This is a genomic window from Vibrio sp. QJM3NY_15 (assembly GCF_057785995.1).
Genome location: NZ_CM173518.1, coordinates 1,038,086 through 1,095,756 on the forward strand (window position 1 = coordinate 1,038,086; position 57,671 = coordinate 1,095,756).

Annotated in this window: 44 protein-coding genes (2 of these 44 running past the window's edge); 22 read left to right on the forward strand and 22 right to left on the reverse strand. The window is 44.5% G+C overall.

What is annotated here, in order from left to right:
- Positions 1 to 1,612: the 3' portion of a 4-alpha-glucanotransferase gene (malQ, locus tag AC3CKG_RS21015; protein WP_102279798.1), read on the forward strand. Its footprint begins 569 nt before the window's first position; only the last 1,612 of its 2,181 coding nucleotides appear in the window; the start codon falls outside the window, past its left edge; the stop codon is at positions 1,610 to 1,612.
- 175 nt (positions 1,613 to 1,787) lie between these two features.
- Positions 1,788 to 3,968, forward strand: coding sequence for a 1,4-alpha-glucan branching protein GlgB (gene glgB, locus AC3CKG_RS21020; RefSeq protein ID WP_017108942.1), 2,181 nt, complete (start codon positions 1,788 to 1,790; stop codon positions 3,966 to 3,968).
- Between the two features lie 69 nt (positions 3,969 to 4,037).
- Here glgB and AC3CKG_RS21025 read toward each other — a convergent pair whose 3' ends face one another.
- The 6 genes from AC3CKG_RS21025 to AC3CKG_RS21050 form a co-directional block, all read right to left on the reverse strand.
- Positions 4,038 to 4,508: a TetR/AcrR family transcriptional regulator gene (locus AC3CKG_RS21025; RefSeq protein WP_488529277.1), complete on the reverse strand. Its 471-nt coding sequence runs from the start codon at positions 4,506 to 4,508 to the stop codon at positions 4,038 to 4,040.
- Between the two features lie 222 nt (positions 4,509 to 4,730).
- The gene (locus AC3CKG_RS21030; protein WP_488529278.1) at positions 4,731 to 5,570 is read right to left on the reverse strand and encodes an energy-coupling factor transporter transmembrane component T family protein; all 840 of its coding nucleotides are present in this window, start codon (positions 5,568 to 5,570) and stop codon (positions 4,731 to 4,733) included.
- Positions 5,567 to 7,261 (reverse strand): ABC transporter ATP-binding protein, encoded by a 1,695-nt coding sequence (locus tag AC3CKG_RS21035; RefSeq protein ID WP_017106513.1) that lies wholly within the window; start codon positions 7,259 to 7,261, stop codon positions 5,567 to 5,569. Before AC3CKG_RS21035 ends, AC3CKG_RS21030 begins: the two co-directional genes overlap by 4 nt.
- Positions 7,262 to 7,267: 6 nt before the next feature.
- Entirely contained in the window at positions 7,268 to 7,816 is a 549-nt protein-coding gene (locus tag AC3CKG_RS21040; RefSeq protein WP_099167006.1) for an ECF-type riboflavin transporter substrate-binding protein, read from the reverse strand.
- Between the two features lie 302 nt (positions 7,817 to 8,118).
- Entirely contained in the window at positions 8,119 to 9,249 is a 1,131-nt protein-coding gene (locus AC3CKG_RS21045) for an HlyD family secretion protein (RefSeq protein ID WP_065104452.1), read from the reverse strand.
- The gene (locus tag AC3CKG_RS21050) at positions 9,249 to 9,644 is read right to left on the reverse strand and encodes a DUF3302 domain-containing protein (protein ID WP_017104556.1); all 396 of its coding nucleotides are present in this window, start codon (positions 9,642 to 9,644) and stop codon (positions 9,249 to 9,251) included. Before AC3CKG_RS21050 ends, AC3CKG_RS21045 begins: the two co-directional genes overlap by 1 nt.
- 251 nt (positions 9,645 to 9,895) lie before the next feature.
- On the opposite strand from AC3CKG_RS21050, the gene AC3CKG_RS21055 reads away from it, so the two are divergent.
- Positions 9,896 to 10,798 carry a DMT family transporter gene (locus AC3CKG_RS21055; RefSeq protein ID WP_488529279.1) on the forward strand — a complete coding sequence of 301 codons (903 nt, stop codon included), beginning with the start codon at positions 9,896 to 9,898 and terminating at the stop codon, positions 10,796 to 10,798.
- A 102-nt stretch (positions 10,799 to 10,900) separates the two neighbouring features.
- On the opposite strand, the gene AC3CKG_RS21060 is transcribed toward AC3CKG_RS21055, so the two are convergent.
- The 4 genes from AC3CKG_RS21060 to deoD form a co-directional block, all read right to left on the reverse strand.
- Positions 10,901 to 12,481, reverse strand: a complete 1,581-nt coding sequence (locus AC3CKG_RS21060) for a GGDEF domain-containing protein (protein WP_102307607.1) — start codon at positions 12,479 to 12,481, stop codon at positions 10,901 to 10,903.
- Entirely contained in the window at positions 12,481 to 13,950 is a 1,470-nt protein-coding gene (locus AC3CKG_RS21065; protein WP_488529280.1) for a tetratricopeptide repeat protein, read from the reverse strand. The genes AC3CKG_RS21060 and AC3CKG_RS21065 overlap by 1 nt, the downstream gene beginning before the upstream one ends.
- A 186-nt stretch (positions 13,951 to 14,136) precedes the next feature.
- Entirely contained in the window at positions 14,137 to 15,606 is a 1,470-nt protein-coding gene (locus tag AC3CKG_RS21070; protein ID WP_029223275.1) for a lactate dehydrogenase, read from the reverse strand.
- A gap of 82 nt (positions 15,607 to 15,688) precedes the next feature.
- Entirely contained in the window at positions 15,689 to 16,399 is a 711-nt protein-coding gene (deoD, locus tag AC3CKG_RS21075; RefSeq protein ID WP_004732072.1) for a purine-nucleoside phosphorylase, read from the reverse strand.
- Positions 16,400 to 16,745: 346 nt separating this feature from the next.
- Between deoD and AC3CKG_RS21080 the strand changes: the two genes are divergently transcribed.
- The gene (locus AC3CKG_RS21080; RefSeq protein WP_488529281.1) at positions 16,746 to 17,741 is read left to right on the forward strand and encodes a L,D-transpeptidase family protein; all 996 of its coding nucleotides are present in this window, start codon (positions 16,746 to 16,748) and stop codon (positions 17,739 to 17,741) included.
- A 145-nt stretch (positions 17,742 to 17,886) separates the two neighbouring features.
- On the opposite strand, the gene AC3CKG_RS21085 is transcribed toward AC3CKG_RS21080, so the two are convergent.
- Positions 17,887 to 18,153: an Lpp/OprI family alanine-zipper lipoprotein gene (locus AC3CKG_RS21085; RefSeq protein ID WP_029223276.1), complete on the reverse strand. Its 267-nt coding sequence runs from the start codon at positions 18,151 to 18,153 to the stop codon at positions 17,887 to 17,889.
- Positions 18,154 to 18,514: 361 nt separating this feature from the next.
- Between AC3CKG_RS21085 and AC3CKG_RS21090 the strand changes: the two genes are divergently transcribed.
- Complete coding sequence (locus AC3CKG_RS21090) at positions 18,515 to 19,846, forward strand: DEAD/DEAH box helicase (protein ID WP_017104563.1); 1,332 nt, start codon at positions 18,515 to 18,517, stop codon at positions 19,844 to 19,846.
- A 153-nt stretch (positions 19,847 to 19,999) separates the two neighbouring features.
- Here AC3CKG_RS21090 and AC3CKG_RS21095 read toward each other — a convergent pair whose 3' ends face one another.
- Positions 20,000 to 21,247, reverse strand: coding sequence for an SGNH/GDSL hydrolase family protein (locus AC3CKG_RS21095; RefSeq protein ID WP_065104458.1), 1,248 nt, complete (start codon positions 21,245 to 21,247; stop codon positions 20,000 to 20,002).
- Positions 21,248 to 21,799: 552 nt separating this feature from the next.
- Between AC3CKG_RS21095 and AC3CKG_RS21100 the strand changes: the two genes are divergently transcribed.
- The 7 genes from AC3CKG_RS21100 (at position 21,800) to AC3CKG_RS21130 (ending at position 32,534) form a co-directional block, all read left to right on the forward strand.
- A complete protein-coding gene (locus AC3CKG_RS21100; protein ID WP_488529282.1) occupies positions 21,800 to 22,741 on the forward strand; it encodes a lipase family alpha/beta hydrolase in 942 nt (313 codons plus the stop codon).
- 38 nt (positions 22,742 to 22,779) lie between these two features.
- Positions 22,780 to 23,673 (forward strand): lipase secretion chaperone, encoded by an 894-nt coding sequence (locus tag AC3CKG_RS21105; RefSeq protein ID WP_488529283.1) that lies wholly within the window; start codon positions 22,780 to 22,782, stop codon positions 23,671 to 23,673.
- Between the two features lie 311 nt (positions 23,674 to 23,984).
- Positions 23,985 to 26,006, forward strand: a complete 2,022-nt coding sequence (locus AC3CKG_RS21110; protein WP_488529284.1) for a prolyl oligopeptidase family serine peptidase — start codon at positions 23,985 to 23,987, stop codon at positions 26,004 to 26,006.
- Positions 26,007 to 28,148: a TonB-dependent hemoglobin/transferrin/lactoferrin family receptor gene (locus AC3CKG_RS21115; RefSeq protein WP_488529285.1), complete on the forward strand. Its 2,142-nt coding sequence runs from the start codon at positions 26,007 to 26,009 to the stop codon at positions 28,146 to 28,148.
- A 9-nt stretch (positions 28,149 to 28,157) separates the two neighbouring features.
- Positions 28,158 to 30,485 (forward strand): proprotein convertase P-domain-containing protein, encoded by a 2,328-nt coding sequence (locus AC3CKG_RS21120; protein ID WP_488529286.1) that lies wholly within the window; start codon positions 28,158 to 28,160, stop codon positions 30,483 to 30,485.
- A gap of 4 nt (positions 30,486 to 30,489) precedes the next feature.
- Positions 30,490 to 31,974 (forward strand): Lcl domain-containing protein, encoded by a 1,485-nt coding sequence (locus AC3CKG_RS21125; RefSeq protein WP_488529287.1) that lies wholly within the window; start codon positions 30,490 to 30,492, stop codon positions 31,972 to 31,974.
- Positions 31,975 to 31,976: 2 nt separating this feature from the next.
- Complete coding sequence (locus tag AC3CKG_RS21130; RefSeq protein ID WP_099165822.1) at positions 31,977 to 32,534, forward strand: Lcl C-terminal domain-containing protein; 558 nt, start codon at positions 31,977 to 31,979, stop codon at positions 32,532 to 32,534.
- A 115-nt stretch (positions 32,535 to 32,649) separates the two neighbouring features.
- Here AC3CKG_RS21130 and AC3CKG_RS21135 read toward each other — a convergent pair whose 3' ends face one another.
- The gene (locus AC3CKG_RS21135) at positions 32,650 to 34,293 is read right to left on the reverse strand and encodes a methyl-accepting chemotaxis protein (protein ID WP_488529288.1); all 1,644 of its coding nucleotides are present in this window, start codon (positions 34,291 to 34,293) and stop codon (positions 32,650 to 32,652) included.
- Positions 34,294 to 34,759: 466 nt separating this feature from the next.
- On the opposite strand from AC3CKG_RS21135, the gene AC3CKG_RS21140 reads away from it, so the two are divergent.
- The 5 genes from AC3CKG_RS21140 to AC3CKG_RS21160 all read left to right on the forward strand — a co-directional run bounded on the left by AC3CKG_RS21140 (position 34,760) and on the right by AC3CKG_RS21160 (position 40,820).
- Positions 34,760 to 35,581, forward strand: coding sequence for a phosphate ABC transporter substrate-binding protein (locus AC3CKG_RS21140; RefSeq protein WP_017104886.1), 822 nt, complete (start codon positions 34,760 to 34,762; stop codon positions 35,579 to 35,581).
- Between the two features lie 111 nt (positions 35,582 to 35,692).
- Positions 35,693 to 36,622 carry a phosphate ABC transporter permease subunit PstC gene (pstC, locus tag AC3CKG_RS21145; RefSeq protein WP_004732040.1) on the forward strand — a complete coding sequence of 310 codons (930 nt, stop codon included), beginning with the start codon at positions 35,693 to 35,695 and terminating at the stop codon, positions 36,620 to 36,622.
- A gap of 15 nt (positions 36,623 to 36,637) precedes the next feature.
- Positions 36,638 to 37,501 (forward strand): phosphate ABC transporter permease PstA, encoded by an 864-nt coding sequence (gene pstA / locus AC3CKG_RS21150; RefSeq protein ID WP_004732038.1) that lies wholly within the window; start codon positions 36,638 to 36,640, stop codon positions 37,499 to 37,501.
- Positions 37,502 to 37,591: 90 nt separating this feature from the next.
- Positions 37,592 to 38,341 (forward strand): phosphate ABC transporter ATP-binding protein PstB, encoded by a 750-nt coding sequence (pstB, locus tag AC3CKG_RS21155; protein WP_065111481.1) that lies wholly within the window; start codon positions 37,592 to 37,594, stop codon positions 38,339 to 38,341.
- A gap of 334 nt (positions 38,342 to 38,675) precedes the next feature.
- Positions 38,676 to 40,820: a sensor domain-containing diguanylate cyclase gene (locus AC3CKG_RS21160; protein ID WP_488529289.1), complete on the forward strand. Its 2,145-nt coding sequence runs from the start codon at positions 38,676 to 38,678 to the stop codon at positions 40,818 to 40,820.
- A gap of 137 nt (positions 40,821 to 40,957) precedes the next feature.
- Here the strand turns inward: AC3CKG_RS21160 and AC3CKG_RS21165 are convergent, their stop codons facing one another.
- From AC3CKG_RS21165 to AC3CKG_RS21200, 8 genes are all read right to left on the reverse strand, one after another.
- Complete coding sequence (locus AC3CKG_RS21165; RefSeq protein WP_488529290.1) at positions 40,958 to 42,637, reverse strand: BatD family protein; 1,680 nt, start codon at positions 42,635 to 42,637, stop codon at positions 40,958 to 40,960.
- A gap of 2 nt (positions 42,638 to 42,639) precedes the next feature.
- Complete coding sequence (locus AC3CKG_RS21170; protein ID WP_488529291.1) at positions 42,640 to 44,544, reverse strand: VWA domain-containing protein; 1,905 nt, start codon at positions 44,542 to 44,544, stop codon at positions 42,640 to 42,642.
- Positions 44,537 to 45,529 (reverse strand): vWA domain-containing protein, encoded by a 993-nt coding sequence (locus AC3CKG_RS21175; protein WP_488529292.1) that lies wholly within the window; start codon positions 45,527 to 45,529, stop codon positions 44,537 to 44,539. Before AC3CKG_RS21175 ends, AC3CKG_RS21170 begins: the two co-directional genes overlap by 8 nt.
- On the reverse strand, positions 45,522 to 46,007 hold the full coding sequence (locus AC3CKG_RS21180) for a DUF4381 domain-containing protein (protein ID WP_488529293.1): 486 nt from the start codon (positions 46,005 to 46,007) through the stop codon (positions 45,522 to 45,524). Before AC3CKG_RS21180 ends, AC3CKG_RS21175 begins: the two co-directional genes overlap by 8 nt.
- On the reverse strand, positions 46,004 to 46,930 hold the full coding sequence (locus tag AC3CKG_RS21185) for a DUF58 domain-containing protein (protein ID WP_488529294.1): 927 nt from the start codon (positions 46,928 to 46,930) through the stop codon (positions 46,004 to 46,006). The genes AC3CKG_RS21180 and AC3CKG_RS21185 overlap by 4 nt, the downstream gene beginning before the upstream one ends.
- A 10-nt stretch (positions 46,931 to 46,940) precedes the next feature.
- Positions 46,941 to 47,897, reverse strand: coding sequence for an AAA family ATPase (locus AC3CKG_RS21190; RefSeq protein WP_017081852.1), 957 nt, complete (start codon positions 47,895 to 47,897; stop codon positions 46,941 to 46,943).
- A 165-nt stretch (positions 47,898 to 48,062) separates the two neighbouring features.
- On the reverse strand, positions 48,063 to 48,767 hold the full coding sequence (locus AC3CKG_RS21195; RefSeq protein WP_488529295.1) for a hypothetical protein: 705 nt from the start codon (positions 48,765 to 48,767) through the stop codon (positions 48,063 to 48,065).
- Positions 48,768 to 48,863: 96 nt separating this feature from the next.
- Positions 48,864 to 50,237 carry a hypothetical protein gene (locus AC3CKG_RS21200; protein ID WP_488529296.1) on the reverse strand — a complete coding sequence of 458 codons (1,374 nt, stop codon included), beginning with the start codon at positions 50,235 to 50,237 and terminating at the stop codon, positions 48,864 to 48,866.
- A 112-nt stretch (positions 50,238 to 50,349) separates the two neighbouring features.
- Between AC3CKG_RS21200 and AC3CKG_RS21205 the strand changes: the two genes are divergently transcribed.
- From AC3CKG_RS21205 to AC3CKG_RS21215, 3 genes are all read left to right on the forward strand, one after another.
- Positions 50,350 to 51,093 (forward strand): Crp/Fnr family transcriptional regulator, encoded by a 744-nt coding sequence (locus tag AC3CKG_RS21205; protein WP_102362983.1) that lies wholly within the window; start codon positions 50,350 to 50,352, stop codon positions 51,091 to 51,093.
- 240 nt (positions 51,094 to 51,333) lie between these two features.
- Complete coding sequence (locus AC3CKG_RS21210) at positions 51,334 to 53,250, forward strand: methyl-accepting chemotaxis protein (protein ID WP_065104470.1); 1,917 nt, start codon at positions 51,334 to 51,336, stop codon at positions 53,248 to 53,250.
- Positions 53,251 to 53,474: 224 nt separating this feature from the next.
- The gene (locus AC3CKG_RS21215) at positions 53,475 to 53,675 is read left to right on the forward strand and encodes a restriction endonuclease subunit S domain-containing protein (protein ID WP_017091765.1); all 201 of its coding nucleotides are present in this window, start codon (positions 53,475 to 53,477) and stop codon (positions 53,673 to 53,675) included.
- Between the two features lie 228 nt (positions 53,676 to 53,903).
- Here the strand turns inward: AC3CKG_RS21215 and malK are convergent, their stop codons facing one another.
- The gene (malK, locus tag AC3CKG_RS21220) at positions 53,904 to 55,016 is read right to left on the reverse strand and encodes a maltose/maltodextrin ABC transporter ATP-binding protein MalK (protein ID WP_017104895.1); all 1,113 of its coding nucleotides are present in this window, start codon (positions 55,014 to 55,016) and stop codon (positions 53,904 to 53,906) included.
- Between the two features lie 664 nt (positions 55,017 to 55,680).
- Here malK and malE point away from each other — a divergent pair.
- Together malE and malF are read left to right on the forward strand one after the other, a co-directional pair.
- Positions 55,681 to 56,865, forward strand: a complete 1,185-nt coding sequence (gene malE / locus AC3CKG_RS21225) for a maltose/maltodextrin ABC transporter substrate-binding protein MalE (RefSeq protein WP_017108967.1) — start codon at positions 55,681 to 55,683, stop codon at positions 56,863 to 56,865.
- Between the two features lie 81 nt (positions 56,866 to 56,946).
- Positions 56,947 to 57,671, forward strand: the 5' end (the start) of a protein-coding gene (gene malF / locus AC3CKG_RS21230) for a maltose ABC transporter permease MalF (protein ID WP_017108968.1). Its footprint extends 847 nt past the window's final position; the window shows 725 of its 1,572 coding nt (coding positions 1-725); it begins with the start codon at positions 56,947 to 56,949; the stop codon falls past the right edge of the window.

A 57,671-nucleotide genomic window follows, 5' to 3' on the forward strand; every position in this document is an offset into this window, starting at 1 on the left:
TGGTGATTTTGGCGATCTAAAACAGCTTGTTGCGGATATTTCGTCTCGCGGTGGTGATTTTGTTGGCCTAAACCCAATTCACTCATTGTTCCCAGCGAATCCTGAAGGCGCAAGCCCATACAGCCCGTCTTCACGTCGTTGGTTAAACATCCTTTACATTGATGTGAGCTCAGTACCTGAATTTGCATTAAGTGCAGAAGCACAACAAACCGTAGGCAGCGCAGAGTTCCAACAGCGCCTACAGAAAGCTCGTGAAGCGCACTGGGTGAATTACACTGAAGTGTCTGAGCTGAAGATGAGCATCTTACCTCTGCTATTTGCAGAATTTAAGACTCGTCATCTAGACAAAAACAGCGACCGCGCACAAGCGTTCTTAGCGTTCGTTGAAGAGGGCGGTGAAAGCCTAATGCATCAAGCGGCGTTTGATGCATTGCACGGTGAACTGCATGCTGAAGATTCAGGTATGTGGGGATGGCCAGTCTTTCCTGAGAAATACCGTACATTCGATAGCCCAGCAACACAGAAATACATCAAAGAGAACCTAGAGCAAGTACATCTTTACATGTACCTGCAATGGATAGCGGATTGCCAGATCAACGATGCACAGTCTCTTGCAGAAGAGAAAGGCATGGCGGTTGGCCTGTACCGTGACTTAGCGGTAGGCGTTGCGGATTCAGGCAGCGAGACATGGGCTGATGAAGGCAACCTAGTGATGGATGCGAGCATTGGTGCTCCACCGGATATTCTTGGTCCTCTGGGTCAGAATTGGGGTCTACCTCCACTAAACCCAGAAGTACTTCAGGAAACCAGCTACGACGCTTACATCAAGCTACTTCGCGCCAACATGAAGCACTGTGGTGCACTTCGTATTGACCATGTTTTAGGTCTGCTGCGTTTATGGTGGATTCCAAAAGGTGAGAACGCAACGAAAGGAGCGTACATCTACTACCCAGTGCAGGATATGCTGTCGATTCTGGCGCTTGAATCTCATCGTTACCAATGTAGCGTTATCGGTGAAGATTTAGGTACCGTACCAGATGAAATCGTCGATATCCTAGCGGATGCAGGTGTACATTCTTACAAAGTGTTCTTCTTCGAAACTTCTGAAGACGATGGTGGTTTCATCTCACCAAAACACTATGCATCACAATCGATGGCAGCACTGTGTACTCACGATATGCCCACGCTACGTGGCTTCTGGCACTGTGATGACTTGAAGATGGGTCAAGAGATTGGTTTATACCCAGATGTAGAACAGTTAGAAACCTTGTTCGATGACCGTCTGGAGTGCAAACAAGGTATCTTAGATTCAGTGGCATGGCATGGCTTCCTACCTGAAGGTGTTGGCCGCGATGCAAGCCAAGTACCGATGGACTCTTATCTTGCTGAAGCACTTCAGTTGCACGTGGCGGCTGGTGGTTCAACGCTACTTAGCGTTCAGCTGGAAGATTGGCTAGAGATGGACAAGCCAGTAAATATTCCCGGCACCGTGGATGAGTACCCTAACTGGCGTCGTAAACTATCAATGAACTTGGACGAAATCTTCGCGCACGAAGGGGTAAATCGTATCGCTTCTAAGCTGACAGACGTTCGAGAAAAAGCAGGTAAGTAATGATTATGAGTGGCCTGAATTTACGTGGTTTTTTGCTTACGCCGTACGAAACTACAACCTCGGTCACTCAATAATGAATGCTCATCTGGTAGAATAAACCGTCGTTATATTGCCCGCACTAATAGCGGGCATTTTTGTATTATATTTTTTGGATGTTTGGTTAGGGAGAAACGTTTTGGAACTAAGTTCGATTTCAAAGCAAAAACAAATATATACCCAACTATCTCAGGCTTGTTTTACTGACCCTTTTGCTTTTCTAGGGCCATACTTACCTTCTGATCAAGGTGCATTACGCGTATGGATTCCAGGGGCGGATAAAGTCGAGTTGATTGTTGGAAAGGAACCTCGTATTGAGTTAGCGCGAGAGGGTGAAAGTGGCTTCATTCTTAAGCAAGAAAGAGACTTACGTTTTACCCATTACAAGTTAGCAGTGGATTGGGCTGGGGAAGAGCAGATCATTGATGATCCGTACCAGTATCATGAACTCTATGCTAGCTATGAAGATCTTCATACACCGAAAGACATGTACCATCACATGGGGGCTCAATTTGTTACTTTAGAGCGTGATGGTCAGGTTATTTCGGGTACTCGATTTTTAGTCTATGCACCGCATGCAACAGCGGCAAGTTTGGTGGGTAACTTCAACGCTTGGGATGGTCGTCGCCACCCAATGCAACGCTTAGATTACGGTATGTGGGGCCTATTCATTCCTGAACTGGAAGAAGGCGCTCAATACAAGTTTGAACTAAAAGGACCCAATGGTGAAGGCTTACCACACAAAGCTGACCCATGGGGTTTTTACTCAGAGCAATACCCATCATTTTCATCGGTTACTTACGATCACGCTCGCTACGAGTGGCAAGATACTCAATGGCAGAATCGCCCAGTAACGCAAAAGCGTAAAGAGGCACTTTCGTTCTATGAACTGCACGCCGGTTCTTGGAAGCGTAACGCTGAAGGTGAATTTTTAAACTACCGTGAGCTAGCGGCAGAGCTAATCCCATACCTAACGGATCTCGGCTACACACACGTCGAGTTGATGCCGGTTTCAGAGCATCCGTTTTACGGTTCTTGGGGCTATCAGCCAATAGGCTTGTTCGCACCAACGAGTCGTTTTGGGTCTCCAGATGATTTCAAATTCTTCGTCGATCAATGTCACCAAGCTGGTTTGGGTGTTGTTCTTGATTGGGTTCCTGCTCACTTCCCAAGTGATGATCACGGTTTAGCAAACTTCGATGGTACGCCATTGTTCCACGATCCCGATCCACGTCGTGGTTGGCACCAAGATTGGAACTCGTACATTTACGATTTAGGCAAAGAGCATGTTCGTCGCTTCTTGGTAGCAAACGCTCTGTACTGGTTCGAACAATTCCATATCGATGGCATTCGTGTTGATGCGGTTGCTTCGATGTTGTACCTCGATTATTCGCGTAGCCATGACCAATGGATTCCGAATGCTGACGGCGGCAATGAAAACTACGACGCTATCGCAACCCTTAAGTGGATGAACGAAGAAGTGTACAAACACTTCCCGAACGCGATGACGATTGCTGAAGAATCAACGGCTTTCCCAGGTGTTTCAGCACCGACCTTTATGGGTGGTTTAGGCTTTGGCTTTAAGTGGAACATGGGTTGGATGCACGACAGCTTGTCTTACATTCAAGAAGATCCAATCAACCGTAAGTATCACCACGATACGATTACCTTCCCACTGGTTTATGCACACAGTGAGAATTATGTATTGTCTCTGTCTCACGATGAGGTGGTTTACGGTAAAGGTTCTATCCATGACAAGATGCCTGGTGATGAATGGCAACAAACAGCGAACTTGCGTGCTTACATGGGTTACATGTATGCGCAGCCGGGTAAGAAGCTGAACTTTATGGGCGCTGAGTTTGGTCAGACGGCAGAATGGAATCATGACGATCAACTGCAATGGTTCTTGCTAGATTATGAACGCCATCAAGGTGTGCAGCGTTTAACCAAAGACTTAAACAATCTGTACCGCTCTGAGGCTGCTATGCATGATCTTGATTTCGATCCAAAAGGCTTCGAATGGCGTCTTCAAGACTCTGCTGAAGCAAGTGTTCTAGCGCATGAGCGTATTAGTGAGTCTGGCGAGCGCGTGTTGGTAGTCTCTAACTTTACGCCTGTTCCTCATGAGCACTTCCGCTTAGGTGTTCCAGCACAAGGTAAGTACTCACTGTTGCTGAATACTGACTCGGCTGACTATGCAGGCAGTGGCTTTGAAGTGAAGCAGACGGCTGAGATTGAATCAGTAGCAAGCGAAGGCCTAGATACATCGATTGAGCTGCGTTTACCGCCACTATCGACGGTTTTCTATAAGCTAAATTAGGTCGATAAACAAACTGAGAATATGAAAAAGGGAGCCTGAAGGCTCCCTTTTTGTTTTTATCTGTTTTGCTTAATGCTTATTGAAATTCGTTAGATAGAACATTGAGCGACCTACGACAGTTTCAAGGATACGAACCGAGTCTGCACCAAAGCTCTCAAACATCTTCTCACGAAATTGACCATCTGAACTGACATTAAATTCTTCTGGACTCTTTACTTGTGATGCGTGGAAAAACATCAATTTAATCACGTATCGGAACCGTTCGTTATCTAGAGCGTCTTGCCAAGATTTAACAAACACCTCCTCTGACGAGAAGTCGAGGCTCTCGATAACAATCGATAACATGTGCTTGTGAAGCACTGAGCGGATAGCGCGGGTCGATGAATAATAGCCCTGAAGCGTCGTTAAACTCATGCCAATTTCTTGCGCAATCCTTGCATAAGTTAGTGCTTCATGTCCTTCAGCCAGAAAAAGGTTTAGTACGATTTCATCGTAGTTCTTTTGGTTTTCTAGTTTCTGTACTTGAGTAATTCGAGCCATTACAAATCTCTATTGAGTGTAACATTCTGTAAACATGGATAATAAGAGTTTACTCATTAGAACTCAAACCAAAAATGCAAAGAAATGGTCAATTTTCCGTCAGGAATAGCCAATATTGAATTTTTGGCTCAAGTTTTAATCAATTTTAATACATGTTAAAACACCGCCCTATTGAGCGGTGTGTTATTTAAAGTTGTTGTTTATATTTGTTAATTCAGACAGCTAGAATGGGTACCAAAACAATTGTGGTTCTAGAACGCGTTTAGCGATGGCCAACACAACGATAAAAACGATAACACTCAAACAAACAAAGTCGACACGTTTTAGAGGTGCATAGCTGTACCAAGTCCGTGCTTTGTGTCGTCCAAAACCTCGCAGTGTCATCGCATTTGAGATCTCGTCTGCTCGGTCCAAGCTCGAGAAAATCAATGGGCCTAAGACCTTTGCCACGTTTTTGATGCGAGTGATAAGTGGTGCTTTCTTTGATAGTTCGACACCACGAGCCTGTTGTGCGTGCATGATGTTGATGAAGTCTTTTTTAACTTCAGGCAAGTAACGCAGCGTTAAGCTTACTGCATAGGCGATCTTGTATGGAATGCCGATACGGTTGAGGCTGGCCGCAAACTCTGTAGGGTGCGTTGTGAAGACAAAGATTAGTGCTATTGGGAACATACTCATGTACTTCAGGGTAACAGTGACCAAGTAAAACAATGTCTCTTGGCTCAATGAGTAATTACTAGGAAGCGTTAGCAATATGGTTTCGCTACCGATGAGTTCAGTGCCTTGCTGTGGAGCAAGCAGGTACATGAACAATGCGTTTAAGCTCAGCACACTTGCGGTACCCAATAACAAAGGCTTATAGACGCGTAAAGGCACGTTGGTGAGCTTTAGTAGGTATAAGCCAGTCAGGATCAAAACAACGATGAGTCTGAGATCGAACGTCGTAAGGACAACGGTTACCCAAGCTAAAAACAGTGCAAACTTGGTGATGCCATTTAAAGCGTGTAGCGGCGATTTGGTATCAATGTAGTTGATGCCGAATTTTACTTTTGATGCGTTCATTTAGCACTTCTCTCGTAGTCGATGAAGTACTGCATAAAGGCATTGGTATCGTCGATTTTCATCATAGTTGCAAGTTCATAAATACTGGTGGTGCAAAGATTTGCGCGTTCTAACAACGACGGTTGACTGAATACTTCCGTCATGGCTGCATTGGCAATCAATTTACTGTCTGCAATGACGATTGAACGTGTGGTGTATTCTAGAACCAAGTGCATATCATGAGAGATAATCACGACAGTAATACCTAAATCACGGTTGAGCTTTTGGATGAACGCCAACATAGATGTGTAGTTACGGTAGTCTTGTCCTGCTGTTGGCTCATCTAAGATCAGAAGCTCAGGCTCTAACACCAAGATAGAGGCGATCGTCACACGCTTTTTCTGACCGTAGCTCAGTGCTTCAATAGGCCAATGGCGGAACTTGCTCAACCCACATAACTCAAGAACGTTTTCTACTTTCTGTTTGATTTCGTCTTCTGTAACGCCACGGTTACGAAGACCGAAAGCAATTTCATCAAAAATCATATGATGCGAGATCATATGATTCGGGTTTTGCATGACCACGCCGACTTTTTGGCTTCTTTCAAAGATCGAAAGCTCAGACAGGTCTTCACCATTGAGGTATGAAGAGCCTGAATCTGCGTCAATCACACCCATAATAATCTTGGTGATGGTGGACTTACCCGATCCGTTTTTACCCAGTATTGAAACAAATTCACCCTTGCCAATCTTGAAGCTGACATCCTCGAGTGCATTCTTTTCGCCGTCGTAAGAATAAGTTAGGCCATGTACTTCGAGTAAAGGCGTGTACTGCTTCTCTGCTACCGGGGCAGGGCGCTCGGCAAACCAAGCTTGCATGGCAGGGCGGAATCTTTTGTAATCCAAAGCTTTGAGGTTTGACAGCTTATCTTCGTTAGTCAGAGGTGCTTTTGCTGCTTTAAGCGCAGATAGATAAAGAGGTTCACGAATACCGTGCGTCTCAAGTAGTTTTGAAGCTAAGATTTCATCGGGTGTCGTGTCTGCAACGATTTCGCCGCGCTCCATTAAGATCACACGATCAATATCGCGATGCAGAACATCCTCAAGACGGTGCTCGATAATCACGATTGTCTTGTTGGTCTCTTTATGCAGCTGGTCGATGATCTCAATCGTTGCCTTGCCAGTTTTAGGGTCAAGGCTTGCTAGAGGCTCATCAAACAGCAGGATATCAACGTCATCAACTAAGATGCCAGCTAATGATACACGCTGTTTCTGGCCACCAGATAGATCATGAGGAGATCGATCAAGCATACCCGCTAGGTCGACCATTTTTGCAGTCGATTTAACTAATGGGTACATATCAATGTTCGATATCAACTGGTTTTCCAATGCGAACGCGATATCTTCGCCGATACTTAACCCCACAAATTGGCTGTCAGTATCTTGCAATACTGTGCCTACTTGCTCGGTATAGTCGTGCATTGAAAACTCAGAGATATTCTTACCGTTGATCTCTAAAGTGCCCGTTACCTCACCTTTAATGGCATGAGGTATCAGGCCATTGAGGCATTGACCTAGGGTAGATTTACCACTACCACTTGGTCCAATAATGACGATTTTCTCTCCTTTCTCTATCCTTAGATTGATATTTTTTAGCGTCGGTTTATCCAGCGACTCATATCTAAAAGAGAAGTTCGAAAATGCTATAGTCATTAGCGCTTATGCCTCAGTTAGGTTGCGGCTTTGTTTGTTACGCTTAGCGACTGATTTGAGGATCAGGAAGCCTACAACAGCGATCAGAACGGTGTTACCCGCTGCGATGATAGACAGTTGTGTGAAGACTTTAGTAAACGGTTCTGCATATAGGATGGTGTCTAGGAACGCAGAGCACCCGTACCCCACGACGTTACCCGCGAGGGCAAGTATCACGAACAGTGCAAAGTCTTTTATTGGTAGTTCGCCTTGTTGAAGGCGGTTCTTAGTCATCATTGGGAATAAGCCGATAACCATACCGACAATACCTGAGCCTAATACCCAAGTTAACCATACGCCCCAACCTGCGAACAAGTCTGTTACCCAGTGGCCAATGAAGCCAACTAGAAAGCCAACGATAGGGCCAAATAGAACAGAGAACAGTGCTAGAACTGCCATTGCTGGTTTTAATGTCGTGTTAGCAAACACTGGGACACCAAACATAGGTAAACCACCAATGCCGTACAGTGCCGCGCCAATAGCGATAACGACGACTGTTTTAGCTGAAAAGTTCATAGATAACCTCGAATACTGAAAGATAAAGCATAATAAATAACCAATACTCGCCACTATTAATATGTGTCTCAATGAGATCGTTTTTTGGGCAAATATAAAAAATAAGGCGCGCATTATATAGCAGAACCCTTCCATAAGGGAAGATAAGTGTCTAGATGTCTAAAATTCCATCTGAACACTTAAATCTCATGTAATAAGCGCACTTTTACGGTTAATCAAGCAACAAAAAAGCCAGAACAGGTCTGGCTTTTTTATTCTTCTTAACAATGTGTTAAGTGGGTTCGTCGTATATCTACAACCATTTAGTGATCTAGATATAGATAGTTTTGCCAGCTTTTCATACGAATAAGTACCTTACGCATGATAGATACGTGAGTGAAGCTGTCTGAATATACCGCTACTTCAACCGCGGTACCCATAGGTAAATGGTAGTCAGACAGGTCATCTGTGATGGTCAACTTAACGAACACACGGCCACTAGTACGCAGTGCATCGGTACCAAGTAACGCACCACGCGCTTGAAATTGACTCTCACCAATCGCTGGAATCACTTCATCAATTCGGCCTTTAAACACTTTCCCAGGTAACGCTCTAAATAAGAACTCTGCTTCAAACCCGGTTTGCAGGCGCTGCAATGAATTTTGTCTAAACGCAGCCGTATAATACTGAGCTTCAGTGTGAACAAAAGTCATCACCGGTGCGAGAGGAAGAGGAACAGCCATCACACCTGGACGCAGAGCTAGTTGAGTTACATAGCCGTCGGTTGGTGCTCTTACTACGGTTTGTTCTAAGTCGAACTGAGCTTTACGTAATTCAGCTAATAAACTTAAAACAGCGGTATTTTCGCCACCTATTTCTGAATCCAAAGAAATTTTTGCTTGATCGAGATTAGCGTCTGCAACTTTCACTGCGGCTTCTGATGCCTTGTAAGCTTGTCTGCGAGTGTCTAATTGTTGCTCGGTAAAGGCTCCGCTGTCATAACCGCGCTTGTAACGAGAAAACTCACGTTGGGCTTTATCTCTTTCTGCGATGGCTTTGATTTTTGCAGCTTCCGCTTCGGCGACTTCTGATTCCATTCCAAGCGCACCTTGGCTTGCTTCTTTTACCTTAGCTTCTAATCTTGCGACTTCAGCTTCGAATGGAACTGGGTCAATTTTGAAAAGAATATCCCCTTGTTTCAGAGGTTTGTTTGCTTCTACAGGTACTTCGATAACTTTACCCCTAACGCCTGAAACGACTGGCGTGGTTGAGTAAACTTGGTTACCAATTTGCGTGAAAGGGTGGTTATAGTTCATCAGCAGGATGAGTGTACCTACGATGATCACGCCACCAAGAACGGCAGTGGGTACTGTCCATTTGTTTAGCGGGATATTGAATACTTTGAAAATCGTAATGCAAAGCGCCGCGTAGGTCATTATCAGCAGTAAATCCATTACTTAACCTCCTGATCTTGAGCGTTATTCTGATCTTGTTGGGTGTTGGTCTGCGCAGGTGTAGTTTGTTTAAGCTGTGCGATTTCTTCCTGAAGCACACTGACTTGGTCGATTAGTGTGTCTACACGGTGATGAATGTCGTGTTGCTCTTCTTCAAGCTTAGCGAAGCCCCAACCACGATCTTTGCGCCATAATGTTGCCCAAATCCATAGGAATGGCCAAATAGTGTGTAAGGTGAATAGGCTAACCCAGCCTGAGACGTGAATAGCATCTTGATGAGGGTGATTGCGTTCTTTCGCAATTTCATAGGGAATATCGTGAATAACGATGATGCCGTAAAAGATTACTAATGCTACGAAAATAAGTAAGCCGAGCGCAAAGTAGTCTAAAAACATAACAGATCCTTGTAATGTTAGATATTAGTTATAAATATACTACGCTATCATCCAAGTAATTGTTATAAAAATGATTTACCGAATTGAAAATAATGTGTTGTCGCTTCTAATGCGAATAAATGCATGGATGGATCTTATAAAATTCTAATCACACTTAAAGGAACGGTTTCGGAAATCTTGTTGGAAATTCAGTTGAACTGATGACAATGATGATTCTAAATGACGTGCACAATCACAAAGGATAAATGCGGATGTATATAGGTGAACTGGCTGCAATTGGTGCCGCGATTGTGTGGGCTTGTGCGACATGGATTTACGGACAGTTTGGGCATCGTTTTTCAGCTATGCAGTTGAATATTGTTAAAGGCGTAGTTGCTTCTGGAATGATGTTGCTTGTGATGCCTCTTATTCCGATGCCGGAGTTTGAACTCAGTGCCAACCATTTTTGGATCTTGGCCATTTCAGGTGTCATTGGGATAGCGATTGGTGACAGTGCTTATTTCGCTGCATTGAAAAGAATTGGTGCCAATAAAACCTTGTTACTCGAATCTTTAGCGCCGCCTCTTTCTGGTGTGTTGGCTTTAATGTTTCTGGGCGCAGCGCTAACGTTGCAAAGCTGGTTAGGAGTGGTGATAACGACGTTAGCGGTAACCTTCGTCGTGTTTCAACCGTCTAAATCGGCGAGTGGTGATTCTAGTGACAAAGCACAATGGATCGGCATTGGATATGGGCTTGTGGCGAGTGTGTGTCAGGCTTCGGGCGTGGTCATTTCCCATTACGCTTTAGTGGCAGGTGATGTTCCGCCGTTGTTAGGTGCTTTGATTCGCCTGACGATTGGTGTGTTTGCTGTGATGCTTGTTATTCCGTTTGTTGAGAAAAAGCCCTATGCATCAATAAAAAGAGATTTGTGGGCGATGACGAAACTCGACAAGCTTTGGCTGTTAGGAGCGATATTTGTCGGAACGTTTCTCGCGTTGTGGCTTCAGCAGGTTGCGTTGAAAAATGCCAACCCTGCGATTGCTCAAACATTGATAGCGACCAGTCCAGTCTTTATCTTGGTGATTTATGCGCTCAAAGGAGAGAAGGTTTCAAAACAAAGCGTAATAGGGACGCTTGTCGCCTTGGGTGGGATTTCTCTGTTCTTCTATCAATAGTTCTGTTTTGTGAGTATCAGTTGCTCTATTCAGAGCGACTGATTATTGATAGGGGGGAGGCAGAATACGAATGACTCTGCACGCTCATTCCTGTCATTTCTACTATTCAGTACACACTTGGTTTCGGCCGTTCGCTTTAGCTCGGTAAAGCGCTTTATCTGCACGATAGAAAGTACGTTGAGTATTCTCTCCTTCACGATGCAAAGTTATACCAATACTAACGGTTAAACCGCGTTCACCCAGTATCTCATGCCAACCAAATTGGAAGATTCGCTCGCGGTAATTTTCTGAGTGCATCTCTGCTTTGGCAAGGTTGGTGTTCTCAAGTATAACCAAGAACTCTTCTCCACCAAATCGAACGCAAGATGCCCCTCTAAACTTGAAGTAAGCGCGCAGCTCTTGAGAGACGCTGACAATCGCTTTATCACCCACTAAATGACTAAGTTCATCATTGATCGACTTAAAGTGGTCAATATCGACCACCATTAATGCAAAAGGTGTTTCGTGTAGCAGCATGTCCTTAAGTTTTACATCCAACCAGCGGCGGTTGTGTAAGCCAGTCAAAGGGTCGGTAAATACATCTTGTTGGAGTTGCGCTACCGCGTTTTTATGCTGCTCTGTTGTTTCTTTCAGCTCTCTGTTTTCTTGCTCAGAGAGAATGAGTTTTAGCTGCAATTCGAAGCGAGATAGGCGGCGTAATTGGTTAGATCCAAGTTCACTGATTGGGATCTGCTTCATGAGATCCGTTTCAATTCGATAGCCTTTTTTCTCATAGCTTAGCGCTTCATGGAAACGCCCTTGATTCATACATACATCACTTAACGAGTCGTAGAATCGTTTTGCTAAAACAGGTGAAGAGTAGTCCTTCACACGCTTGTCTGTACTCAACAAGATCATGCTTGCGTACTCTTGCTTACCCGTTGCATTCAAGCAATGTGCTAACTCAAGTCGAGTCATGGTTGAAAGCCAGCTAGCTTGGGTATTATTGGCAGAGTAGTGAACCTTGGATAAACAGCGCAGTGCCTCATGGTATTTTTTCTTTGCTCGAAGCACCTTCGCTTGATAAAGCAGGATTTGGGCGGTCAGCAGTTTGTCACTGACCAGAATACTCAGCTCTTCGCATTCATTAAGCAGATCACTAGCGGCAGTAATTCGATTGAGCAGAAGAAGGCTCGCGACCATATGCAGCTTGAACTTAAGGCGAAGTGAACGACTGCTTATTGCATGATCAATGCTATTGATCTTTTGATAGTAGCGTAGTGCTCGGCTGTGATCGCCATAGGCATCGCACAGGTTACCCATGCCTAAAATAGCTAACACGTACTCATCGATGTGGCCGTGTTCAACAGCGATTGAAGATGAACTGACAAATTCATTCAGTGCTGAAGTGTAATCCCCAATTTCAACAAGACGATCACTTAGGCTGGTTTTGACGGTAAGAATGTCTTCTATGTCGTTAGGCAAATCGAGTAGGTTGAGTGCTAACCTGAGCTCATCAATGCTGGCTTGGTTTTGTTGCAGCTCAGCACGGTATTCCGAACTGATGATGTAACAGTGTGCCTGCTCTGTTTTGGTCGTAGATACATGTTGGCGAATGTGATCCCAGAATATGATCGCTTCTTCACCCGATACCGACGACGGATCTAATCCAGCATCTGTGATTTTACTTAATAGCGTTTCCATCAATCTCTTACCTCGGCATCATCTTCTTCTAGCTGTTCAAGAGTGAACGGGAACGTCAAAATGTCATTGAGGCTGACGGTAGGGTTTGAACCTTTTAATCCTTTTCGGTGCCAAGGGTAGATATCGAGCATGGTCGTCAGCGTTTTGAACGTTTGTTCTGCCGCACCGCCTTTTTCAGAAAGCATAAGAGCCACACGCTCTGAGCTTAGCCTTGAAATGAAATCGTTTTGATTACATAGGGTATGAGCGATTTCGGTACAGACATCTAAGTAGTCGGGGTCGACATGCTGAAACATGATGATGCTGTGATTCGAACGTTTGAGCTCTGTTTTGAAGAGAACCAGTTGTTCCCACCAAAACGTCTCAGAGACAACAAAAGAGAAGTGCTTTTCTGGATCGTATTCATGTTGACCACGAATGCGGTTTATAAGCTTTCGAGCTCTCTGTTCAAGTTGGCGTTTGGAGCTGCGCGCTTTATCGAGGCCAACTCGTGTCGTTTGTTCGCGAAGCATACCGATAGAATATTGACGGTATTTCTTGAATGCGATTAACGCGGCTTTAAAATCTTGGTTTTCTTCTGCAACCAAAGATTGTTGATAGCAGATCTGGCTCAGTAATTCACCGTTGTCGAACTCGTTTGCAGATTGTTCAGCCAATTTGAGTAATTCAGCGGCGTGTCCAGGTCTTTTTCGCAAAAGTTCTAATCGAGCTCGGCTGATATAAGAGTGCGCCTTCATCCAAATTAGGTTGTGTTCTACTGCAAGGCTGTGCGCTTTGGCGGTGGCTTTTTCTGCATCATCTAAACGCTCTAAGCCAAGTAGAGCAAGGCCTCGGAAGTCCCACACTTCTGCGTGCCACGTATTATCTTTGTGTTCTCTAAGTGCTTCTTCTGCCCCATCTAACACCGATAACATCTCAACATAATTGTTGAGCAGGTAGTAATCCCAAGCGAGTAGTATTCTCGCTTTGCCCTCTAGCCAGCCTATGCGGCTAATATTCGCCACTTTTACAGCGAGTTGGTGGGTAGAGCGTGCTAGCTTGTATTCGTGGGTCATCCGCCAAATGTTGCCGAGGCCAATCAAGCTCTCAATTTGTATCTCAACTTCATCAACCAGCGCAGATTGCTCTAAGGCATTGATCCAAAACTGTTGAGCTGAATAATATTTGGCTTGCCCCCAGAATTGGAGCGCGTGTAGGTGAAGGATTTCAGGAAGGAAAACGTCGGTGTCTAAGCGGTTCTGCCGCTTGTAGGCTTCTTTGATGTGCTTTAAACCAGTCTGATAATCCATCAGGTTCCAGCTGCACTTTGCCATTAACATCAGTGACTGGATCGCTCCCTCTTCAAACAGAACTTGCTCAGATCTGACGAGGCACTGTTGTGCAATCTCAAGGATCACCAACGGTTCAGAGTCGACACGAGTTTTGAGTTGTTCTAGTTCTGTTTCAAGAAGATACTGATTTTTGTCCAAGGCTTAGGTCCATAATTATCGAACATATTGATAACACAATCATTATAAGAGTGTGATTTAGGATAAGCACTAATTATCTTTCGTAGAGCATGTTAGGAACATGTATCTTTTCCATTTATGGGTGTTACCTCATGTTGTTGCTTTTAAATCAATGAGTTCCCAAGTAAATGTCTGGTTTATAGGTATCTATGAAAGTAGTTGCTTTAGGGTTAATGGCTGCTCAGTTACACCTAAACGCTGTGCTGCAGTTAGCCCTTGCTTATCTTGGTAGCACAGATTGTGCCAAGCCCTGAATATGTCGAGTAACGGAAGAATGCCGCCAGGACGAAGTTTACGTCTTGGTTCATTAATGAAGCTATCAAACAGAACTTGGAAGCGTTGTTGATAGAATTTAGTCTGTTGAATAGAGGCGGTGTTAAACCACTGTTTTGGTTCTGGATTGTTACCCGTTAGATAACAAATGCCTTTTTGTTGATCGCCTTGGTTTGCGATAGCCCAGCGATCGCGCCACCAACTCATGTGCACAATGTCGATCTTTTCAAAACTTTGATCGTCTTGCCAGCTAGGATCTTCCTCTACATACATAAGGTCAATATTTTGACTCTGTATGCGCGGCAAGCAAACGCTTAGGGCGGCAGATCTTAGTAATGGATCTTGTGGCATATAAATGGCGACATGCTTATTCTCGTCACACATATCCAAAACATGTAAGAAGTGTGCGTAAGAGGTGTAAGGCGGTCGAATAAGTGCCCCTTTAGACGGGTAGCTAAACGTTGTGAGGTTACCCATAGGGTCCTCAACGTTACCTCTCGCCAGAATCACTTGGTATTGCTGTTCAATACGCTCTTTCAGCTTATCAGAAGGCTGAGGAAGTTCGAGATTTGCCTCTGATGAGTGTTCTTTTGAGACAAAGCGCGCCACATCGTCGTAGGGGTTATGGTCAACATTTCCCGAAGGCTCTTCATTTTGTGAGTAATTCACGTGTTGGCAAAGGATATATCCAGAATGCGCTTCACCCGTCGCTATCCAAACCACACCGTTGTTACTTTGTGGTTGTAAGCGCTGATAATGGGAAGCGAATTGATAGTCTTTGGCATGATTAACCCATCGTGCATCGATCATCGCTAATTTGCGACGGCACCGGCTGGCGATATGGTCAACATGGTCATAGAAAGTCTTTGGATTGATCTCTAATTTTCTGCAGATTTCACGTACGGAATAACCCATGAACAATAAGCCCATGAGGTTCTCTTGAAACTGAAGTTTTTTATTGGAACCAGACCACTTATCAACGAAGGTCGATTGGCAATCTTTGCATCGATAACGCTGCCTGTCACCGCTGTAACCGAAGGCATGGTAAAGATGTTTGTGGGTATGAACCGATAGGCCAAAGTTATCGCAATCATCATTGCGGCAAGCAGGAAGGCCATCGCTGTGAAGTTGTCGCAGGCGATGAAGTTCGCTTAACACTTCACGATTGTTAAGTAAGGGGGGGAAAGCTCCACATTCACGACAAACCATCGCTGGACGCTTAGGGTTCGCGTGTTGCAAAACATACCGTTTTGCATCGCTCAAGCCAAAGTTGTCACACGCCAATGTTTTACAAAAGTTGAGTTGCAAACCATCCGCATCTTTTGGCAGCTTGTCGTTAGACACGATCTCCCCCTCGGGATTATTTGAGCAGCCAAGTGAACTCGGCTGCGAGGTAACGCTTTTCAATGTATCTTTTATCAAACTGTTAGATGTTGATTGCAGTCTCTAGAGCAACTTTCATCATGTCGTTGAAAGATTTTTGACGGTCTTCTGAGCTTAGTTTCTCGCCACGGATGATGTGGTCAGAAACGGTTAGGATAGTTAGGGCTTTAGCACCAAGATCCGCAGCAACACCGTAGATACCAGCTGCTTCCATATCAACACCAAGGATGCCTAGCTTTTCCATTTTTTCGAAAAGGTCAGCTTCTGGAGTGTAGAAAAGGTCTGCAGAGAATACGTTACCAACTTTAACTGGAACTTCTTGTGCACGTGCTTGGTTAACAGCTTCTTCTAGAAGACCGAAATCAGCGATAGCAGCGAAGTCATGGTTGTTGAAACGAATACGGTTCACTTTTGAGTCAGTAGAAGCACCCATACCGATAACAACGTCCATCAGTTTAACGTCGTCACGTACTGCACCACAGCTACCTACACGAATAACGTTTTTTACACCGTACTCAGCGATAAGTTCGTGTACGTAGATGCAGCATGATGGGATACCCATACCGTGGCCCATTACAGAAACTTTCTTACCTTTGTAAGTGCCTGTGTAACCAAACATGTTGCGAACGTCACAAACTTGCTTCACGTCATCAAGGAATGTTTCAGCAATGTATTTTGCGCGAAGCGGGTCGCCCGGCATAAGTACTGTTTCTGCGAAATCACCAGCTTGAGCATTAATATGAGGTGTAGCCATGGTCGTTCTCCAAAGTTTAAACGGTAATTATAGGAACAGGATTTAATCAATTACCGATTCTGTTGAATTGAATTCGTTTTGTTGAGGCAATATTAGCGAGTTAAAACGAGGCTCCATGAGACTTTAGTCACAAAATGGATCCAATATTATAGTTTTATTAATATTGATAACCAAATGTGTTGAAAGCTTAAAGGCAATCGATTTTGTATGGGTAATTTGCAAGCTAACTACAGATAAATCTCTAGATATAAACCTATTGCATATTAGTTTAGAGACAACAATACATTGTAGAGACGTTTGATCAGCGATAATCTAAACTTTGATAAAAGACAAACCAAGGAATTGTATGTCGTATTGCGCTAACTTGATGCCTTTGCTCGCTATGAAAACAAAACTGCGCAAGATCGCCTTGCTTACTGTGAGAACGACTTTGTTCCCTCTGGTAACAACTCTGCTTGCAGGCACGATGACCTCGTCGTGGGTGTCTGCTGCAACTTTTGAGTTGCCACCAAAAGAAAGTCGTATCGTGGGCAGAATCCAGCAACATGAAGTTGCGGCGGGTGAAACGTTGGCTATTATTGCAAAGCAATATGATATTGGCTTTCTCTCTTTGATGGCGGCAAACAAAGGGGTTGATCCTTTTCTTCCTGCTGAAGGCTATGTGTTAAGCATTCCTAGCCGTTTAATTCTGCCGGATACTCCGAGAAAAGGCATTGTGATTAACCTTGCTGAGTTGAGGTTGTACTACTTTGAGCCTGAGAAAAATCAGGTGCATGTCTTCCCTGTCGGGATTGGTCGAGTAGGGCGTGATACTCCCGAGATGATCACTAAGATAAGCCAAAAACGTCCAAACCCGACTTGGACTCCTCCAAATTCAATCCGTAAAGAGTACTTAGAGAAAGGGATTGAGTTGCCAAGAGTGGTACCTGCTGGGCCCGAAAACCCTTTGGGTGAGTATGCATTACGACTTGCTTACGGTGCAGGTGATTACCTGATACACGGCACCAATAAAGACTTTGGGATTGGCTTACGCGTCAGTTCCGGGTGTATTCGTATGGAACCTAAAGATATTGAGTGGCTTTTTGAACAGGTCAGTCGTGGCGAACAAGTCACGATAATCGATGAGCCGATTAAAGTGTCTTTAGAGCCTGATAGAAGCGTGTTTGTTGAAGCTCACGAACCATTGACGCGAAGTGACGGCTCTAAGAAACTACTGCAAATCCCGGTTGAATTAAAATGGTGGCTTGAAGATGCAGACCTTCCTAACTCAAAGGCAAAAGCAGTTATCTTTGCTCAAAATGGTGTGCCTGTTGAAATAGCACCGCCGGTGATTGAGTTCTAATTTGATAGGTTGTGAATAAAGCCTTAAAGCTTTCTTTCTCTTCTCCCTAAATAAAAAACACCACCTCGAAAGAGGTGGTGTTGTCAATTTACTGTATGTATATACGTCTTTTGAAATCTACAGCTTAATTGAGCTTATATCTCAATTACTTAGTGTAAGACTCAGCAATGTTATCGATACGGTCGTTAGCACGATCCGCTTCTTCTTTTGCTGCCATAGCCGCAGCAGATGCTTCTTGAGCTTTCATTTCAGCAGCAGCTTTGTCACTCTTAAGTGCTTCTACTTCGCTGGTTAGCTCAGCAACTTGGTTAGTTAGTTGGTCCATTTCTGATACCGCTGCTTCTTCAGGCTCTGAAGAACAACCAGCTAAAATAAATACTGAGGCTGCAGCTGCGATTAACGTCTTATTCATAAGAACTCCTTGCTTATTTATCATCAAAAGATGCGCTATACATTCTTTATCATATAGTCGCTTCATTAATGATTGTAGCGACTAATTTTTTAACTGCAAAAACAATAACTAAAGAAATTGCTAAATTTTTGAGGTAATTAGCTAGGTATCACAATCTGTCTCATTTTTGAGATGAAGTGTTTGGTGCGGCAATAAGGCAGTGAAAGGGGAGTCACCCCTTTGCTAGCGGTGCATACAATATTCTGGCTAACATTAGATAAAAGGATAAATTTACTGTGATCTCTATCCTTATAAAGTACTTTCGCGGTATCATGTCACGTTAAATTAATTTTATTCAATACCATCATGACTGGAGAGTCCTTTGCACTTTAAAGATTTAGGCTTAGATAACCGCTTACTGAAGAACTTAAAACATTACGACTTCAAGAAGGCGACAGAGATCCAATCAAAAGCGATCCCTGTTGCTATTGCTGGTAAGGATCTATTGGCTTCATCAAAAACGGGATCAGGTAAAACATTGGCGTTTGTGTTGCCGATGATACATAAAGCATTAAAAACAAAAGCGTTTTCTGCTAAAGATCCTCGTGGTGTAATTTTGGCTCCTACTCGTGAGCTAGCTAAACAAGTTTACGGCGAGCTGCGTAGCATGCTTGGCGGTCTGTCTTACGAAGCGACACTTATCTTGGGTGGCGAAAACTTTAACGACCAAGTTAAAGCTCTGCGTAAGTACCCTCGTTTTATTGTTGCGACTCCAGGCCGTCTTGCTGATCACCTTGAGCACCGCTCACTGTTTTTAGATGGTGTTGAAACGCTAATCCTTGATGAAGCTGACCGTATGCTGGATTTAGGTTTCGCACCTGAGTTACGTCGCATTGCGAATGCAGCTAAGCATCGTCGTCGTCAAACGTTGATGTTCTCTGCGACGCTTGATCACGCGGAAGTGAATGGCATTGCAAATGAAATGCTAGACGCACCTAAGCGTATCTCTGTTGGTGTTTCTAACGAACAGCACCTTGATATCACTCAGAAGTTCTACCTGTGTGACCATCTAGATCATAAAGAAGCGATTTTAGATCGCGTTATTGAAGAAGCTGAATACCGTCAGGTGATGATCTTCACTGCAACTCGTGCCGATACTGATCGTTTAACGGATAAGTTGAACGAGAAGAAGCTTAAAGCAGTGGCATTGAGCGGCAACCTAAACCAAACGCAACGTAATGCCATCATGAGCCAGTTCGAGCGTGCGGTTTACAAGATCTTGGTAACAACCGATGTTGCTTCACGTGGTATCGATATTCCAAACGTAAGCCACGTTATCAACTTTGATATGCCTAAGCATACAGAAGAGTACGTGCACCGCGTTGGTCGTACTGGCCGTGCAGGTAACAAAGGCGATGCGATTTCTTTGGTTGGTCCAAAAGACTGGGACAGCTTTAAGCGTGTTGAGCTTTACCTTCAACAAGATCTTACTTTCTCTGTGCTTGAAGGCTTGAAAGGTAAATTCAAAGGCATTAAGCCTCGTAAACCTGCTTTTGCTAAAGGCGGACCTGCGAAGAAGAAGACCAACACTCAAGTTAAGAAAACACCGAAGAAACCGGTTAAGCGTGATAAGAGCTTCCACCAAAATGTGGCTGTGGGTGATACCGTGTTTATCCCTAAGAAGAAAGTCGCACCAAAAGTGGACGACGAGTAATCAACTTGCGTGACCTAAAAGCTTAGCTTTGAAAGGTTGATGCAAATAAAAAACCGCCGATAATGGCGGTTTTTTTGTATCTGTACTTTGTGTAAGCCTTAGCTTGCGGTACTTACAGGCGGTAACTGATGATACTCGCTGGGCTCTTCCTAGCTAGAAATTAAACGTCGAGAACGAGTACGCCAAGATATGGTCTGCGATGTATTTGTGAGTAGCCGTAGTTGGGTGTGTCACGCCCCAAAATACATAGCTGTCTGAGCCATAGGTCGCGCAATCATTAGTCAAGCTGTGGCTTCGCAAATAGTCTGAAGCTGAGCTTCTATTGATATCAAGACAGGCGTCACTCGCGTTTCGAAAGCCATGTTGCTCTGGATTCTCGGTAATGCTGGCGAACAGTGCACTCGCATCAAACAACACCACGTTTTTCCCCAAGCTTTGGTAATACTCGGCCTGCGCCTTGATGAATTGGTTGAACTCTAAAATCTTGCCACGAACTTTAATGATCTCTTGTTCGGTAGAGTATTTGAACTGCGGCGCTTTGGTCGCATCGGGCAATGTGAACAGCAGTATATTACTCGCACCAGACTCCGTTAATCGGATCAGAGCGCTGCTGAAATCGGCCTTTACATCGGCGACTTCTCGGTCGTAATTCATAAAGTCATTGAGGCCAAATTCTAAAGTAAATAGTGAGTTTTCAGGGCGATAATTTTTGGCGACTTTCATGTAGGTGAGGTAGGACGTGACTTGATCATAGACGCCAGTCAGTGCGACGTATTGATTAGTACCTGCTGCACCACCTACGGCCCAGTTATATAGGGGAAGATCTTTCGCTTTTGCTAAGTACTCAGTCCAAACCAAACCATTCGAAAAGTGCCCTAAAAACCACGAATCAGCGTTCGGGAAAACCCATTGAGAGCCATTAAATAGGTTCCCAGTATCAGAGAGGCTATCACCAAAAGTGACAATGCGATTGATGGTATTGGCTTGCACTGCGTTATCGTTGGTCCAGATGGAGTGATTGTAGGAGAAGCGATTATTTGCGGCAAAATAAGTGATGTCGGCAGTATCATGTTGGATGCCGAGAGTTTGTTCACAACGCTGTTTGATTTCAGATTGTGGTGCATCACTGTAGAACATGTTTTTGAAAGAAACGGAAGACCACCAATATCCGTTGATCGTGTAATTGTCACCGTTTTCTTTTTTTGCCCACTTCCAATCTGTGGCTGGAGAGTCGTGTGACGCATCGGTTCGATACCAACACCGAACGTAAGAATAGGTTTCGGAACCTTGTGTGCTGAACACCTGTGCGGATGTCATCGATTCTGGTGTTGGTACTGAGTCTTCTGCAGCATAAGCCCCAAATGGTATGGTTAACGCGAGTATTAAAGCCGTATTTTTCATCACTGTATTCTCTTTTGTATTTAGTGAGCCAAACAAAACGTTGTTACTTGTTGTCTATTGCTTGTTGCCTATTGATAACTGGATAAGTAAATAACTGGTACGACCTATATCTAAAATCAATAATTCTCGTCAATATATTCAGGTTGTTGGCGTTTAATAACTGGCATAAGTATCAAATTTCCAACGGCTTTCTGATTGAGAAATAATCGATTCGAAGCGAGTGATTTATCATTTAATATTCAATTTTGATGAACTATGACTCGCCAATTCGTTGTCGTAGATTTAAACGAGATTCATTGTTTTGTGGATGCTGGATTTATAATTGGGTCGACATAATTGAAAGCGTAGCTTTATGGCTTTTGATTAAATGTTAATTCAATCAATTGGTTATGCTATTGATATTTTGGTCTGATTTTGTTTGTCTAATGTTCATCACAACTGTTTAATTCAAGTTCAATATCACAAATATCGAGTTGCTATTTTATGTTTTATAAAATCATCAACTACGGTTCTTTTACTCATCAGAGGTCTAATCTGTTTAAGGAAAGAGCATTGAAAAAGATATTAATTTGGACGATAGCCTGCCTATCCAGTTTTGGTGTCTATGCCGGAACAAGCGCATCGGCATTAGAGGTCAGTGGATACACACAAACGAAATACCCCATTATGTTGGTACATGGTTTGTTTGGTTTCGATACATTAGCGGGTGTCGATTACTTCTATGGTGTACCTGAATCCCTAACCAAAGATGGTGCGAGCGTCTACGTAGCGCAAGTATCAGCGACTAACAGCTCTGAAGTGCGTGGAGAACAGTTGCTGGCTCAAGTTGAAACACTGTTAGCCGCGACAGGGGCTAGTAAGGTAAATCTGGTTGGTCACAGCCACGGCGGACCAACAGCACGCTATGTGGCATCAGTTCGTCCTGATCTGGTAGCCTCAGTGACAAGCATTGGTGGCGTCCATAAAGGATCTAAAGTTGCCGATCTCGTGCGTGGAAGCGTATCAGAAGGCTCAGCTGCGGAGGGTATCGCGGTTAAGTTGGCTGGTGGATTGACGACGCTCATCAACCTCTTATCTGGTGGAACGGATCTTGACCAAGATGGCCTTGCATCTCTTGAAGCGTTGACCACTGAAGGTTCGCTTGCATTCAACCAGTTTTACCCTGAAGGCGTTCCGACGTCTGCGTGTGGTGATGGTGAATGGCAAGCAAACAACGGTGTTTATTACTATTCATGGACAGGATCTTCCACTTTTACCAACCTTCTTGATCCTACCGACGGAGCGATGACAATCCTTGGTTTAGCTTTTAATGAACCTAATGATGGGTTAGTGGGAGCATGTAGCGCGCATTTGGGCAAAGTGATTGGTGATGATTACAAAATGAACCACCTAGACGAGATTAACGGGTTGTTGGGTATTCATCACCTCTTTGAGACTGATCCAGTGACGTTATATCGCCAACACGCGAATCGATTGAAGTTAGCAGGCCTGTAAGTCGCGCTGCCAAAAGTTAAGTTCATAAGGAAAATATAATGAAAAAGACCGCCATTTTGTCGATAACCACGATAGCCCTGATGAGCACAGCGGCGGTCTTTTTATATCTAAAGAAGGAAGATACCAGTTCATATAATAACAACGCACAAAGCGTTTCTTCATTGAAGGTTAGCTCTCAACAAGATACCGAAATCGATAGTGCGTCAGCCAAAGACATGATGGAATATTTCGTGTCAGGCAATACAGAATTAACCCTCGAAGAGATTCGTGACAATGTGGCAAATCACCATGATCAATCACAAGCAGCGGTGGTCGATGAAGCATTGTTCGCAAAGTATCTTGAGTACAAGTCGGCACTGACAACATTGGATGTTCAATTCGACACCACCTCAATATCTGCAGAGGACTTACGCGCACTGAATCAAGCTCTGCTTGACCTTCAAACTCAATTTTTCAGTGAGAGCGAGATAAGTATTCTGTTTACCCATGACAATAAACTGAGGGAAATCGCTTTAGAAAAGTTACTTCTGAAACAAGAAGGGCTAGAGGAACAAGAATATCAGCAAAGACTTGAATCTTACCTATCTGAACAACCCGATTATGTTCAGTCCAGTCATCAAAATCAGGTGTTATTACAGCAACTATCCAGCTCACAAGGCCTAGATGAACAAGGCAAATACTTGAAGAGAAACGAACTGGTTGGCGAAGAAGCGACACAGAGGCTTGAAGCACTCGATCAACAAAGAGCGAGCTTTGAAAATTCGTTAGATATTTACTTTTCAGAACGAAATGACATTTTGAATGACTCAGCCCTCTCAGAAATTGAACAAAAAGAGACGATCGCTCAGCTTAGAGAAGATCATTTTCAGCCACAACAGCTGAGAAGGGTAGAAGCGATTGAAAGAATCAGAGCCGCTGAGAACGGCCAGTAAGGTTTGGTTAACTAACGACGTTAGCCAAATTTTCAAAATTGCCTTAGTGGAGGTAGTGGCTTCACAAACTTAGTAAACGTTTGCTTATGCTGTAAATGGTCTGTTTTCCGGTTGAACTAAACACTATCGACTGATTTATCAGGATTATCTAAATATAAATTCCTTCCAGAATTACAATAGTAATCCATCATTAATTGATACTCCTCTTGCGACTAACTTCACAAATTTATGTAAATGATAATTGATCTCATTATCGTTTGGGTGCAGTATACGCGAAATTTATTAAATTAGCGTATGGATTTGTTGTATTTATGAAAGCGTGTGTGTTGTTAGCTTTTGCGCTCCTACTAACAGGAACTGTTAGCGCTTCAGATCAGTTCTCTTGGCTCAGAGATGATTCCCGTAGTGCGAATAAAGTACTTAATTATCTTAATCAACAGAATGATAAAACTCAGTTGCATCAAGAACATATTCGATCTCTGAGCGAATCCCTACAAAAGAAATGGCAAAACAATCGTCCTGAACGAGCCGATAGACCATGGCAGGAAATCGGTGGCTACGAGTATGCGATCCTAAATCACAAGGGCAAAAGAGCCTTGTTGTCCCGATCAGTTGGGAGTAAGGGTTTGACCGAGTTGCTTAACATTGATGCTCGTTCTGCGGAGTACAATTACTATCAGTTAGGTGATTGGGCACTAGACTCAACTAAAACGAAGCTCGCAATAGCAGAAGATATTACGGGCACTGAACAGTATCGAGTGAGTGTTGTTGATCTTAAAACTCAGCAAGTCACACCAGTAGCTCAAAATGTAGACAGTTCGCTTGCGTGGTCGAAAGACGGTCAATCTCTGTATTTGATTCAACTTGAACAACAAACTTCGAGACCTTATGCGCTAACGAAATACTTCTTAAATGAGTCAAAGCCGATTCAATTAACGGAAGAGCTGGACTCCGCTTGGTTGCTTTCGTATTACCTTTCAAGTGATAAGCAATTTGCTGTGGTTCAGGCAAACAGTGAAAACTCCAGCGAGCAACGTTTGTTAAACCTTGATAGTGGTGAAATCTCTAAACCACTTTTACCACGCAAAGCCGGAGTGGAATACTACGTTGATGTTGCGGGTTCTATGTTGTTTGCCAACAGCAATCACGACCGCAATGATTTTACTTTTTACTCTGCACCCCTTACTCAGACTACAGATATCAACCTTTGGCGAACGGTTTTTGAACCAACGGACGAATCTAGAATCAGTAACTTCTATTTGTTTGAGTCTGGCGCTGTTGTTGTGAGTCAGAGTGGCGCGTCTCAATCTTTGCACTTCTTCGATGGTGACAATCGCTATCGCTCAAGCCAGTTATTGGCTGACGCAGGCCAAGCTGCTTGGGTAAGCCAAGTGGGCGATTACCGCAGTAATAAACTCCATATCCGTAGTATGTCCCTTACCCAGCCCGCTAAGTGGGACAGCTTAAATACACAAACTCTGCAACGAGATTTGTTCTCTCAAGACGATTACCCTCAATACCAACAATCAGCGTATCAAGCCGAGCAAGTCATGGTGGATTCTGGTGGGGTAACGATTCCAGTCACACTGGCTTATCGCGAAGACAAATTGACTAAGACCACACCAGTGTTTTTATACGGGTACGGTGCTTATGGCATGACGATGAAGCCCTACTTTATGCCCCAAGTCATTAGTCTACTTGATGAGGGTGTAATTTATGCGATTGCACATGTTCGAGGTGGGGGCTTCTATGGTGACGCTTGGTATCAAGCAGGTAAGGGGATCAACAAAGAAAATGCCATCTTGGATTTCATCGCCGCTGCTCGTGATTTGACGACATACAATCTAGGTAAGCGCTCTATTTACGCGATGGGTGGAAGTGCTGGTGGCACTCTTGTTGCTGCCGCCTTAAATCAGGCTCCTGACTTGTTTGATGGTGCTGTCCTTAAAGTGCCCTTTGTCGACGTTGTGAACAGCATGTCTGATTCTGAATTGCCTCTAACGGCTCAGCAGTACGGTGAGTGGGGCAACCCAAATATCGCCGATGAATTGAAGGTAATGCAGCAATATGATCCTTATCTGAATCTTAGCGAACAAAATTACCCACCAATATTGATTCAGGTTGGCCTGAATGACAGCCGCGTACCTTATTGGGAAGGGGCTAAGTATTACGCAAAACTAAGCGAGCTAACGACTGGAAGTGGTCCCTATCTATTGTCGACAAACTTTACTCAAGGACATTCGACAGATAGACGACAGTCTTTAGCACAACAAGCGTTTGAATACGCATTCCTTTTATCACTTACCCTGAAAGACATTAAAGCGGAGCAGTAAATGAAGCTTTCCCCCCTATCAGCGGCAGTACTGAGCGTACTTGCTGCCAACGTCGTGCACGCCGAATCTGAGGTTTACCACTTTGAAGAAGTGATTGTAACAGCCAATAAAATAGAGCAACCGTTATCTGAAGTAGCAGGTTCAGTAGCCGTGATCACAGGTGAAGAGCTAGAAAAAAAAGGCGCAACGGAGCTTTATGATGCAATAAAGAGTGAGCCTGGTGTCAGTGTTTCTGGGGGAGCCGGTCGACCTCAAAACATTACGATCCGTGGGATGACAGGTAACCGGATTTTGATTGTGAAAGACGGAATAAAGTCTGCTGATGGCTTTGGTGCCAACGATATCAATGACAAGGTAGGGCGTAACTCGTTTGATATGTCTAACTTGGAAAGTATTGAGGTTATAAAAGGGGCGAGTTCATCCGTTTACGGTTCAGGCGCTATCGGTGGCGTTGTGGTGGTTAGGACGAAAAAGCCGGGAGATTACCTCGGAGATAAAGACTTCTACAGCGACGTCTCTGCAACCTATACCGGTATCAGTAATAAATACAAAGGTGCGACAAACCTCGCTTTCCGTTCAGGAAAATTCGAAAGCTTAGTCAACCTTTCTTATTGGGAAGGTGAAGAAACCCGTAACTTTGATGAGGACCTCTATAACCGAGACATAGATGGCGTCGGTGGTGGTTACACCCTAAATTATTGGTCAAGTGATACCCTGATGCTCAAAGGCAATGTCGAGTATTACAAAGATAATCTAAGTCGAAAAGAAGGATCCTCTAAGATCCAAAAAGACGGAAAATGGGACACTGAAGATTTTGACCAACAGTCTTATACCGAGACGTTTTCTGCGTATGCGGGGTTTGAGTACCTACCTGCCAATACTTGGTTTGAAGAATTAGATGCCAAGATCTATTGGCGTGATATGACTAATGAAGATACCACTAATCGTTTGATGTCTCGAACCAACAATAACGTTTCCGAGTTACGTAGAACGATTGATGTTCGTGGTTTTACGGATCAGCTTCTTGGTGCAAACGCCGATTTTATTAGTGCCTTCCAACATCAAAACATGAGCCATACCTTGTCTTATGGTGTGAATATGGAAACCAACCTCCATGAGCGTCCAAGTCAATCGTCTGTTTTAGACTGGAACGGAGTGTCACTTAACGCGGATGTCCCTTTTGCTCCAGCTCGCTCTTACAATTTTGCTGCTTTTATTCGTGACGCGATTGAAATTGAGCATTGGACTGTGACGGCAGGAGCCCGTTTTGATTTACACCAGTTGAAACCTGAGTCACAGAGCACAATCAATGGCTATGAAGTGAAGGAGCAAAATTCGAGTGAGTTTTCCCCTAGCTTATCGGTGAGTTATCAGTTAACAGACTCGCTAAATACATACCTTTCGTACAACCACGGCTTTAGAGCACCGGGTTATGACAAAATTTATGGTTATCAGAACCATGATTTTGTCCCAATTACCCCATTTGTCATTGTGCCTAATATGGACCTAGAGGCCGAAACCAGTGATTCGTTTGAATTAGGCAGTAAGTTTGATAATGGACAAACACAGCTATATGCGGCCGTTTTCTATCAGAAGTTCGATAATTTTATCGACGTTAAACAGATCACATTTGTACCGGATCCAAATACAGGTAATTACTACAAGCAGTATCAAAACGTAAATGGAGTCGAGACATATGGCATTGAAGCTTCTCTCGCACACCGTTTAAGCGATTTTTGGAGTGTGAGTACTAAAGTCGGCTACGTTGATGGAGAAGATGAGGATGGAGAAAAAGTTCGTACGCTAACACCTTGGGAAGGCAATGCCGAGGTGACTTATGACGATAACGCCTTCTCCGCTTATGCGCAGGTTAATTGGGCGCAAGCGATGGATAATGTCCCTCAATGTGAAGATGATTTAGGTATCGTTACTGATTGTGCGACCACCTCTGGCTGGGCGAGTGTTGACTTGGGGGTAAGTTACTCTTGGAACTTTGGCTTGGATGTCAGCGCCAATGTGATGAACCTATTCGACAAAGAATACATCCGATACCAAGATGTGGCGGGCATTGCGAACAGCAATAAAATCTACTCCACAGAACCTGGCCGTTACTTCACCGTTAACGCCAAGTATGCGTTTTAAGGAGGACACATGAAAAAGAGTCCTCTATACCTCGCTTTGTTGTTGGTTTCAGCAACAAGCAGTGCTGCCGAGTGGGATTACCCAATTGGTAATACCGTTGTGACAACGCAACAAGAAGCTAAGGCTTATTTAGAAGAAGCTTATCCTGACGTTGGTACGCTGAGGTTTCGCTATGAAACACAGTCTAAGTTGGGGCGTCACTACAACTTCGATGTATTGATCGAAGGTGAGTACCAACAACAGAAATCTGTGGTTCTATCCACTAACTCTGACGAACAGGTGTCGCGTGTTTTCAGAAGCTTAGAAAATACCGTGTTACTCAACGGAAATCCGACAACGGCTGCTGAGCTGGAAGTTCCTCGTTTATTAGAAGCAGAGCGAGCGCCAAGCTTAAGCAGTGGGCAAGTTGTTGCTACTCATGTGAACGTGTTTAGTCCAGATTTGAGAACCATGGACAGAGCAGCACCACCAGAAACTTTATTAACCGATGTCAGCCAATACCCGAGTCTTCCACATTATGTACAAACTGATGTGGAGGTATTGAACCATAGCGATGGTATCTACCTTACCAATGCTCGTGTATCTCAGGTTGATGCAACAGCCTTGTATTCACTTGACCCAGACTCAGGTGCGACAACGGACCGTGACACTTCAAATTTTCTCGCAGCTGAAGGTCTCACAAAGTTTGCCGATCTGAACGAGCTGCAAAATGTGGATTGGCAAGATGTGCGATTCCCTCAATTGATGGTATTTGCCCATCTAGATCAGTCCTTAAGCTATATCAGTAGCTTGGGCTTTGATCTGTTTGATGCCCCGCTTGAGTTCGATGGCAGAGGCTTATCTGCAGATAACTCGACATACTATTATGGCCCCAAAGCGGCTTTGTTTGGTATCGGCGGTGGCTCTCCAGATGCATTAGATGGTGACGTAATTCTGCATGAGCTTGGACATGGAATTCATTATCACATAGTAAAAGATTGGGCTTATGGTCATACAGGTGCCATCGGCGAAGGGTTTGGAGACTACTGGGCGGGCAGCTTTAGCTTTCGTACTCAATATGAAAATGCACAGACTCGCGGGCAAGAGTTCGAGATAGATACTGTTTTTAACTGGGATGGTTACTTTGGCGTAAGAAATACCACTCGTAGCCTATGGAACCAAAGAGCACGTTACTTTAGACAAGCGGAATATCGTCCGCATGAAAGTGTTGCTGGTGAGTTAGGCGATGAGCTTTGGTCAACACCACTGTTCCAAGCTCTGAAAGCATCGGTTGAACAATATGGTGAGCTCGCTTTTAAAGAGTTCGATTCAATCATACTCGAGTCTATGTACGGGCTAGGTCGTGGATTGAAAATGCACGACCTAGCTGAGAGCACACTGTTTGTGGCTCAAAAGCTGTATCCGAATCGAGATTATGCCGAAATATTGAAGCAAAAGTTTGATGTGAATGGATTGATCATTGAGCCATTTAAAGTAGAGGTTCCTGATCGTTATGTTAATCCAAAGAAGCCGTTGACGATGGAATTGTACCCGACGTTGAGACAGGCTCAAGTGGATGGCCAAATTAATATTTCAGGATTGATGAAGTCGTTTGTTAGTCCTCCTGTTAACCAACTAACGATTGAAGCGACACTTACGACAGGTGAGATGTGTGGTTCTTCAGTCGCGATGAATACGAGTGTCGATTACCGATACAACGACGCCCTCAAATCACAAAATTGGAAACATGATTTGTCTCTTGTATATGGCTTACCTGTACTCGAATCCGATATCAAAGAAGTGAACAGTTACCTTCCTGATAGCCGGTTTAGCTCAACTAATCAGCCGATCGTTGGCTTCAAAACATTCAATTTCACTCTAAATGGCACGGCTCAGACCGCAGACGAAAATTTCGGTCTGTATTTAGATATCGATCACCCTCGGTTGAGTGATTTAGTGGTGACCCTTATTTCTCCGAAGGGAACACGAGTCGATTTACTTAACCATAAATCGACGCGATTTTCTGGCTTTGATGGTTACTTCACACTTAAGCATGACTCGGTTCTTGATTCGTTTAAGGGGGAGCCTATTAACGGGTCTTGGCGTTTAGAAATTGCCGATTACGTAAATGGTGAAACTGGGCACTTAAAACGGTGGGGGCTTGGCACGATTTCGAAATACGAATGTGGAGAAACAACGACTTCACCACAAGAACCAACAGTTACCAGTGGCTCTTCTGGTGGTTCAGCTTCACTCATATCAATTCTATTCATGTCCTTGCTCTCGTTCGGCAGGTCATTTGGTACGCGTTACTTGTCTCTAATGGCAAGGCTCTTTACAAACAAAACAAGAAGATAACTCTATGAAACCTCAATTGACAATTTTGGCCATCTCTTTGGCTCTTGCTGGCTGCGGTGGTTCGGGCGGTTCCGATACCTCTGCATCAGCAGCACCAACCTATACCGTGTCAGGTACAGTGACAGCACAGAATGTAGATTTACAAAGTAAGGTCTGTGCAGACATAAATCAAAACTACATGTGTGAGAGTGGAGAACCAAGCTCGACGGCTAACGCGAATGGCGAATTTAGTATTACTAGTACTAAGAAGTCGATTTTATCGGTTCCTTTGTTAGCTCAGGTGGATACGGGGATTGCAGCCAATAGCACGAGCGCTTCTGCATCTTCTTACGCTTATATTGCCGCTCCCGGTCTTCAAAAAAATACGGGAAATGAGATTAATGGTATCAGTTCACTATTGGCGGGTTATGTTGCTGACGGATTGACGGTAGCTGAAGCTAACAACAAATTAAAAGCGCAGTTGGCGAAAAGTGGCATCACTATATCTGGCGATATTCAAGACGATTTATCTGCATCTGAACTCGCGAGTCTGGAACAAAATATCGTATCAACAATTAAGGCGTTTAAGCACTCTAATCGTGCGTTCATGCTGGCTCAATTGAGTGCGAAATTTGATAAGAGTGCGGCCGATTATGTAGGTGGAGTACTCACTAATGACCAAGTTACTGCTTTTGCGAATTTCCTCGAAGGAGAGTTAAAAGCTTCGACAGCATTGAATGATACGGGTGTTTTACGCTATTTCTCAGATATCGATGACACACAAAATGTCGTTGAACCACAGAGTTCATTCCCAGGTCAAGATGCAGAATACGGCTTTGATAAAACAGAGCTGAATGACAATACCGGCAATGGTTTCCAGTTCGCAAAGTTAGATTCAAGTGGTCAGGTGCTTGCTGATGATGCTGCGGAGTGGTCTTGTGTTTTGGATCAACGCAGTGGCTTGATTTGGGAATCTAAAACGGATGACGAAAGCTCTATTCAATATAAAGATCGCATATTAGCGCTTGAGCTACCCGGACTAGTAACGCCTTACGATCAAGATGTTGATTTAGCGACGTGTAAAACGAAAGGCGATGCGATATGTACCACTCAAGATTACGTTGAACATATCAATGCAATGAACTTATGCGGCAAGTCAGATTGGCGCTTGCCAACATTCAATGAATTCTACAACGTGCTCGACTTCGGTGAGACAGAAACCAACTCGGATGGTGAAGTTTATGGTTTAACTTACAAGTACTTCCCACATCAAACCCTTGGTATTGACTATACGGCTTACACTGGTTCGGTATGGACTCAATCCATTACTTATAGCCAATATACAAACACAGCTGTTGAAGGTGGCTTCTATTACAACGAGATTGGAACCCAGGGTTCAGACAGAGGGGTTGTTGGTTCTATAGAGATCTATTCAGGTGATGTTGATTCTTCGGATAATTATGACTCGTTCCAATTCCCAATTCGTTTAGTTTCACTACAAGGTCAATAGATATGAAAAATTTACTCTCCATCACTTTAATGGCTCTGTTTTCTGCGGGTGCAATGGCACAAGAGTGCAGTTTAGATATGGAAAAATCGGCTCCGAGCACGCGTTATGTTGCGAATGATAATGGGACGTTTAGCGATGAACTGACAGGGTTAACTTGGATGCGTTGCCAACTGGGTAAAACTTGGGATACGAAGACATTAGCTTGTAGTGGGCCTGCTGAAACGTATCACTGGCAGAGTGCGCTTTCTATGGTTGAATCAATTAATGATCAGAGTGGCAGTCATGCGTTGCATCAGTTCGGTGGTGAAAAAGAGTGGCGCTTGCCAAACATCAAAGAGTTAGTGTCATTAAAAGAAGTGGCTTGCCACTCTCCAGCAATGAGTCACAAGGTGTTTGGTGATACGTTTAACGTTGAAGCTGGAAACTTAGCCGTTTATATATGGAGTTCAACTCCTGCGAGTGATGGTCAGAGCGTGATGACGTTTGATTCGATTAATGGTGAGGTTTACCAGTACAACGCCGCACAATATAAATTTAGCGTCTTGTTAGTTGCAGAATGATTTAGTTCTTAATGCGTAAATAAAAAGGCCGTGGTTTTCCACGGCCTTTTAGGTTCTGGTATATAGGTCTTAACTTAGATCTGAAGCTTAGACCTTGAAGCTTAGACTTTAAACCCTATACCTTAAAATAATCCAACTGCTGCTTTTGCTGCTCGGCTAAGTTAGATAGCTCGTGGCTCGCTGCTGCGGCTTGAGTAATACCGGTTACGTTTTGGCTTACTAGGCTGTAGATGTTTGAGATATTACGGTTGATGTCTGCAGTCACTTGGCTTTGTTCTTCTGCGGCAGAGGCAACCTGAGTGTTAATTTCTGTCATGTCGGTTACTGAGTTAGCAATACCAGAAAGGGCTGCGCTCACCTCGCCTGAGAGCGTTTGGTTGTGCTCTAACATAGACAGTGAACTGCTCATGCTCTCATTGGCGTTACCCGATTGAACCTGCAAGCCTTCGATAATTGCTTGGATCTCTTTGGTTGAATCTTGCGTACGAGCAGCCAGCATTCGAACTTCATCGGCTACCACTGCGAAACCACGGCCACTCTCACCAGCTCGTGCGGCTTCGATTGCGGCATTAAGTGCAAGCAGGTTAGTTTGTTCAGAGATACTTTGAATCACCTCAATCACTTTACCAATTTGTTCAGAGTGCTCTTTTAGCGTGCCTACAACGTTTGCCGCTTCGCTGAGTTGAATCGCCATTTGCTCATTGGCTTGGTTGCTTTCATTAAACAAGCTCATACTGTGCGTCGCCATTTCATCGGCTTGCTTAGACGCTGAGTCGGCTTGTACTGCATTCTCGTTTACGTGTGATGCTGTGCTCTCAAGTTGGTTCACGGCAGAAGCAACTTGCTCCACTTCTTGCTTCTCTTGATCAGAGTTAGCACTTGATTGCGTCATTACTGCCGCCAACTCTGTTGATGCTGACGCCACTTCAATACTGATTCGAGATAGCGAACTTACTGTGTCGCGCAATTGTTCAACGGATTTGTTTACGTCTTGGGCAAGGCGAGATATTTCGTTGTCGCCATGCTCTTCCGCTTTTACTAGCAGGTTACCTTTTGCTACTTCGCGCATGGTTTCTTGGATATTGCTAAGCGGCTTAACAATGATGCCAGCCAGCGTCCAGCTGATGACTAATGCGATTGAAAGAATCACTAACAGTGCGATGGTTGCGGTATTGAGTGTGCTGGTGTGTTGCTGGCCATTGATGTCCACTTCTTGAGTAGCAATACGGTTCAGTTGCTTTGAAAGGAGGTTGATAGCCTGCACCATTTCGTTACCCGCGTGACGATATTGGTCGATTGCGATCTGATAGCGGTTATCAAAGTCAGAAGGTAGCGTTGCGCTGCCATGCTTTGCTCTTAATAGAGGAAGCATAGTGGTGCGAGAAAAGTCGACGTAGTGATTCATCGCTTTGCTCATTGCGGCCACTTCATCTTGCATGCCTGGTACGGTATCAAGCGAGCTCAGTAGGCGAGAATTTTGGTCACGTTTTTGATTTAGCGTTTCGACAAGCGTTTTGACGTCGTCAGGATTAAATAAGCTATAGATTGCTTTGATGCGCATTCCGTAGCTGTTGTCGACGATTTCGCTAAGTTCTTCTTTATGTAGAATGAGTTGATCTGTTGCTGTTGATACATCTTTAAATGCATTTTCCAGTTTGTCACCACCGATAATGACACCCGTCAAAAGTAGTACGACGGAAAAGAGTACTGGAATAAGAATTTGTATTTTTATAGATAAGCCACTGAGAAGTTGTCGCATGTATTGTCCTTCTTTGAATAAGTAAATGAGCAGAAGCAATTGTTATTATTGTTATTAGTCAGTGATTCTAACTATTGAGAATGACAATTCAATCAGTAATAGATGCTATTTTTATATATGCGATAGGTATTTCATAAATTCTGATTATTTATCGTACAAACAAGGCTTTAGCCATTTTTAAGGTAGGGTTATTTAGCACAGAACCTTGTGTGGTATTAGGTAATAAGAGGGATGGCGAGATATTGAGCGGTTTGACTTAAATAGGTTGGAATGAATATTCAGTGCCTATGAGTGAGGCTAATTTATTACTTCAAGGTTATTTGGTAGGGGGAAAACAAGAAAATAAATTGTAGTTGTCATATAGGCTTCAATTAAGTGAAACACAACTGTCACATTCGGATTCTAAAGTAGGCCTCGTTCAAGCAAAACAACATTACGGCAATAACGCCACTAAAGGAAATTTGTGATGAAAAAGACAGTTATCGGTGCAATCGCACTACTAGGCGCTCTAACAGTGAATACAGCTTCAGCTAAAGAAACTATCTCTGTAGTTGGCTCTAACAGTGCTTCTCCACTGGTTGAAGTTTTTGCAGAAACCTACATGAATAAAGGCGAACCAGTGTTCATCGAAATTCAAGCTCCGGGTTCTTCTGCAGGCATCAAAGCAGCAAAAAATGGAAGTGCTGACCTTGGTATCTCTTCTCGTGACCTAAAAGAAGAAGAGAAAACAGCTGACCTGAAAGAGCTCGTTATCGCTCGTGACGGTATCGCAGTTGTTGTTAACCCAAATAACGAAGTATCTGCTCTTACAGCTGAGCAAATCACTTCAATCTACAAAGGTGACATCACTAACTGGAAAGATGTTGGTGGTGCAGACAAGCCAATCGTAGCAATCACTCGTGATACTGCATCTGGTACACGTGGTGCATTCGAAGACATCATGAAACTTAAGAAGAAGATTGGCGACAAGAAAGTATCGGCTATCTCTCAACGTGCTCAAGTTGCAAACGGTAACGGCGCACTTAAAGTTTCTGTAGCAAGCAACCCATACGCTATCGGCTTCATCTCTCTTGGTACTGTAGACAACACAGTTCAAGCTCTAACTATCGACGGCGCAGCAGCATCAGTTGATAACGTTAAGAACGGCTCTTACAAAGTTGCTCGTCCTTTCCTAGTTCTTTACAAAGCAGGCGCTCCAACAGCTGAAACTCAACAATTCCTAGACTGGATGGTTGCAGACGAAGCTCAAGCTATCGCTGGTAAGAAAGGCTACATCACAGTTAACTAATCTTAACTGACCAACACTTAATTATTGCTCAGCCTGCTTTAGGCTGAGCCTTTTCTTTCAACTTTGTTTATTTCGAGCTCTTTTTGAGCCACAAAGTTTGAGATTTTATATATGACCATCGCAAATAGTGAAAAGCTTATGAATACTGAAGCGACTCAAATCAATAAGCCGAGTCTACGTGCTAAGAAGCGCATTGACTGGAGAGAAAGAATCTTCCACGGCTTGTTCTTATCGAGTGCTGTAATCGGCATCGTATCACTAGCCGTTATCGCTTACTTTATCGTTGCAGAGAGTATCCCTGCATTCCAAGAGGCCGGTGTTTCTGGCATCGTTCTGGGTGTGGATTGGTTACCGCCAGCTCTATTCGGTGTTGCAACTATGATTGTTGCATCGATTGTCTCGACGCTTGGTGCCGTAGTTGTTGGTGTACCAGTTGGTGTATTAACCGCCATTTTTATCGCTGAGATTGCTCCTAAGCGTCTTGCCGATATTATTCGACCAGCAGTTGAGCTTCTCGCGGGTATCCCGTCGGTAGTTTACGGCTTCTTTGGTCTAGTAATCATCGTTCCTATGATTCAGAACATCTTCCAAGTACCAGCGGGTAACACTATCTTCGCGGGTATCATTGTTCTGGGTATCATGATTCTTCCTACCGTTATTACGGTTTCTGAAACTTCGATCCGCGCTGTACCTCGTACGTACAAAGAAGGCTCACTGGCACTGGGTGCTTCGAAAATCTACACGATTTTTAAATTACTCGTTCCTGCGGCACGTTCAGGCATTATGACGGGTGTGATTTTGGGCATCGGTCGTGCACTGGGTGAAACGATGGCAATCATCATGGTGATGGGTAATGCGCCAGCTATGCCAGAAGGTATTTTGGATTCGGCTCGTACGCTAACCGCAAACATTGCTATTGAAATGTCTTACGCAAGTGGCATTCACGCGAGTGCACTATACGCTACCGGCGTTGTGCTTCTGGTATTCATCATGATGTTAAATGGTGCTCTGCTTTATCTTAATCGTGAAAAAACGAAGTAGGCGAGGATTAGTAATATGGATCGCGTAAAACTAAAACAAGCACGTCAAATGAAAGATAATGTCTTGAAAGGCTTTATCTGGGCAGCAGCGGCAGTCACCGTTGGTTTCTTATTCTGGATCATTTGGTACATCCTATCGAATGGCCTTCAATACGTAGACTGGAACTTCATCACCGACGACTACACTCGTACCGGTGAAGAACGTGGTATTTTCCCAATGATCATTGCCACGATCTACATGGTTATCGCATCGATTGCAGTAGCGGCGCCACTCGGCATTATGACGGCGATATACCTAACTGAATACGCAAAAGTGGGCAGTAAACTGGTTAAAGTGATTCGTTTCTGTACCGAATCTTTAGCTGGTATTCCGTCGATTATCTTTGGTCTGTTCGGTATGACCTTCTTTGTTTCGATTCTTGGTCTTGGCTTCTCGATTCTGTCGGGTGCACTAACACTAAGTATCCTGATTCTTCCTGTAATCATTCGTACTACAGAAGAAGCATTGATGTCAGTACCACAAACTTATCGTGAAGGCTCATACGGCCTTGGCGCTTCAAAAATCTACACTATCTGGCGTTTGATCTTACCAAGCGCAATGCCAGGTATCTTAACTTCGGTCATTCTTAGTATTGGTCGTGTAATTGGCGAATCAGCACCTGTGTTCTTAACAGCAGGTATGGTGGCACGTGTTCCTGAATCGGTATTTGATTCTGGCCGTACACTAACGGTTCACTTATATAAGCTGACAACAGAGCTATTTACTATCGATGAGTGGAACCAAGCCTACGGCACGGCAACAGTCCTAATCGTATTGGTTCTCTTGATCAACATGGTTACAAAACTGATTGCGAGACGCTTCAACACGGCAACTTACTAAGCTCATTAGCTGGCTCAACAATCAAAAGAGCCCCCGTGATAAAGAAAGCATCAAGTTAGACACGAATTTAAGAATTTAGAGAATACGACAATGAACAAATTTGATATTGAGAACCTAGATCTGTTTTACGGCGAAAACCAAGCGCTTAAGTCTATCAACCTGCCAATCCCAACGCGTCAGGTAACGGCTCTGATTGGCCCATCGGGTTGTGGTAAATCGACGCTGCTACGTTGTTTGAACCGCATGAATGACCTAATTGAAGGCGTTACTATCAAAGGTAAGCTGGATATGGATGGCACGAACATCTACGGTAACATTGATGTGGCCGACTTGCGTATTCGCGTAGGTATGGTATTCCAAAAGCCAAACCCATTCCCAATGAGCATCTACGAGAACGTTGCTTACGGCTTACGAGCTCAAGGTATCAAAGACAAGAAACACATTGATGAAGTAGTAGAAAGCTCACTACGCAGTGCGGCACTTTGGGATGAAGTAAAAGATCGTCTTAAAGCACACGCGTTTGGTTTGTCTGGTGGTCAACAACAGCGTCTATGTATCGCTCGTACGATTGCAATGGAGCCGGATGTGATTTTGATGGATGAGCCTACATCGGCACTCGATCCAATCGCGACACACAAGATTGAAGAATTGATGGAAGACCTGAAGAAAGACTTCACTATCGTTATCGTAACGCACTCAATGCAGCAAGCGCGTCGTATTTCAGACCGCACGGCTTTCTTCCTAATGGGAGAGCTTGTAGAGCACAACGAAACGAGTGTTATCTTCAGCGAACCAAAAGATGATCGTACTAAAGGTTACGTAAACGGTGACTTTGGTTAATTCGATTAACTCAGTGCTGCTTTAGTTTTTTAAAAGGCAGTACGCTAACTGAAACGCAGGTTAGATAATCGAATAGATCGACAGAATTATCACTATAACTATAAGCGATGGAAGTTTTGCCCCACTTTAGGTGGGGCTTTTTTATGCCTCTAAAAAAGTCTTAATGTCGATGAAATTTTGGGCAGAAAATCCCATTTTTGTCGTTCTTCTCATGCTTGTGATAATGTAAAAATTGAAATTGCGACCCGCTTAACATCTCATTTTTAGTTACATTGATTGCATATCAATGCTTCGGTATTTTTGCTTCACTCTCATTCGCCAATGGACGGAAGCTGTGCCTGTTAAAGCCTTTGCAAAACAAATATCTGCTACTCGTGACCACCGTCTGTTGGCAGAATCTCTATTTGATTACCTTGTTGAGGTGCTTACTCCGAAAGGAATAGGAATATTTGCTGAGCCGATACTGGAAAGTGAGTCGTTGCCGCTATTTTCTTTTGGTGAGGTGACCTCTCTTTCAAGTTATCCCACGACCTTCTGGCCTTGGGTGTCGCAGTTCGACACGGCTGATGGTGTCTTGCCAATGGCCATCAATACCTGTAAGTGGGAGCACATGGAGGTGTTGGGTGGTGAGTCGTTTATCATGATGCTAGACAACGCGCCTGCCTGTAGAACTTATTTAATTGTCCAAAATTGCAATGCAGAAAAGATCAGCCAAACCTTCGACCAAGGGCTCGATGTTCTTCAATTAGCGGCAGCACGTTGGCAATGCATTCGTGCAGAAAAGAACGCTGCGCTGGAGATAAAATACAGAGACACACGTGAAGCGCAGTATCTTGATGAGATAAAGCTACGTGAGCTATTTGTAGAGAACATGAAGCTGGTTCATCAGGTTGCGTTAGAGCTTTCTAATCCTGAGTCGTTGGATGCATTGTATAAAGCGTCAGTAGAAGCCGTGCGCGACCGTCTAGGCTTTGACCGTGCGATCTTCATGTTACTCGATATGAAGAAGCGCTGTTTTAGCGGCACTTATGGTACTGATGAGGCCGGTAAAACCAACAGCGAACATCATACCCAGTACGACTTGCATCAACTCGAAGCGGAATACATCGAAGCGTTATCAGACAATCACACCAACTTGGTTATTATCGAACAGGCACCCCTCTACACCGAAGGAAAAGTAGTAGGGCAGGGCTGGAATGGAATGTTGATCTTACGTGAAGGTGATAAACCCGTTGGTTGGATTGCAATGGATAACTACATTCACCGTTCACCAATTACCAATTACCAAAAGCAGATGCTTGAATCCTTTGGTTCTCTGCTTTCTCAGATCTACATCCGCAAACGGCAAGAACAGAACATCCGCATGTTGCACTCAAGTATGGTGGAACTGTCTCGCTGCGATAGCGTAAGCGAAGTCTGTAAATCTGCGGTCAGTTTTGCTATTCAGCACTTAGGGATAGACCGGTTAGCGGTTTTTTTAACAGATAAAAGCTGCAGTTACATGCAAGGCACGTGGGGTACGGATATAAAAGGCGACATTGTTGATGAGTCCTATTACCGCTCAGAGCTGGTGGAACGTGACATTGTTGCTGCAGCTCGCGCTTGTCCTAATCAAGTCGCCTTTGAAGAGTCGGTGCCTATCTATCACGATTTCAATATTGTGGGAGTCGGTTGGACGGCAATGACGATGCTCACCACTAATACGGGTGAGCCGATTGCGTTTATAGCCGCGGACAATTTGTTAACTCGCAGCCCTTTAACCTCACAACTGCGTGAAGTGATACGTATCTTCGCTTCTAGTTTAGCTGAGGTGCTACAGAGAACCATGGCGCAAGAGGAGCTCAAAAAGCTTAATGAGACGCTAGAGCAAGAGGTCAGTAAGCGCACTCAAGAGCTTGAACGAGCCAATGAGCAGTTGGATATCATCTCTAAATTAGACCCGCTGACACGTCTTGGAAATCGGCGTATGTTGTCGCAGGTGTTAGATGATCTAAATTGCGATGATCAAGGGGCGTTTGCCATACAAGATGAAGTCACATTCGGATTGATACTGGTCGACCTTGATCATTTTGGTTTGTACAACACGGTTTATGGGCATACAGAAGGTGACGCTGCTCTGCGCACCATCGGCAAGATACTTAATGCCCATGTTCATAGCGATAAGGAAACCTTTTGTCGTATTGGTGGTGAGGAGTTTATGTTGTTGATGATCGGCACTCATCACTCTGAAACTAAACAGCGTGCAGAGTCGATCAGAAAATGCATTGAAGAGGCGAAGATCCTTCATTGTGAAAGCAGCACTAGCCAGTATTTAACCGCATCTGTCGGTTATGCTTCAATCACCTCTGATCAACGCCAATTCGATTTCGATCTACTGTATGGCAAGGCAGACAAAGCCTTGTATCAAGCCAAAGACTCAGGGCGAAATCGAATTGTCTCTGCTCTAAAGCGAAGAAAGGTCGCGACGCCACTGATTTAATCTGGCGTTTATTTTTCCCTATCTCAAAAACGACTGAAGCCGTGATGATCACAATGTGGTCATCACGGCTTCGTTCTTTTTTGTTTACTCAGATTTTCTGCTTAATTAGCTTTCTGCTTACTTAGAACACCGGTTAATTAAAGCCTTTCTAATGTGCTCTTGTGTGCTTTGTTCGAGATGCGTTTTGGTTTCTTAACCGCTTTGATTGCCTCAGAAGGATCCCATGACTGACTTGGTGAGCCAGCTTCAGCATAGAGACTCTGATTTAGCTTGGTGAGCTCAGCTTCGAACACTTCTATTGTCTCGTCACTCAAGTCTGGATTTTCTGCTTTCCATTGCTCAAACAAGGTTCTCGTCTTCACACCGTCTTTCATTTTCAGAGCGGCAATAAGCGCTTCTGCCGTATCGGGTTGACGTTCATCTTTTTGCTTTGGTTTTACTGCTGTACCGCGGCGTGACCAGAAATAAAAAGCAACCGCAGAGCTAATTACCCATAAAGCAGCAAATAGCGCGGTTAGATAAGGCCAGATTCCAGGGCTTTCTACGGTAACAATCGTCGGGCTGGCTTGTTGGGCTGGCGGTGCTGTGACTGGTGATGTGCTAGATGTCGCACGGTCACTTGCCTGAACCGACAACTCAAGACCAAGAGCTTTACTGATTTCTTGTGATTGTGATTCAGTGTTAAACCAAGCTTGAGAAACATCAGGAAGCGAGATATTTCCAGCCTCTTTCGGAATCAAGACTTGCTTGTAAACAACGACAGCATCACCGGATTGAGTGGTGCCAAATTGCGGTTTTTCTTCATAAACACGCACCGTTTTAGGGTAGGTGATATTCAGTTTTGGCAGTTGGTGCTGCGTTAAGTTGCTAGCCGTCATAGTAATGGTTCGAGTTAACGAATCACCGGCTTCCATTTCAATCTTCTGTTTGTCGTCACCTAAAGCATTGCCATCCGTGAATTCATTGCCTTGGCTATCTGACCATTTCTGAATCAACTTGAAGTTCGATGTTGGTAACCACTCACCTTGATAGCCTTTTGGTACCGGATTCACTGTGACATCTAAGGTTTCAACAGGCGTGTCGAGCTGGAAAAGGCGCGTCGTGCTTGAGTTGTTGGTTGAGTAAACAACAGCACCGGTTAACTTTGGTCCTTGAAGCTGAAATTGCCCAGCTTGTTGTGACGATATATGGAAAGATTGCTGAACAACCGTGACTTCTTGTCCGTTAATAACATCTTGAAATTGCTTAGACTCTCCAATCGGTTCCACGTCTAATTGCGCTGAACTTGGTGGCGCAATTTTAGGATCTTGCAGTCTTCTAGGATCAGCCTTAATGATGAGTTTTACATCAAGCTCCGCGACCTCTTGAGGGTATAGCGAGTCTTTACTCAGATTAAGTTGAAACTCGGCCATATCACTCTGCTTTGGAGCGGCTTTATTAACCGCAACGTTGATGGTGATCGGCTTAGTTTTAGCGCCTTCAATATCAAAGCTAGGAATATCTAATCGGCCTAATCGAAGTGGGGCAAGGGTAATATTCCACTCGCTAGACACAGTGCGGCTACCATTGACGATTCGCATCGATGACCCAAAGCTTGGGGTGCCGACGTAGAAATTCTTCTGAAGGGAGGTTAGATCTAAAGCACCTGACGATACTTTTTCATCGGTTGCTACTCTAAGTAGAAAGACTTCATCTTTGGTAACACTGTTTTGCGAAACACTCGCCACAGCGGTCGCTGCGAATACAGAATGTGACGAGAAAACACCGATTAGCAGTGTCAGTAGCATTGATAAAAATGGCTTGTTTAAAAATCGCATGGTTACCACTTTTTGTTTTGGTTGTTAGGAGCACTTTTTTGTCGTGCTTGTAGAATCATTTGCGCTTTAAGCAATTGGCTCGGATCACGAGCGCTTTCTACTTGCTCAAGTTTTCGCATATCAGGATCGCTCGACATAGGTTGACCTGATACTTGTGCTGCAGCTTGTTGAGCGTTGTTATCAGTGTCTTCCTTAGCAGCCTCTTGTGCTTGGGCTGCCTGAGATACTGAGTCACCCTTGTCCTGTGGCTGTTTATCTGCTTGATCCGCTTTGTTTTGTTGCACTGCTTGCTTGTCGTTTTCTTCATCCGCCTTGGAATCAGGGCGGCTATCAGCTTGGCTTTGGTCAGTATTCTGAGCTTGGCTTTCACTTTGATCTTGTTTATTGCTTTGATCTTGGCTGCCGCTTTGACTTTGCGACTTCCCATTGTCAGCTGAGCTTTGTTGTTGATCCTGCGAGCTTTGCGAAGAATCATTTTGCTGACCTTGCTGACCTTGCTGGTCTTGTTCATTTTTGTCTTTGGACTCAGAATCGTCTTGCTGTTGCTGTTGCTGTTGCTGTTGCTGTTGCTGTTGCTTCTGAGCTTGTTCGACAATCTCTAGGTTCTTCTTCGCATAAGCATGTTCAGGGTTGCTTTCGAGAATGCGTTGATACTCTTTTATCGCTTGGTCGTATTTACCTTGCTTTGCTTGTGCATTGGCGAGGTTGTAGCGAGCATCTTCGCCAGAAAGACCTTGCAGCGTCTGCTCGGCCGCTTCGAAATCACCGGCTTTGTATTGCGCGATGCCTTTCCATTCTTGCTGTTCGAACTGTTCTGCGGCTTGTTGAAAGTCCTCATCTTGATACAACTGATAACCTACTTGGTCATCGGTTTTCCAAGGATTTGCAAACGCAGTATTCGGTTGGCTGAACGAGACAAGTACAGCTAGACCACACCAAATGACCCCTTTTCGAAATAGCCCAAGTGCAGGAAGTAACAAAAACGGCAATAACCAGAAACCGTTGTTCACTCTGGTATTGAGCGAGTTATTGGTTTTAGTCACTTCTGATGTTGTCGCAACTCGGTCGAGGTAATTTGCGATGTGTTCAACGTCTGAGTTATCAAATTGAACTTCAGTGAACGTGCCACCAGAGCGACGAGTCAGGTCGCGCATATTGCCTACGTTGGTTTTCGCAACCACGGTTTGTCCTGAGTCGGTCTGTAACATCGAACCTGTAGGTAACGAGATCGGCGCGCCACTTTCCGTACCTACAGCCAAGACTGATAACGTCCAATTACTACCAGAGAGTAGCGAGTCGATATCTTTCTTCTCTTGACCATCAATATCATCAGCAATCAGTACCAGATCGCCTTTATAGATATGAGCACGAGTCATCATCTCAATCGCAAGCTTAACTGCCGATTCTGCATTGCCGCCTTGGAAGGGCATGATATCTGGTGATAGGTTGGGTACGAGGTTCTTGATGGTGTTGATGTCAGACGTTAGCGGACTAATGGTGTAAGCATCTCCGGCGTATGCCACCATTCCCGTTAGGCCTTCTTTCCATAACGAAAGCAGATCCAGAGCCTTGTATCGCGCCTGTGTTAAACGGTTCGGTTTAATGTCAGTGGCATACATAGACATCGACATATCCATGATCACAACTCGCGCCTGTGTTTTTTCAAAGCTTGGTTGTTCATTTTTTTCAAAGCTTGGACCGGCCAATGCGATGACACCGACCAACCACCAAACACCGAAATAAGTGCTGCGGTTTTTCGAGGGTTTGTTCGATTCAGGAGCCAAATAACGGGCGATGTGTGACGCCAATAACCCTTGCTTGGATTGTCTCTTGCTAAGCCACCAAATAGCGGGCAGCACGGCAAGAGCCAAGAACCAATATGGGTAGATAAAAGTAAAGTTAGACATTGTTTCTCCTAATGGCTAACAGCATAAATGCGAAGAACATTGCCGCAGACAGAGGCCAGACAAACCACTCTTGTTGTGGTCGCCATATCTTAGTGGCATTCGTCACGGGTTCTAACTGGTTGATGGTGTCGTAAATCGTTGCCAGCTCTTTGCTGTCTCGCGCTCGGAAGTACTGACCGCCAGTGCGTTTGGCTATTTCCATTAGAGTACGCTCATCCAAGTCTTGAGCGGTATTGACCTTACGAGTCATGAAGAACTCTTTGACCATCATTTCACCCGCACCGACACCCACGGTGTAAATCGTCGCGTTGTACTTCTTAGCAATATCCGCCGCTTCTAGTGGGTCTAATACGCCCGCAGTATTGCTGCCGTCACTGAGTAGAATCATCACACGCTGAGGGGCATCGCTGTCGACAAAGGTTTTGGTGGCAAGGCCGATACCATCACCGATCGCAGTTTGAGTACCAATCAGCTTTAGCACAGCCTGATTGAGCTGTTGTGAAAGCGTGTCTCTATCTAACGTCAATGGCGTCTGCAAGTAGGCGTGATCAGCAAATAGCACCAATCCTACTCGGTCGCCTTTTCGTCGCTCAATAAAGTCACTCAATACATGTTTCACCGCAGATAAGCGATCGATGTATTCGCCATTGAATTGCATGTCTTCTTGACTCATTGAGTAGGAGAGGTCGACAACCAACATCAAATCACGGTGTTTTGGCTGAAACTCAACCGGTTCACCGTACCAAACTGGACGTGCCATGGCCGTTACCAATAAAAGCCAGATGATGACCGACAAAGCTTTGGGTAAGCGACTGCTCGGCGTTTTGGTATTGCTGTCCTCGGGCAGAAATGGAAGCCTTAGGGCATTGTTCGATTCCGCCTTAGGAGAGAACAAGTAAACGAGAAACGGCAGTGGCGCGAGGAAAAACATCCACCACCAAACGAATTCAATATTTAGTAAGCTCGTGTTTAAAAGATCAGTCATAACGACCTCGCTTTGGAGGAAGGGCTTTACGAAGCCAGGTTTCGCAGTCATTAACCAATTGCTGTTGAGCCTTTTTTTGTTGGTCGTTCATTAAGGCTGCATCTTGGTAGAGCGCTTGTTGCCATTGCGATTGTTTTGCGGCGAACAACGGCTTCACCAATTGCGCATCTAAGAACGCCAACCAATCATCACCAGATAAGCCTGCCACTTTGTCGCGTGGGAAATAGCTTAGTGCTGCCTGACGAACGATGTCTTGAGCTGCACTCGGAGACAAGGTATTTGAAAGCTGGCTATTACGAAAGCAAGCAAGTGCTTCGTTCTTCGCGTATTGGTTCGTTTGTCTGCGTTTTACAATGAAAAATACTATGGTGATCAGAACGATGGCCGTGATAATGACTGACCACCAACCCCATGCCAAAGGCCACCATGACGGTGCGCTTGGCGTAATAATCGGGCTCAGGTCGAGAGGTTGATTCATGACTGAACTCCTGATACTTGGCTCATTAACGATTGCGCACAAGACAATGAACTGTATGGGATCGCCAGAGAAAGGCTCATTTGCATAAGTTGTTGTTGCTTCTGATCAAATGCGTGACTGAGCTTTTCCTTTTCTTTGCTTGATGAAAAGTTAAACCATTGCGTTTTATTGCCGTCGGTGATCTGTTTTGAACCTTTGAAAGCAGTGACACCTTGCTCTAATGGATCGTAAAAATGCACCAAGCGAACTCGATTATGTCGACGTATTTGATTGATAAGTGAGTAATTACTTTCGTTATAACGGACGAAATCACTGAGCATAATGATATCGCTGCCTTTCGGGCAAAGCTGGTGAAGAGATTTCAGCCCATGCTCTAAGGTTGTGTCGCTGTGATTGCCTGGGTTGATCAGCGCTGCGTTATTGATTTCTATGACTTTTTGTAAAATACGTAGCGGAGCATGGTTGCTAGCACTGGGTTTAATCTCAATGATCTCTTGGCCAGTATCGATCACTGCGCCAATACGGTCTTTTTGAGCGACGGTTAACCAGCAAAGTTGGCTGGCAAAGTGCGCGAGTTGAACCGATTTAAGCAACAAGGTTGAGCCGAAAATCATACTGCTCGACAGATCTAAGAACAAAATCACAGGCTGTTCTCTTTCTTCAGAAAACAGTTTGGTATGCGCCTTGCCTGTTCTCGCCGTGACGCGCCAATCAATGCTGCGGATGTCGTCGCCCGCCTGATATTGACGAACCTCAGAGAAATTCATCCCGCGACCTTTACGATTGCTCTCGTGTTGACCGTTTAGTTGCGACCAGAGGCTCTTGGCTGGAGGCAACCAGCGAACAGACTGCGCTTTGTATTGCAGCAGTTCGTCCAGATTTAACGTGACACCGTCACTATGATTGGGTAATTGATTATTCATGCGCTTATCCCTATGCGCTACCAACCAACGAGATAAGGTGTGCGATCACTTGGTTTGCAGTGACCCCTTCAGCTTGTGCGTGGTAGCTACGAAGCAGGCGGTGGCGCAATACAGGGAATGCCATCGCTTGAACATCTTGTGGAGTAACATAGTCGCGGCCAGCAAGCCAAGCGTGAGCGCGGGCACAACGGTCTAACGCGATAGTTGCACGCGGGCTGACACCCATGTCTAGCCATTGATCAAGTTGGTCGCTGTATTGTTTAGGTTGGCGAGTCGCCATTACCAATCTGATGATGTACTGCTCAATGGTATCTGCCATGTGAATGTTGAGCACTTCTTGGCGAGCTTCAAAGATCGTTTGCTGAGATATCTCTTGTGGCTGAACAGATTCGTTGCCTTGAGCTTCGCCTCGGTTCAGGCGCAAGATCTCCAGCTCACTTTCCATGTCTGGATAAGCCACTTCTAAATGGAGCAAGAAACGGTCTAATTGAGCTTCCGGCAGCGGGTAAGTACCTTCTTGCTCAATCGGGTTTTGCGTTGCCATCACCAAAAACAGATCAGGCAGAGCATAGGTTTTTCGACCTGCGGTCACCTGCTTTTCAGCCATCGCTTCTAACATAGCGGCTTGCACTTTCGCCGGAGCACGGTTGATCTCATCCGCTAGAATTAACGAGTTAAAAATCGGGCCCGATTGGAAAGTGAACTCTCCCGTTTCTGGACGGAAAATATCGGTACCAGTTAGGTCGGCAGGCAATAGGTCAGGGGTAAATTGAATACGGTGAAAATCTCCCTCGACACAGTCAGCCAGCGACTTTACTGCGCGGGTTTTTGCCAACCCCGGAGGCCCTTCAACAAGGATATGACCATCTGCCAGTAAGGCGATCATCAATTGTTTTACGAGCTCTTGCTGACCAATGATTTGAGACTCTAGGTAGTTTTGAAGGATTTCGAAGTTATTTTTATGCATTTTTGGACTCTCTGGGGGCCATTTGATTCTTATTTTGAGTATTGGTCACTTATTAATAGGAAAAAGTTCCAGTACATCTACGTAATTTATTTTTCCAAAAATGGAATGATTTACAAGTGTTTAGCCAAAGTACAGTTAAGCCCAACGGTTTTACCATAGTCAGACTTAAAAGGCGTGCTTTAGTGTTAACCAAAAGTTGTCGTCTTCATCGGTATTTATCGCCATGCTCGTTTCCTTGGTAATGTTGTGGCCAACTTGGGTGACGAGTTCAAACAAGCGAATCTTTCGTCCATTTACGCTGTAGGTATATTGAGGTACCAAATTGACGAACCAGTCGTCGGCGACTTGCCAGCGAATAAAGGTATACAAGGTCACAATTGATGTATCTGGAAACAGCGTTTTTCGAGCTTGCTTGTCGTCTGTCCACGTTTCGCCATATAGAAGGGCAGGGTTGATCCTAAGTTTGTCTGAGATAGGGATTATTTGGATGGCGCCAACAGAAGCTCGGTTAACGGAAATCGCATTGGCATTGTTGCGCTGCATATCAACAAACAACCCCGTTCCACTCTGTTTATAGATCGAAAAGTGGCGTAGATGTAGAGTTTCAAAATCGTCTTTAAATTGAATGAAGCTGTTGTGACCGAATGCACTGTCGGGGCTATTGAATCCAAATTGCGCGATGGCACCATATCCGTTAGTCCCTGTTCGTATTCCCAGAAATGAGCTCAGCGCGGTAGGATCGTCTAGGTCTTCTATTTGTCCTTGATCTTGCTCTGGTTTTCGTTCTGGTTCGAGTTCTTCTGTATATGCTGCTTGTGATGTAAAAAGAAAAGAGATGATCGACAACAGGGGTAGTAGTTTGAGTAGCATGGCAACCTCAGAAAATTGATGGTATTCGGTCATAGATGGCAGGCGGGGAACCTGCCATTTCGTAGGTTTATTAATGGGTTATTCAGATGGAGAGTATTACCCCGAACAAGGGATCATGAGCTCGAAGTTGTTGGTCGTGGTGTAGAAGGTTCTTGGGTAGTATTCCCCCATCACCGGGGCGATATCTTTATCTTGCTGGATGTTTTGTATGGCGTGGCTAAACTCCGGCGCTGCGAGCATGTGACGGATTTGAACAATCGATGCATCTTCATCAATAATGCCATCACCATCGTCTGCCATTGGTAACCAACCTACACCACATTGGGCAAAAGCGTTACGTGGTCTGTCGGCAGCGCGGCTCACGGCGACAGTGTAATAGCCGTCCTTGTCCACCGGAATCGCTTCATCGTAAAGGCAGTCGTTGACTTTGGTTACAGCGAAACCTTTGTTCGAGCAGACCGACCAGTAACGGAGGTCACCTTTGGTCATTTTTTTCACGCCATGGAAAGTTTTCGGCGTCACAGGAGCTTTCGCTCTGAGGACAAATACAGGGCCATGTTTGCGATTAACGACGGTTCTAATGTAGTTGTTATCAAGATTTGGGTAGAAGCCACCCGTGCTTCGTCTCGCTTCAGGGTTGATTTTCCCTGTGTAAATACCTAACAAGCTTTCTCGGTCGAGCTGAATGTGCCAAGTCGATGGATTGGTTGCGGGGAAACCTGCGGGCTTGTTGGGTTGTGTAACCAATTCACGATACTTCTCGACTGGGATTCCCAGGGCATTTAATTGAGCTTTTAACGGTTGCGCACTTTGCAGAGAATCACACGCTTCTTGTCCGCGAAGTTCCTTTCCTGAAGCAAGCGTGACGACTGGCTGCGGTAATGCTGTATTCCCAGTGCCATCACTGTTTTCGTCTTTTGCGTAGATGCGGTAGATGATCACCTGCTGATTAGCTGAAGATTTTGGCGCATGCAGTTCATCCATTTCAGCGCCATCACGTATTTGGCCTGCGGTGTAATCAGTTTTTGGTTGAGCGTTGAGAACATTGACTTGGTAGCTTCTAAGAACGCTGTCGCGCTGACTGCCTTCTCTGAAAGGGTTCACGCTGCTTTGGCTGGGTTTGATCATGTAGTCGGGTAAAGATTGTACTGGTCTTCCACGGTCATCATAGCTAATGAACGACATGTAGCGAGAATGTGGGAATTGTCCTTCTAATTTTAGCTTGGCACCATCAGGTACAGTAAAAGCTGCTCCCCAATATTTTACCGCAGCATCGGGGTAGGCAACGTTAATGTATGGGTCTGCAGAGACGGGGCCATAACGGAAGAAACAGGTTCTTTCACCGGGGATCCCCTCAAATTTATCGTTGGCTACTGAGACTGTACTCCAGCTAGCGCAGGTAATTAAAACTGTTGCTATCGAGCCTTTAAAGAGCCAACGGCTCAATGTGTTTACGCATGGCATTTGCATTCTTGAATCCTCATTTCACGACCTTGTGGTTTTTCCTAGCTTTTTTATTCGATTAATTGTTAGTCTGTATTTAACAATTAATTAACAATCTATCAGGGGTTGGATGAGAACAATGTGTAAAATCTTACATTCTAGTTTCGTTCCTACGATGAGTGGTGAAGAACAACATTCGATGCTTGAGCTGGTGTTAAGACATGATCCCACGCTAAATCAGCTAGATCCGAAAGCCGTTGAAGAGATAGTCGGTGCTGCAAGAATTGAAGCCTATAAGGTTCCGACTTTGCTCAATTCCGCCTATACCGCTGTCGATACCATGCGCCTTGTGGTTAAGGGACATATCGAACTGATGAGTTACAGTGAAAGTGGTGATGAGGCGTGCATTGCCATGCTAGGTCCAAACAGCTGGCTGACGTGGATAGGCTGTTTTGATGAACAACCGACCAACCATAACTTCTACTCATCTTCTGATGCGATTGTCGTGGCTATTCCTGTCAAAAAAATGAGAGATATCGCTGACCGTTATCCAGAACTCTATAAAATTGCAATTCGTGAAATCAGCTTTCGATTCCGGCTTTTGATGGAGTGGACGACAGAATCTGTACTGCTTAAAAATGAATTTCGCGTTGCTAAGTTACTGTTATTAGTCAGTCGTTTAAATGGGATGCCGAACGAACTCAATCCGATCTTATATACCCAAGATAAGTTGGCGCATCTGTCTAGGTGTACCCGTCAAACACTCAGCCGCTCTCTCCAACAATTGGCGAAAGAAGGCATGATTGAAATAGGTTATCGCCGCATTGATATCATTAATGAGGACAAACTTAATGCCTTTATATCTGAAGGGTTAGCGTGTTAAGCATCATTAAATAACCCAGGCGAATGCTAATAAGATAATAATATTGACCTCGATAATCTTTATCCCAAGAGAGAATGATTGAGTCGTTACATCATATTTGCAGTTTTTTGAGATAAAAGTCTCTAGTTATATTGGTTTTGGCCGATACATAACTCAGATTGTGCATTGCTGATTGGAGTGCACTAAAAAGTCCTGTTCAGGGTACATAAATAAAGAGCGATTCTTTTTAAAGGTCCAAATATGTTGAAAACTAACTCTCTGAGTATTAAGCAAAAGGTTGTACTTGGAATTACTTTTGCGGTTCTGGCTTCTACGGTCATCGTAGGTGCGATGGCGCAACAACAAGCAAGAGATGTATTGAGCCATCGATTGGTTGATATTGAGCTTCCTGGAATGCTTGAGCGAATCAACGGTGAAATTGATCGTGAAGTCTCTCAGCTGTTGTTGGCAGCGGAGCAAATTGCTTCGAATGAATTCATTTCTGACGCTATCGATTCGACTGAACGTGATGCGGATATTGAGAATAAGCTAGTTAAACAACTGAATAACGTGCGTAACCAATACCAGTTAAACGATGCGTCGGTTGCCAACCGTGAAACAGCGTACTACTGGAATCAAGATGGTTTCTTACGCCAGCTAAACCAACAACAAGACGGTTGGTTCTTCGGTTTTACTCAGTCAGGCCAGCCAACTATGGTGAGCATGTTCCAAGAAGCCAATGGTGAAGTGAAGATGTTTGCTAACTACCAACAGCCCTCTGGTTTGGCAATGTCAGGTCTATCAAAATCGATGGATGACATGGTTAACCTGCTGAACGGTTTCAAGATTGAAAATACAGGCTTTGTATTTTTGACAGATAGCCAAGGTGATGTACAAATTCACCGTGAGCGTTCACGTAGTGATTCGTCACTTCAACAACTTTACGGCCCTCAAGCTAGCCAGCTATTGAACAAGTCGGGTTTCAACCTAATTACCACCGAAAGCCAAGGACAAGAGCTATTCGTCGCGAGTCTTTATGTGTCGTCAATGGACTGGTTCGTTATTGGTGTGGTACCAACTGATGAAGTGTTTGCTGAGCTCGATGCGACTGCACAAAAGATGCTGATCATGACGGCTATCGTGGCTTTAGTCTTTATCTTAATGGGCGTAGTGCTAGCAAACAGCATCACTCAACCGATTAAACTTCTGGCTAAGCGATTTGGTGACCTTGGCGAAGGTGATGGTGATCTGGCGCAGCGTATTGAAGTCAAAGGCAACGATGAAATCGCACAGCTTTCAAAGGGCTTTAACGGATTCATTGAAAAGATTCACGAGTCGATGAAAGAAGTATGCTCGACAAGCCAAGCGCTTCAAGTGGCAGCCGAGAGTGTTTCTAACAAAGCACACATCACCCACGACAATAGCCAAGAGCAACGTGATCAAACTCTTCAAGTGGTGGCTGCGATCAACCAAATGGGTATGACCATCAGTGAGATTGCATCAAACGCGGCAACAGCAGCAGAAACAGCCACTCAAGCTTCGGGCAATACTGAAGTGGGCCGTTCTGTGGTAAACAAAGCAAAAGACGCGATCAGCCGTTTAGCGCAAGATATCGAAAGCACGGGTCAAGTGGTGGAGCAGCTTGCTTCAACAACGCAAGACATCGGCTCTATTCTGGGTGTTATCCGTGATATCTCTGAGCAAACTAACTTACTCGCATTGAACGCAGCGATTGAAGCTGCGCGTGCCGGTGAGCAAGGCCGTGGCTTTGCTGTGGTAGCCGATGAAGTTCGTAACCTCGCAAGTCGCACAGCAGATTCAACGGAAGAGATTCAGAAGATGATCAACCAACTGCAAAGCGATGCGAAAGACGCTGTATCTGCAATGAGTGCGGGTAAAGTGATCACGCTTGAAGGTGTATCAGCATCGGACGAAGCGGTAGACGTACTGGGTGGTATTTCAGACCGCATTGTTGACATCACTGACCGTAACACACAAGTGGCAACGGCAACGGAAGAGCAATCAACCGTAGTTCACACCATCAACCAGAACATTGAAGAGATCAATGCGATCAACGAAGTGACAACGGGCACGGCTGAACAACTTGCTGAAGCAAGCCAAGAGCTTCGTGACCTGTCTTCTCGCCTAGATAAGATGGTTGGTTCGTTTAAGCTTTAATCTCTTAAAGCTTTAAATCCTTTAAGCTGTAGCATGGCTTAGAAAGGGACACAGATGAAGAGCTGGATTCATTTAATCGTGAATCCAGCTCTTTTTATTTACGGGCCTGTTTTCTTCTAACTGGCTTTAGCTTGATCTGGTTTCGGGCTTTGCACTTAATCGCTCTAGCATCACAGAGCGTAAATGAGTAAAATCCCATGAGGTTTAATATTTAGGTAAGTACCATGAGCGATTTTGAAAAAGAACTAGAGCAGATGACTCAAGAGATGGGTGATGAGCCAGAAGTACAACTGCCATCAATTGAAGAGCAAAAAGCGATCGTTGCTGAATTTAAGCGACTAGAAGCGGAAGGCAAACTAACACCAGAAGTGTTAGAAAAGCATTTTGGCCAGTTCAACAAAACAAGTGATACGCCAATCCACTAAGTTTCAATAGAGCTAACCTATATCTTTAGATAGGGTGGCTTTTAGTACAAACAGATAAAGGTCTAGCATCCGCTAGGCCTTTTTTATTGCTGCACGAAAAGCTAACTGACTTGTGCGCAAAGTTAAACAATCAAAGTGAAAGTAGTTGGTGCCTTTAAACAAAAAATCCCCCTTACAAGGTAAGAGGAATTCGATATGAGCAAGTTATATCTTAAAAAGGCGAACCGATTAGTCGGTGCCGTACTCTTTGTACAAGCGACGACATGCTCGACCATCGCTATGGAACAAGTGACAACGGTGCGCAGGAATACCAATCGCTAGCTTGTCACCAGACTCAATCGTTAACGTGTCTGGTTGACGGTAGATAACATCAGCATCAGCACTTTCGAGGTTTAGGTAAACCTGTGTTTCGTTACCTAGTTTCTCGACCATCATCACTTCAGCTTCAATCGTCGCGTCACCCGTGTCAGCAGACAACAAGTGTTCAGGACGAACACCCAGAGACATACGGTCACCAGCATTGACAGTGGTACCATCTACCGGGATCCAGAAAGTCATGCCATTTGAAAGTTGTACCAATACGCGCTCTGCTTCAGCTTGCTCAATGTGAACCGACATAAAGTTCATCTTCGGCGAGCCAATAAAGCCAGCAACGAAACGGTTCTGAGGGTAGTGGTAAAGATCAAGCGGCTTACCGACTTGAGATACGTAACCGCCATCAAGAACAACAATTTTATCGGCCATTGTCATCGCTTCCACCTGGTCGTGGGTAACGTAGATCATGGTGCAACCAAGTTGACGCTGTAGCTTAGTGATTTGCGAACGCATTTGAACACGCAAAGCAGCATCAAGGTTAGATAGAGGCTCATCAAGTAGGAATACGTTTGGTTGAGAAACCAGAGTACGACCGATAGCAACGCGCTGACGTTGACCACCAGATAGGGCTTTAGGCTGACGCTCAAGAAGGTGACCAAGCTGAAGGATTTCTGCAGCATGTTCAACACGCTTATCAATTTCAGCTTTGTTAGCGTTCGCTAGCTTCAGGCCGAAAGACATGTTGTCGTAAAGGTTAAGGTGAGGGTAAAGCGCGTAAGATTGGAATACCATACCTACGCCACGCTTTGAAGGCTCAACATCATTCATGCGTTGGTCGCCGATGTACAAATCACCAGACGTAATGTCTTCTAGACCTGCGATACAGCGTAATAGCGTCGATTTACCACAACCTGATGGTCCAACGAATACTACGAACTCACCTTCGTTGATGTCTAAGGTTACGTCCTTAGAAATCTGTACATCACCATATGATTTATAAACGTTTTTTAACGTGACACTCGCCATCTAGCTAGTCCTCGATCGATCAAATTTTAAGTTTTACTGCTTATCATTATAAGAAATTTTTGGGTCAGCAGTAACTGTAGGAATTGGTAAGTATTGAATGAGTAAGAAAAAAGTGGGTGAGACTTGGATTCTTTAACCAAGCCCACCCGTCATAGCCAAACTGGTGCCTATTTCCCCCACATCCAGCTAAATCTCCCCCGTGATTCAATCACAGATTTAGCTCGATGCTTAATAAAGACAACAGCGGGCAGTGAAGCCAACTAAATGAACAATGCTTCAACGCATAACATTCGCTGGTAAAGGGTTCTTACTATCCACTCTTGGATGAATGCAGTTTCGGTGAATTGGCGCAATGGTACATCCTCCCAATGAAAATTTAACGAGGGGGAGTAGGAGGGGAGGAGTAGATAAATGGGGTTATTAATAATTGGCGATCCAGTTCAAATAAATCCACCCCATAACGGTGATGTTGATCACGATGAGTATGCATTTTGTGATTTTAGTCTCTAATCTGACCGGATGGCGATCACGAAATTAAGCCATAATAGCTAGGGCGTAGTGGCTAGGATGATGAGTTAGAGCCTATTTTCTCAGATCATAAGCCCTGAAAACTGGCTCGTCTTGGTAGATGTGCCCTACGTATAAATATAAAAAGGATATTCACATGAAAAACGCTCTAAGCGCTGTAGCTCTAGGAACATTAGTTGCTCTGGGTTCTTTTGGTGCAAATGCTGCTATCGAAGAAGGACAACTAACAATCTGGGTTGGTGGTGACAAAGCTTATGAAGGCATGGCTGAAGTAGGTAAACGCTTCGAAGAAGACACTGGTGTTAAAGTAACAGTCGCTTTCCCTGACAAACTAGAAGAGAAGTTCTCTCAAGTTGCAGCAGCTGGCGATGGCCCAGATATGATTTTCTACGCACACGACCGTTTTGGTGGTTTTGCGGAAGCCGGTCTTCTTGTTGATATCAAACCTTCTAAAGAAACTAAAGAAGGTATCGTAGACTTCGCATGGGACGCTGTTTCTTACGAAGGTAAAACAATCGCTTACCCAGTAGCGGTTGAGTCAGTTTCTCTTATCTACAACAAAGCACTTGTTCCTAACCCACCTAAGTCTTGGGAAGAAATCCCAGCACTTAACGCTGAGCTTCAAAAAGACGGCAAGAAAGCGATCATGTGGCCTCTACGTGGCGGCGCTTACTTCACATGGCCTCTACTTGCAGCTGACGGCGGTTACGCATTCAAACAAACTGCTGAAGGTTACGACATTAAAGATGCGGGCGTAGCGGCTGAAGGTGTTCAGAAGTCTCTAGGTTTCATCGAGAAAATGGTACAAGACAAAGTTATCTCTGCAGACATGGATTACTCAGTTGCTGAGTCTGAATTCGTTGCGGGTAACGTTGCAATGACAATCAACGGTCCTTGGGGCTGGGCAAACATCGAGAAAGCTGGCGTTGACTACGGCGTAACAACGCTACCTAAGTTCAACGGTAAAGCGTCTAAGCCTTTCGTTGGTGTATGGGCTGGTGGTATCAGCACGGCTTCACCAAACCGCGACCTAGCTGTTGAGTTCATGGAAAACTACCTACTAACAGACGAAGGCATGAAGAGCCTGAATGACGACAAGCCACTAGGCGCTGTTGCTCTTAACTCTTTCCAACGTCAACTAGACAGCGACACTCGTATTGCAGCAACAATGGACAACGCGATGAACGGCGAAATCATGCCTAACATCCCTCAGTTCACAACGTTCTGGTACAGCATGGAAGAAGCGATCGGCAACGTAGTTGACGGCCGTCAAACAGTAGACCAAGCACTAAAAGCTGCTGAAGGTCGCATGACTAAGTAACAACCAAGCACTACCTTTTAAGGAGAGGGTAACCTCTCCTTACTTTTCTATTTTTTATCTATATCGCTAGCAGGTTCCTCTATGCAGTCAGTTCAAGGTACAGATGCTATCCCAGCACCATCAAGCCTTCCAGGCAGTAAAAGCGTCTTCATCAAATGGGGGTTGCTTGGTAGCGTTGGCTTAATTAACGGCTACGCTACAATTCTAATGTATTCACGTGGTGAGCTCGCTTTTGCGCTGCTTACTGTGATTTTAACGGCTTTGGCACTTTACATTTTTGGCAGTAAGAAAACTTACGCCCACCGTTATATTTATCCTGGTATTGCCGGAATGATCTTGTTCATTCTTTTCCCATTGGCTTATACCGTAGGGCTTGCGTTCACTAACTACAGCGCAAAAAACCAACTGTCTCTTGAGCGTACTCAAACCGTTCTTTTAGATCGTTCTTTTCAAAGCGGTGAAAGCTACCCATTCACATTGTACAAGACTGATGACGGTCACCAGATCGTTGTTAAAGATGGCGACCAGTTGTTAGCAACAGACGTATTTTCTTTTGAAGATATGAGTGCAACAGAGATGGACCTATCTGCAATTGAGTCTGCACAAGGTGAGAAAGAGAAGATCAAAGCGATCATCCAAAACCGTGCAGCGATCAATGCGGTTGATTTCCATCTGCCTAACGGTGACGACATCCGCATGAGTGGCTTACGTAAGTTTGCTTCTGTTGCCCCGCTTTACACGCTTCAAGATGATGACGAAACGTTAATCAACAATGAAACGGGTGAAGTTCTCAAGCCAAACATGGA

Coding starts and splice junctions, on each gene's coding strand:
- AC3CKG_RS21025 (WP_488529277.1), bottom strand. CDS start 4,508: ATGGCTCGAATTACTCAAGTACAGAAACTAGAAAACCAAAAGAACTAC.
- AC3CKG_RS21030 (WP_488529278.1), bottom strand. CDS start 5,570: ATGAACGCATCAAAAGTAAAATTCGGCATCAACTACATTGATACCAAA.
- AC3CKG_RS21035 (WP_017106513.1), bottom strand. CDS start 7,261: ATGACTATAGCATTTTCGAACTTCTCTTTTAGATATGAGTCGCTGGAT.
- AC3CKG_RS21040 (WP_099167006.1), bottom strand. CDS start 7,816: ATGAACTTTTCAGCTAAAACAGTCGTCGTTATCGCTATTGGCGCGGCA.
- AC3CKG_RS21045 (WP_065104452.1), bottom strand. CDS start 9,249: ATGGATTTACTGCTGATAATGACCTACGCGGCGCTTTGCATTACGATT.
- AC3CKG_RS21050 (WP_017104556.1), bottom strand. CDS start 9,644: ATGTTTTTAGACTACTTTGCGCTCGGCTTACTTATTTTCGTAGCATTA.
- AC3CKG_RS21055 (WP_488529279.1), top strand. CDS start 9,896: ATGTATATAGGTGAACTGGCTGCAATTGGTGCCGCGATTGTGTGGGCT.
- AC3CKG_RS21060 (WP_102307607.1), bottom strand. CDS start 12,481: ATGGAAACGCTATTAAGTAAAATCACAGATGCTGGATTAGATCCGTCG.
- deoD (WP_004732072.1), bottom strand. CDS start 16,399: ATGGCTACACCTCATATTAATGCTCAAGCTGGTGATTTCGCAGAAACA.
- AC3CKG_RS21080 (WP_488529281.1), top strand. CDS start 16,746: ATGTCGTATTGCGCTAACTTGATGCCTTTGCTCGCTATGAAAACAAAA.
- AC3CKG_RS21085 (WP_029223276.1), bottom strand. CDS start 18,153: ATGAATAAGACGTTAATCGCAGCTGCAGCCTCAGTATTTATTTTAGCT.
- AC3CKG_RS21095 (WP_065104458.1), bottom strand. CDS start 21,247: ATGAAAAATACGGCTTTAATACTCGCGTTAACCATACCATTTGGGGCT.
- AC3CKG_RS21105 (WP_488529283.1), top strand. CDS start 22,780: ATGAAAAAGACCGCCATTTTGTCGATAACCACGATAGCCCTGATGAGC.
- AC3CKG_RS21110 (WP_488529284.1), top strand. CDS start 23,985: ATGAAAGCGTGTGTGTTGTTAGCTTTTGCGCTCCTACTAACAGGAACT.
- AC3CKG_RS21115 (WP_488529285.1), top strand. CDS start 26,007: ATGAAGCTTTCCCCCCTATCAGCGGCAGTACTGAGCGTACTTGCTGCC.
- AC3CKG_RS21120 (WP_488529286.1), top strand. CDS start 28,158: ATGAAAAAGAGTCCTCTATACCTCGCTTTGTTGTTGGTTTCAGCAACA.
- AC3CKG_RS21125 (WP_488529287.1), top strand. CDS start 30,490: ATGAAACCTCAATTGACAATTTTGGCCATCTCTTTGGCTCTTGCTGGC.
- AC3CKG_RS21130 (WP_099165822.1), top strand. CDS start 31,977: ATGAAAAATTTACTCTCCATCACTTTAATGGCTCTGTTTTCTGCGGGT.
- AC3CKG_RS21135 (WP_488529288.1), bottom strand. CDS start 34,293: ATGCGACAACTTCTCAGTGGCTTATCTATAAAAATACAAATTCTTATT.
- AC3CKG_RS21140 (WP_017104886.1), top strand. CDS start 34,760: ATGAAAAAGACAGTTATCGGTGCAATCGCACTACTAGGCGCTCTAACA.
- pstC (WP_004732040.1), top strand. CDS start 35,693: ATGACCATCGCAAATAGTGAAAAGCTTATGAATACTGAAGCGACTCAA.
- pstA (WP_004732038.1), top strand. CDS start 36,638: ATGGATCGCGTAAAACTAAAACAAGCACGTCAAATGAAAGATAATGTC.
- pstB (WP_065111481.1), top strand. CDS start 37,592: ATGAACAAATTTGATATTGAGAACCTAGATCTGTTTTACGGCGAAAAC.
- AC3CKG_RS21165 (WP_488529290.1), bottom strand. CDS start 42,637: ATGCGATTTTTAAACAAGCCATTTTTATCAATGCTACTGACACTGCTA.
- AC3CKG_RS21170 (WP_488529291.1), bottom strand. CDS start 44,544: ATGTCTAACTTTACTTTTATCTACCCATATTGGTTCTTGGCTCTTGCC.
- AC3CKG_RS21175 (WP_488529292.1), bottom strand. CDS start 45,529: ATGACTGATCTTTTAAACACGAGCTTACTAAATATTGAATTCGTTTGG.
- AC3CKG_RS21180 (WP_488529293.1), bottom strand. CDS start 46,007: ATGAATCAACCTCTCGACCTGAGCCCGATTATTACGCCAAGCGCACCG.
- AC3CKG_RS21185 (WP_488529294.1), bottom strand. CDS start 46,930: ATGAATAATCAATTACCCAATCATAGTGACGGTGTCACGTTAAATCTG.
- AC3CKG_RS21190 (WP_017081852.1), bottom strand. CDS start 47,897: ATGCATAAAAATAACTTCGAAATCCTTCAAAACTACCTAGAGTCTCAA.
- AC3CKG_RS21195 (WP_488529295.1), bottom strand. CDS start 48,767: ATGCTACTCAAACTACTACCCCTGTTGTCGATCATCTCTTTTCTTTTT.
- AC3CKG_RS21200 (WP_488529296.1), bottom strand. CDS start 50,237: ATGCAAATGCCATGCGTAAACACATTGAGCCGTTGGCTCTTTAAAGGC.
- AC3CKG_RS21205 (WP_102362983.1), top strand. CDS start 50,350: ATGTGTAAAATCTTACATTCTAGTTTCGTTCCTACGATGAGTGGTGAA.
- AC3CKG_RS21210 (WP_065104470.1), top strand. CDS start 51,334: ATGTTGAAAACTAACTCTCTGAGTATTAAGCAAAAGGTTGTACTTGGA.
- AC3CKG_RS21215 (WP_017091765.1), top strand. CDS start 53,475: ATGAGCGATTTTGAAAAAGAACTAGAGCAGATGACTCAAGAGATGGGT.
- malK (WP_017104895.1), bottom strand. CDS start 55,016: ATGGCGAGTGTCACGTTAAAAAACGTTTATAAATCATATGGTGATGTA.
- malE (WP_017108967.1), top strand. CDS start 55,681: ATGAAAAACGCTCTAAGCGCTGTAGCTCTAGGAACATTAGTTGCTCTG.